The 55626-nt window shown below is 59.6% G+C and carries 53 protein-coding genes, 4 tRNA genes and 1 pseudogene (2 of these 58 cut by a window edge); 24 read left to right on the forward strand and 34 right to left on the reverse strand.

Annotated features, from left to right (window positions below; genetic code table 11):
* On the forward strand, window positions 1-770 hold the 3' portion of the coding sequence (locus AB4N41_RS25265; RefSeq protein WP_252876587.1) for a LysR family transcriptional regulator. It extends 103 nt beyond the left edge of the window; the window shows 770 of its 873 coding nt (coding positions 104-873); its start codon lies beyond the left edge, outside the window; it ends in the stop codon at window positions 768-770.
* A 96-nt stretch (window positions 771-866) separates the two neighbouring features.
* On the opposite strand, the gene AB4N41_RS25270 is transcribed toward AB4N41_RS25265, so the two are convergent.
* Window positions 867-1727, reverse strand: coding sequence for a LysR substrate-binding domain-containing protein (locus tag AB4N41_RS25270; protein WP_252876588.1), 861 nt, complete (start codon window positions 1725-1727; stop codon window positions 867-869).
* A gap of 113 nt (window positions 1728-1840) precedes the next feature.
* Here AB4N41_RS25270 and AB4N41_RS25275 point away from each other — a divergent pair, with 113 nt between their 5' ends.
* Together AB4N41_RS25275 and phnX are read left to right on the forward strand one after the other, a co-directional pair.
* Window positions 1841-2950 (forward strand): 2-aminoethylphosphonate--pyruvate transaminase, encoded by a 1110-nt coding sequence (locus AB4N41_RS25275; protein ID WP_041477138.1) that lies wholly within the window; start codon window positions 1841-1843, stop codon window positions 2948-2950.
* Between the two features lie 142 nt (window positions 2951-3092).
* Window positions 3093-3920 carry a phosphonoacetaldehyde hydrolase gene (gene phnX / locus AB4N41_RS25280; RefSeq protein WP_460138176.1) on the forward strand — a complete coding sequence of 276 codons (828 nt, stop codon included), beginning with the start codon at window positions 3093-3095 and terminating at the stop codon, window positions 3918-3920.
* A gap of 87 nt (window positions 3921-4007) precedes the next feature.
* On the opposite strand, the gene AB4N41_RS25285 is transcribed toward phnX, so the two are convergent.
* On the reverse strand, window positions 4008-4349 hold the full coding sequence (locus tag AB4N41_RS25285) for a hypothetical protein (protein WP_143498023.1): 342 nt from the start codon (window positions 4347-4349) through the stop codon (window positions 4008-4010).
* On the opposite strand from AB4N41_RS25285, the gene AB4N41_RS25290 reads away from it, so the two are divergent.
* Window positions 4327-4845: a hypothetical protein gene (locus AB4N41_RS25290; RefSeq protein ID WP_460138178.1), complete on the forward strand. Its 519-nt coding sequence runs from the start codon at window positions 4327-4329 to the stop codon at window positions 4843-4845. The two genes, AB4N41_RS25285 and AB4N41_RS25290, sit on opposite strands and share 23 nt — an antisense overlap.
* Window positions 4846-4986: 141 nt before the next feature.
* Here the strand turns inward: AB4N41_RS25290 and AB4N41_RS25295 are convergent, their stop codons facing one another.
* Together AB4N41_RS25295 and AB4N41_RS25300 are read right to left on the reverse strand one after the other, a co-directional pair.
* A complete protein-coding gene (locus tag AB4N41_RS25295) occupies window positions 4987-5910 on the reverse strand; it encodes a 1-aminocyclopropane-1-carboxylate deaminase/D-cysteine desulfhydrase (protein WP_252876589.1) in 924 nt (307 codons plus the stop codon).
* Between the two features lie 125 nt (window positions 5911-6035).
* Window positions 6036-8075 carry an NADPH-dependent 2,4-dienoyl-CoA reductase gene (locus tag AB4N41_RS25300; protein ID WP_252876590.1) on the reverse strand — a complete coding sequence of 680 codons (2040 nt, stop codon included), beginning with the start codon at window positions 8073-8075 and terminating at the stop codon, window positions 6036-6038.
* A gap of 208 nt (window positions 8076-8283) precedes the next feature.
* On the opposite strand from AB4N41_RS25300, the gene AB4N41_RS25305 reads away from it, so the two are divergent.
* Both AB4N41_RS25305 and AB4N41_RS25310 read left to right on the forward strand, forming a co-directional pair.
* A complete protein-coding gene (locus tag AB4N41_RS25305; protein WP_122703714.1) occupies window positions 8284-9414 on the forward strand; it encodes a nitrilase-related carbon-nitrogen hydrolase in 1131 nt (376 codons plus the stop codon).
* A 3-nt stretch (window positions 9415-9417) separates the two neighbouring features.
* Complete coding sequence (locus tag AB4N41_RS25310; protein WP_252876591.1) at window positions 9418-10458, forward strand: AraC family transcriptional regulator; 1041 nt, start codon at window positions 9418-9420, stop codon at window positions 10456-10458.
* 387 nt (window positions 10459-10845) lie between these two features.
* Here AB4N41_RS25310 and AB4N41_RS25315 read toward each other — a convergent pair whose 3' ends face one another.
* The 11 genes from AB4N41_RS25315 to AB4N41_RS25365 form a co-directional block, all read right to left on the reverse strand.
* Window positions 10846-11700, reverse strand: coding sequence for a DUF2242 domain-containing protein (locus AB4N41_RS25315; RefSeq protein WP_150634905.1), 855 nt, complete (start codon window positions 11698-11700; stop codon window positions 10846-10848).
* Window positions 11701-12450: 750 nt separating this feature from the next.
* Window positions 12451-14322 carry a SurA N-terminal domain-containing protein gene (locus tag AB4N41_RS25320; protein ID WP_236168547.1) on the reverse strand — a complete coding sequence of 624 codons (1872 nt, stop codon included), beginning with the start codon at window positions 14320-14322 and terminating at the stop codon, window positions 12451-12453.
* Window positions 14323-14549: 227 nt separating this feature from the next.
* Window positions 14550-14822: an HU family DNA-binding protein gene (locus tag AB4N41_RS25325; protein ID WP_016775333.1), complete on the reverse strand. Its 273-nt coding sequence runs from the start codon at window positions 14820-14822 to the stop codon at window positions 14550-14552.
* A gap of 149 nt (window positions 14823-14971) precedes the next feature.
* Window positions 14972-17368 (reverse strand): endopeptidase La, encoded by a 2397-nt coding sequence (gene lon, locus AB4N41_RS25330; protein ID WP_016775334.1) that lies wholly within the window; start codon window positions 17366-17368, stop codon window positions 14972-14974.
* Window positions 17369-17530: 162 nt separating this feature from the next.
* The gene (gene clpX / locus AB4N41_RS25335) at window positions 17531-18814 is read right to left on the reverse strand and encodes an ATP-dependent Clp protease ATP-binding subunit ClpX (RefSeq protein ID WP_016775335.1); all 1284 of its coding nucleotides are present in this window, start codon (window positions 18812-18814) and stop codon (window positions 17531-17533) included.
* A gap of 87 nt (window positions 18815-18901) precedes the next feature.
* Window positions 18902-19561 carry an ATP-dependent Clp endopeptidase proteolytic subunit ClpP gene (gene clpP / locus AB4N41_RS25340; RefSeq protein ID WP_460138182.1) on the reverse strand — a complete coding sequence of 220 codons (660 nt, stop codon included), beginning with the start codon at window positions 19559-19561 and terminating at the stop codon, window positions 18902-18904.
* Window positions 19562-19653: 92 nt separating this feature from the next.
* Window positions 19654-20964, reverse strand: coding sequence for a trigger factor (tig, locus tag AB4N41_RS25345; RefSeq protein WP_016775337.1), 1311 nt, complete (start codon window positions 20962-20964; stop codon window positions 19654-19656).
* Between the two features lie 401 nt (window positions 20965-21365).
* A tRNA-His gene (locus tag AB4N41_RS25350) sits at window positions 21366-21441 on the reverse strand.
* 77 nt (window positions 21442-21518) lie between these two features.
* Window positions 21519-21603: transfer RNA gene (locus tag AB4N41_RS25355), tRNA-Leu, on the reverse strand.
* Between the two features lie 57 nt (window positions 21604-21660).
* Window positions 21661-21736 (reverse strand) — tRNA-His (locus AB4N41_RS25360).
* Between the two features lie 32 nt (window positions 21737-21768).
* Window positions 21769-21845, reverse strand: a tRNA-Arg gene (locus AB4N41_RS25365).
* A 275-nt stretch (window positions 21846-22120) separates the two neighbouring features.
* Here AB4N41_RS25365 and folD point away from each other — a divergent pair.
* Entirely contained in the window at window positions 22121-22975 is an 855-nt protein-coding gene (folD, locus tag AB4N41_RS25370) for a bifunctional methylenetetrahydrofolate dehydrogenase/methenyltetrahydrofolate cyclohydrolase FolD (RefSeq protein ID WP_016775338.1), read from the forward strand.
* Window positions 22976-23205: 230 nt separating this feature from the next.
* Entirely contained in the window at window positions 23206-24144 is a 939-nt protein-coding gene (gene pbpG / locus AB4N41_RS25375) for a D-alanyl-D-alanine endopeptidase (protein ID WP_095182110.1), read from the forward strand.
* Between the two features lie 54 nt (window positions 24145-24198).
* On the opposite strand, the gene AB4N41_RS25380 is transcribed toward pbpG, so the two are convergent.
* The 3 genes from AB4N41_RS25380 to AB4N41_RS25390 form a co-directional block, all read right to left on the reverse strand.
* Window positions 24199-24405 carry a hypothetical protein gene (locus tag AB4N41_RS25380; RefSeq protein WP_252876592.1) on the reverse strand — a complete coding sequence of 69 codons (207 nt, stop codon included), beginning with the start codon at window positions 24403-24405 and terminating at the stop codon, window positions 24199-24201.
* Between the two features lie 12 nt (window positions 24406-24417).
* A complete protein-coding gene (locus AB4N41_RS25385; protein WP_252876593.1) occupies window positions 24418-24624 on the reverse strand; it encodes a DUF6021 family protein in 207 nt (68 codons plus the stop codon).
* Window positions 24625-24714: 90 nt separating this feature from the next.
* Window positions 24715-25386 (reverse strand): cysteine peptidase family C39 domain-containing protein, encoded by a 672-nt coding sequence (locus tag AB4N41_RS25390; RefSeq protein ID WP_252876594.1) that lies wholly within the window; start codon window positions 25384-25386, stop codon window positions 24715-24717.
* 235 nt (window positions 25387-25621) lie between these two features.
* Between AB4N41_RS25390 and AB4N41_RS25395 the strand changes: the two genes are divergently transcribed.
* Window positions 25622-25786: a hypothetical protein gene (locus AB4N41_RS25395; protein ID WP_164488349.1), complete on the forward strand. Its 165-nt coding sequence runs from the start codon at window positions 25622-25624 to the stop codon at window positions 25784-25786.
* Between the two features lie 159 nt (window positions 25787-25945).
* Here the strand turns inward: AB4N41_RS25395 and AB4N41_RS25400 are convergent, their stop codons facing one another.
* The gene (locus AB4N41_RS25400) at window positions 25946-26695 is read right to left on the reverse strand and encodes a TerC family protein (protein ID WP_016775343.1); all 750 of its coding nucleotides are present in this window, start codon (window positions 26693-26695) and stop codon (window positions 25946-25948) included.
* A gap of 29 nt (window positions 26696-26724) precedes the next feature.
* Window positions 26725-26967, reverse strand: a complete 243-nt coding sequence (locus AB4N41_RS25405; RefSeq protein ID WP_024013465.1) for a hypothetical protein — start codon at window positions 26965-26967, stop codon at window positions 26725-26727.
* 133 nt (window positions 26968-27100) lie between these two features.
* On the opposite strand from AB4N41_RS25405, the gene nhaR reads away from it, so the two are divergent.
* Entirely contained in the window at window positions 27101-28000 is a 900-nt protein-coding gene (nhaR, locus tag AB4N41_RS25410; protein ID WP_016775345.1) for a transcriptional activator NhaR, read from the forward strand.
* On the opposite strand, the gene AB4N41_RS25415 is transcribed toward nhaR, so the two are convergent.
* The gene (locus tag AB4N41_RS25415) at window positions 27995-29152 is read right to left on the reverse strand and encodes an MFS transporter (protein ID WP_024013467.1); all 1158 of its coding nucleotides are present in this window, start codon (window positions 29150-29152) and stop codon (window positions 27995-27997) included. The two genes, nhaR and AB4N41_RS25415, sit on opposite strands and share 6 nt — an antisense overlap.
* Window positions 29153-29459: 307 nt before the next feature.
* On the opposite strand from AB4N41_RS25415, the gene sstT reads away from it, so the two are divergent.
* On the forward strand, window positions 29460-30692 hold the full coding sequence (sstT, locus tag AB4N41_RS25420) for a serine/threonine transporter SstT (RefSeq protein WP_024013468.1): 1233 nt from the start codon (window positions 29460-29462) through the stop codon (window positions 30690-30692).
* Window positions 30693-30850: 158 nt separating this feature from the next.
* Here sstT and AB4N41_RS25425 read toward each other — a convergent pair whose 3' ends face one another.
* A complete protein-coding gene (locus AB4N41_RS25425) occupies window positions 30851-31360 on the reverse strand; it encodes a DUF1993 domain-containing protein (RefSeq protein WP_041477165.1) in 510 nt (169 codons plus the stop codon).
* A 125-nt stretch (window positions 31361-31485) separates the two neighbouring features.
* On the opposite strand from AB4N41_RS25425, the gene AB4N41_RS25430 reads away from it, so the two are divergent.
* A complete protein-coding gene (locus AB4N41_RS25430) occupies window positions 31486-32130 on the forward strand; it encodes a YceH family protein (protein ID WP_041477166.1) in 645 nt (214 codons plus the stop codon).
* Between the two features lie 132 nt (window positions 32131-32262).
* Here the strand turns inward: AB4N41_RS25430 and AB4N41_RS25435 are convergent, their stop codons facing one another.
* Together AB4N41_RS25435 and AB4N41_RS25440 are read right to left on the reverse strand one after the other, a co-directional pair.
* Window positions 32263-32781: a cupin domain-containing protein gene (locus tag AB4N41_RS25435; RefSeq protein ID WP_252876595.1), complete on the reverse strand. Its 519-nt coding sequence runs from the start codon at window positions 32779-32781 to the stop codon at window positions 32263-32265.
* Window positions 32782-32969: 188 nt separating this feature from the next.
* Window positions 32970-33788, reverse strand: coding sequence for a shikimate 5-dehydrogenase (locus AB4N41_RS25440; protein WP_252876596.1), 819 nt, complete (start codon window positions 33786-33788; stop codon window positions 32970-32972).
* A 243-nt stretch (window positions 33789-34031) separates the two neighbouring features.
* On the opposite strand from AB4N41_RS25440, the gene AB4N41_RS25445 reads away from it, so the two are divergent.
* From AB4N41_RS25445 to AB4N41_RS25455, 3 genes are all read left to right on the forward strand, one after another.
* Window positions 34032-34412 carry a hypothetical protein gene (locus AB4N41_RS25445; protein WP_024013471.1) on the forward strand — a complete coding sequence of 127 codons (381 nt, stop codon included), beginning with the start codon at window positions 34032-34034 and terminating at the stop codon, window positions 34410-34412.
* 230 nt (window positions 34413-34642) lie between these two features.
* Window positions 34643-34837: a hypothetical protein gene (locus tag AB4N41_RS25450; protein WP_056789862.1), complete on the forward strand. Its 195-nt coding sequence runs from the start codon at window positions 34643-34645 to the stop codon at window positions 34835-34837.
* Between the two features lie 103 nt (window positions 34838-34940).
* Window positions 34941-35123 (forward strand): hypothetical protein, encoded by a 183-nt coding sequence (locus AB4N41_RS25455; protein ID WP_041477171.1) that lies wholly within the window; start codon window positions 34941-34943, stop codon window positions 35121-35123.
* On the opposite strand, the gene AB4N41_RS25460 is transcribed toward AB4N41_RS25455, so the two are convergent.
* Complete coding sequence (locus tag AB4N41_RS25460) at window positions 35120-36181, reverse strand: AI-2E family transporter (protein WP_041477173.1); 1062 nt, start codon at window positions 36179-36181, stop codon at window positions 35120-35122. The genes AB4N41_RS25455 and AB4N41_RS25460 overlap by 4 nt on opposite strands.
* A gap of 156 nt (window positions 36182-36337) precedes the next feature.
* On the opposite strand from AB4N41_RS25460, the gene trhP reads away from it, so the two are divergent.
* Window positions 36338-37666: a prephenate-dependent tRNA uridine(34) hydroxylase TrhP gene (gene trhP, locus AB4N41_RS25465; protein ID WP_252867898.1), complete on the forward strand. Its 1329-nt coding sequence runs from the start codon at window positions 36338-36340 to the stop codon at window positions 37664-37666.
* A gap of 159 nt (window positions 37667-37825) precedes the next feature.
* Here trhP and AB4N41_RS25470 read toward each other — a convergent pair whose 3' ends face one another.
* Both AB4N41_RS25470 and AB4N41_RS25475 read right to left on the reverse strand, forming a co-directional pair.
* Entirely contained in the window at window positions 37826-38056 is a 231-nt protein-coding gene (locus AB4N41_RS25470; RefSeq protein WP_252876597.1) for a hypothetical protein, read from the reverse strand.
* 91 nt (window positions 38057-38147) lie between these two features.
* Window positions 38148-38861 carry a FadR/GntR family transcriptional regulator gene (locus AB4N41_RS25475; RefSeq protein WP_041477180.1) on the reverse strand — a complete coding sequence of 238 codons (714 nt, stop codon included), beginning with the start codon at window positions 38859-38861 and terminating at the stop codon, window positions 38148-38150.
* A 354-nt stretch (window positions 38862-39215) separates the two neighbouring features.
* Here AB4N41_RS25475 and AB4N41_RS25480 point away from each other — a divergent pair, with 354 nt between their 5' ends.
* Complete coding sequence (locus AB4N41_RS25480; protein WP_024013478.1) at window positions 39216-40562, forward strand: MFS transporter; 1347 nt, start codon at window positions 39216-39218, stop codon at window positions 40560-40562.
* A 25-nt stretch (window positions 40563-40587) separates the two neighbouring features.
* Window positions 40588-41931 carry a glucarate dehydratase gene (gene gudD, locus AB4N41_RS25485; protein WP_252876598.1) on the forward strand — a complete coding sequence of 448 codons (1344 nt, stop codon included), beginning with the start codon at window positions 40588-40590 and terminating at the stop codon, window positions 41929-41931.
* A gap of 129 nt (window positions 41932-42060) precedes the next feature.
* On the opposite strand, the gene AB4N41_RS25490 is transcribed toward gudD, so the two are convergent.
* Window positions 42061-42933 carry a LysR family transcriptional regulator gene (locus tag AB4N41_RS25490; protein ID WP_252876599.1) on the reverse strand — a complete coding sequence of 291 codons (873 nt, stop codon included), beginning with the start codon at window positions 42931-42933 and terminating at the stop codon, window positions 42061-42063.
* Between the two features lie 160 nt (window positions 42934-43093).
* On the opposite strand from AB4N41_RS25490, the gene ampC reads away from it, so the two are divergent.
* Window positions 43094-44260 (forward strand): class C beta-lactamase, encoded by a 1167-nt coding sequence (ampC, locus tag AB4N41_RS25495; RefSeq protein WP_460138188.1) that lies wholly within the window; start codon window positions 43094-43096, stop codon window positions 44258-44260.
* Between the two features lie 282 nt (window positions 44261-44542).
* Here the strand turns inward: ampC and AB4N41_RS25500 are convergent, their stop codons facing one another.
* From AB4N41_RS25500 to AB4N41_RS25510, 3 genes are all read right to left on the reverse strand, one after another.
* On the reverse strand, window positions 44543-45106 hold the full coding sequence (locus AB4N41_RS25500; RefSeq protein WP_016775365.1) for a DUF4174 domain-containing protein: 564 nt from the start codon (window positions 45104-45106) through the stop codon (window positions 44543-44545).
* A 186-nt stretch (window positions 45107-45292) separates the two neighbouring features.
* On the reverse strand, window positions 45293-46078 hold the full coding sequence (locus AB4N41_RS25505; protein WP_041477188.1) for a sulfite exporter TauE/SafE family protein: 786 nt from the start codon (window positions 46076-46078) through the stop codon (window positions 45293-45295).
* Window positions 46079-46313: 235 nt separating this feature from the next.
* The gene (locus tag AB4N41_RS25510; RefSeq protein ID WP_016775367.1) at window positions 46314-47063 is read right to left on the reverse strand and encodes a hypothetical protein; all 750 of its coding nucleotides are present in this window, start codon (window positions 47061-47063) and stop codon (window positions 46314-46316) included.
* A 345-nt stretch (window positions 47064-47408) separates the two neighbouring features.
* On the opposite strand from AB4N41_RS25510, the gene AB4N41_RS25515 reads away from it, so the two are divergent.
* The 3 genes and pseudogenes from AB4N41_RS25515 (at window position 47409) to AB4N41_RS25525 (ending at window position 50139) form a co-directional block, all read left to right on the forward strand.
* A complete protein-coding gene (locus tag AB4N41_RS25515; RefSeq protein WP_252876601.1) occupies window positions 47409-48557 on the forward strand; it encodes an aldose epimerase family protein in 1149 nt (382 codons plus the stop codon).
* Between the two features lie 265 nt (window positions 48558-48822).
* Window positions 48823-49644: pseudogene (locus AB4N41_RS25520) on the forward strand (aldo/keto reductase).
* A gap of 24 nt (window positions 49645-49668) precedes the next feature.
* The gene (locus AB4N41_RS25525; protein WP_460138190.1) at window positions 49669-50139 is read left to right on the forward strand and encodes a DUF1810 domain-containing protein; all 471 of its coding nucleotides are present in this window, start codon (window positions 49669-49671) and stop codon (window positions 50137-50139) included.
* Here the strand turns inward: AB4N41_RS25525 and AB4N41_RS25530 are convergent.
* Together AB4N41_RS25530 and AB4N41_RS25535 are read right to left on the reverse strand one after the other, a co-directional pair.
* Window positions 50104-52464 (reverse strand): DNA polymerase II, encoded by a 2361-nt coding sequence (locus tag AB4N41_RS25530; RefSeq protein WP_252876603.1) that lies wholly within the window; start codon window positions 52462-52464, stop codon window positions 50104-50106. The genes AB4N41_RS25525 and AB4N41_RS25530 overlap by 36 nt on opposite strands.
* A gap of 61 nt (window positions 52465-52525) precedes the next feature.
* The gene (locus tag AB4N41_RS25535; protein WP_252876604.1) at window positions 52526-52801 is read right to left on the reverse strand and encodes a hypothetical protein; all 276 of its coding nucleotides are present in this window, start codon (window positions 52799-52801) and stop codon (window positions 52526-52528) included.
* A gap of 22 nt (window positions 52802-52823) precedes the next feature.
* Between AB4N41_RS25535 and AB4N41_RS25540 the strand changes: the two genes are divergently transcribed.
* Window positions 52824-53264 carry a CBS domain-containing protein gene (locus AB4N41_RS25540; protein WP_041477195.1) on the forward strand — a complete coding sequence of 147 codons (441 nt, stop codon included), beginning with the start codon at window positions 52824-52826 and terminating at the stop codon, window positions 53262-53264.
* Window positions 53265-53363: 99 nt separating this feature from the next.
* Here AB4N41_RS25540 and AB4N41_RS25545 read toward each other — a convergent pair whose 3' ends face one another.
* Window positions 53364-53987, reverse strand: coding sequence for a glutathione S-transferase N-terminal domain-containing protein (locus AB4N41_RS25545; RefSeq protein ID WP_252876605.1), 624 nt, complete (start codon window positions 53985-53987; stop codon window positions 53364-53366).
* A 1073-nt stretch (window positions 53988-55060) separates the two neighbouring features.
* Here AB4N41_RS25545 and AB4N41_RS25550 point away from each other — a divergent pair.
* Window positions 55061-55626, forward strand: partial view of an energy transducer TonB gene (locus tag AB4N41_RS25550; protein WP_150634889.1) — the 5' portion only. Its footprint extends 259 nt past the window's final position; only the first 566 of its 825 coding nucleotides appear in the window; its start codon is at window positions 55061-55063; the stop codon falls past the right edge of the window.

Below are 55626 nucleotides of genomic sequence, written 5' to 3' on the forward strand. Positions count from 1 at the left end.
CCGACCAAGTACGCAAACTCGAAGAACGCTTCGGCGTGCTGCTGTTTCACCGCAATAAACGTTCCGTACGCCTGACCGATCTCGGCGAGCGCCTGCTGGCGATCACTCAGCGCCTGTTCGTGATCGAAGCCGAAGCGCAGGAATTGCTGCAAGAATCCCAGGCCCTGCAGACCGGCAGCCTGATTCTCGCGGTGGACGCGCCGATCCACGTGTTGCCGCAGATCGCACGGTTCTGCGAGCGCTACCCGGGCATCAGCGTGAAAATCGAGACCGGCAATACCGATGAATCGCTGTTTCGCCTGTTCAACTATCAGGCCGATCTGGCGCTGCTCGGCCGCGACGTAACCGATGAACGCTTGCTGTGTGTGCCGTTGCGCAACGATCCGATGGTGGCGTTCGTTTCGCGCAATCATCCGTGGGCCGAGCGCGAATCGATCTGTCTGGCCGATCTGGATGACACGCCACTGGTGCTGCGAGAGATCGGTTCGGTGACCCGGCAGACCCTGGAAGAGGAAATGGCCCGCGCAGGTTTGCGCATCCGCCCGGCGATTCAGGTTGAAGGTCGGGAAGCGGCGCGCGAAGCCGTGGTGGTGGGGATCGGGGTTGGTGTGGTCTCAGCGGCGGAGTTCGGCGCCGACTCACGGGTCTGCGCGTTGCCGATCACCGACTGCACGAGGCGCCTGACCGAAACCCTGGTGTGTTTGCGCGAACAGAGTTCGCGGCGGGTGGTGGCGACGTTTCTCGATATGGTTCGCGAGAGTCTTGCGTAAACAGTATCGGCCCCTTCGCGAGCAGGCTCGCTCCCACATGGGACCGCGCTCTGCAATGTGGGAGCGAGCCTGCTCGCGAAAAAGTCGCCACGGTTTTCAGGCTGGTGCCAGATCAAAAAAAGCCTGAATCAAGCGCAACTCGCGCCGGCGCTCCATGCAGCCAATCATGTGCCGGTTCATCAGCCCTTCCCCGGCAATCGGGATCGCCACCACGCGCGGGTCATGACTGACCTCCACCGATGACACCACACCGACACCCAACTCGGCCGCGACCGCTTCGGTCACCGCCTCGCGACTGTCCAGCTCCAGCAACACCCGCGGCTGAATCGACGCCTGCATACACGCCTGGTCAAACGTGCGCCGGGTAATCGAAGTCGGCTCGCGCAGGACCATGATCACTTGGTCCAGCTCCTTGACTTTCACTTCCCCGGAGCGATTCGCCCAGCGATGCCCCGCCGGCACCAACGCGCAGATCCGCGATTCGCTCAGCGCTTGCAGATGCAGACCCTTGCGCGGCTCGACCTCGGTCAGCACCGCGACATCGGCGTGCTCCGACAACAGCGCCGCCAGGGTTTCCTGCGCGTTGCCCAGACGCAGGTTGACGGTGATCCCCGGATAGCGTGCGCGCAAACTCGCCAGCATCGGCATGACCATGTGCGGCCCATCCGCCGCCACCTCCAGACGCCCGGTCAGTAACTGCCGATTGGCCTCTAGCAGCGTCTGCGCTTCTTCCGCCAGACCGAACATGGCGCGGGTGATCGCTGCCAGTTTGGTGCCCTCCTCGGTCAGTTCCACCCGTCGCGCGGTGCGCCGCAGCAAGGTGATCTGGTAGTGCTCTTCCAGTGCCTTGATGTGTCCGGTAACCGCCGGCTGGCTGATGAACAACCGCGCAGCCGCGCGGGTGAAGCTGCCTTCGCGGGCCACGGCATCGAAGGCGCGCAGCTGAAACAGATTCATGGATAACCCTCACTGATGGCTGGCATAACAACAAACAATTTGATTGATGCAACGGCGAATTGCAACGTAGGCCCCGTAGCTTCATCCCACAGCGTTTTCGCGAGGACACACGAATGAGTACCGCCGCACCGATTCTGCTCACTCCCGGCCCGTTGACCACTTCGGCCCGCACCCGTCAGGCCATGATGGTCGACTGGGGTTCGTGGGATGACCGCTTCAACCAGCTGACCGCCAGCCTGTGCGAGCAATTGCTGGCCATCCTCAACGGCGCCGCCAGCCACCATTGCGTACCGTTACAGGGCAGCGGCACGTTCGCTGTCGAAGCGGCGATCGGCACGTTGGTACCGCGTGATGGCAAAATCCTCGTGCTGATCAACGGCGCTTACGGCAAGCGCCTGGCGAAGATCTGCGAAGTGCTCGGCCGCTCGTTCAGCACCTTCGAAACCGCCGAAGACGAGCCGACCACCGCCGCCGACGTCGACCGCTTGCTGCGCGCCGACGCTGACATCACCCACGTGGCGCTGATCCACTGCGAAACCAGCACCGGCATTCTCAATCCGCTGGCAGAAATCGCCGAGGTCGTCGCGCAACACGGCAAACGTCTGATCATCGACGCCATGAGCTCATTCGGCGCGTTGCCGGTGGATGCGCAAAAAGTGCCATTCGACGCGCTCATTGCCGCTTCCGGCAAATGCCTGGAAGGCGTACCGGGGATGGGTTTTGTCTTCGCCCGCAAGGAATCGCTGGCCGCCGCGGCTGGCAACTCGCACTCGCTGGCGATGGACCTGTACGACCAGCACGCCTACATGATGAAAACCGGGCAATGGCGCTTCACCCCGCCCACCCATGTGGTCGCGGCGCTGCACGAAGCGTTGCTGCAATACCGCGAAGAAGGCGGTCTGCCGGCGCGGCATGCGCGTTATGCCGCCAACTGTCAGGCGCTGATGGAAGAGATGAACAAGCTCGGCTTGCGCAGCTTCCTGCCGGCGGCGATTCAGGCGCCGATCATCGCCACTTTCCATGCCCCGCAGGATCCGCGCTACCAGTTCAAGGACTTCTATGAGCGGGTCAAGGCCAAGGGTTACATCCTCTACCCCGGCAAGCTGACCCAGGTCGAAACTTTCCGCGTCGGCTGCATCGGCCACGTCACCCCGGACGAAATGCGCCAGGCCGTGGCAGCAGTGGGTGAAGTGCTGCGCGAGATGGAAGTGCTCGATATCTGAGCCCCACCAAAAATCCCCTGTGGGAGCGAGCCTGCTCGCGAAAGCGTCGTCCCAGGCGACACATACGCTGATGTCAGACCGCTTTCGCGAGCAGGCTCGCTCCCACATTTTGATCTCATTTTCAAATCAGGAATTGATTGCCATGAACTACACCAATCCAAGCAAGCTGCAAGCCGCGATCCTCGACTGGGCCGGTACCGTGGCCGATTTCGGCTCGTTCGCGCCGACGCAGATCTTCGTCGAAGCCTTCGCCGAGTTCGATGTGCAGGTGTCGATTGAAGAGGCCCGTGGGCCGATGGGCATGGGCAAGTGGGACCACATCCGCACCCTCTGTGATCAGCCGCAAGTGGCCGAGCGTTATCGCAAGGTATTCGGTCGCACGCCGACCGACGATGACGTCACCGCTATCTACAACCGCTTCATGCCGTTGCAGATCGAGAAAATCGCCGAGCACTCGGCACTGATTCCCGGCGCGCTGGACGCCATCGCCCAACTGCGCGCGCAAGGGATCAAGATCGGTTCCTGCTCCGGCTACCCGAAAGCGGTGATGGACAAAGTCGTCGAACTCGCCGCCAGCAACGGCTACGTCGCCGACCACGTGGTCGCCACCGACGAAGTGCCAAACGGTCGTCCATGGCCGGCGCAAGCGTTGGCCAACGTGATCGCTCTGGGCATCGACGATGTTGCAGCGTGCGTGAAGATCGACGACACCGTGCCGGGCATTCTCGAAGGCCGCCGGGCCGGCATGTGGACGGTTGCGCTGATTTGCTCGGGCAACGCGCTGGGTCTGGATTATGAGGGTTTCCGCGCGCTGGGCAGCGATGAACTGGCCAGCGAGCGCCAGCGCATCCACGCGCTGTTCGCAAGTTCGCGGCCGCATTACATGATCGACACCATCAGCGATCTGCCGGAAGTGATCGCCGACATCAACAAGCGTCTGGCCAACGGTGAGATGCCGCAAAACGCCTGAGGCCGATAACCGGAACACCGCTGATCCATGACAATCAGCGGTGTTTTTTTTGCACTGTCTTGAATAAATATATTGCCCGGTTATTACTTACTCTGAAACAAGGTTGCCCTCTGCGTCGTACGCACTACCATCGGGATGTTTAACGCTTCCGTCAGGCAACTGTTCAGTTCCATCTTCCCAGACAATACGGCCATCCGGATATTCAACGGTATTATCAGACCATACGATCCGCCCGTCCGGATACTCTACCCGGCCGTCGTCATATTGAATGATGCCGTCGGGACGCTTGATCGAAGTCTTATCAACGTCAACCACGCTACCGTCAGGCAGTGTGGTCGAACCATCGACATTGACGGTCGCACCGAGTGTTTGAATCAGCGTAATCAAGGCCACCGGATCGATGTTGATGTTAAGGGTCGGCCATGGCATTGGCGGACGCTTGGTATCGACCGGCGCTACTGGTGCGGTCGGCGCAACTGGTTTGGTTGGGGCTACCGGTTTGGTTGGCGCCACTGGTTTGGTCGGTGCTACTGGCTTGGTTGGCGCCACTGGCTTGGTCGGCGCTACCGGTTTGGTTGGTGCCACTGGCTTGGTCGGCGCTACCGGTTTGGTTGGTGCTACTGGCTTGGTTGGCGCTACCGGCTTGGTCGGCGCTACCGGTTTGGTTGGTGCTACTGGCTTGGTTGGTGCCACTGGTTTGGTCGGTGCTACGGGTTTGGTCGGTGCTACGGGTTTGGTTGGCGCCACTGGCTTTGGTGTAGTGGTAGTGGTAGTGGTAGTGGGGCGAGGCTTGGAGATCGGACTTTTCATATTCACACTCAAATTTACAAATATAATTATGATCTTTAATAACAAACTAAAGAGCCGAACCAACAATAATCACGCACAACAAACTATTCAAACCAAAAGAACCTACAAGATATAAGCAACATAGAGTTACGCCCACAGTTCAACGCACACCAACAACTTTAAATAAGCAGAAATAATAAACCGTACAAATAAGACTTTTGTGTGTTGCAAATATCATTACGCCGAAACGCTGGCATGTACTGATCGCGTCCATCGGCTATGTCATTGCAAATCCGCGTCGCCCCTGCAAGCCCCCCGTGTGGATAAAGATCAGACGCGTGCCGATGGCAAATTCGCCTGCTTCGACATGCTGCTTGAGCGCCAGCAAGGCCTTGCCGGTGTACAGCGGTTCCAAAGGGATGCCGCTGGTTTGCTCGGTCTGATCGATGAAGGTCAGCAACGCCTCGTCAACTTTGGCGAAACCACCACGGCTGGCGTCGATCAGTTGATAGCCCGCCGCATGCTCGGTGGCGGGCGCGAGGATCGACTCGATGTTCGGCGCTACGCCGTGATCATCCGGCACTGCCAGAGCGCCGTACACCGCGCGCTTGCCTTTCTCGGCGAGCGCCAGCCCGGCCAGTGTCGTGCCGGTGCCACAGGCCAGCCACCAGGCGTCGAAATCATCCCAGCCGAGCTTGGCCAATTGCTCTTCGGCTTGCTGCCTGATCGCTGCGCAACCCAGTGCGCCGGCCACGCCACCACCGCCCTCGGGCACTGCATGCAGCGTCGGATATTGCGCGTGCCACGGTACCCAGAATCCCGCTTCGTGCCGCGCGCGATAGCCGGCGTAACCCAGCCAATGCAACTGCATGCCGAACGCTTGCAGATCTCGCACTGTCGGCGTGTCCTGCGGGTGCCCGCGCAGCAGTCCCACGGTTTTGAAACCCAGCCGCTTGCCCGCCGCCGCCAGCGCATGCAGGTGATTGGAATGCGCACCGCCGAGGCTGGTGATGCCCTCGGCGCCGGCACGCTCGGCGGCTTTGAGGTGTTCGACGAGTTTGAACCACTTGTTGCCGCTGATCAGCGGGTCGATGCGGTCCAGGCGCAGGATCGCAACCTCGATGCCGGCAGCTGCAAGCCAGTCCAGATGGAGCGGTTCGAGAGGGGCCGGGGGTAGCCAGTTGGGGGGAGGCAAAAGCATGGGCACTGCACAATCTGGAAAAGACCACATACTAGTAGGAGCTGCCGCAGGCTGCGATCTTTTGATCTTGCTTTTGAAATCAGGATCAACAGATCGCAGCCTTCGGCAGCTCCTACAGAATGTGTTTACAACTCAGCCGCCAGCCGCGAACCTTGATTGATCGCCCGCTTGGCGTCCAGCTCCGCCGCCACATCCGCGCCGCCGATCAAGTGCACGTTCTGCCCGGCTTCAACCAGACCGTCGTGCAATTCACGCAACGGATCCTGCCCCGCGCAGATCACGATGTTGTCCACTGCCAGCAGTTGCGGCTCGCCGGATTCGCCGATGCGAATGTGCAAGCCTTGGTCATCGATGCTCAGGTATTCGACGCTGTTGAGCATCTGCACCTGCTTGTTCTTCAGACCGGTGCGATGAATCCAGCCGGTGGTTTTGCCCAGACCGTCGCCGACCTTGGTTTTCTTGCGCTGCAACAGGAACACCTCACGGGCCGGCGCATGCGGTGCCGCTTTGATTCCCGCCACACCACCACGGGCCTCCAGTTGCGTGTCGATGCCCCACTCTTTCCAGAACGCCGCGCGATCCAGACTGGTGGCTACGCCTTGATGAACGAGAAATTCCGAGACATCGAAACCGATCCCGCCAGCACCGATTACCGCGACACGCTTGCCGACCGGTTTGCGCTCGAGGATCACATCCAGATAACTCAGCACCTTGGCATTTTCGATGCCCGGAATCGCCGGCACGCGCGGGGCGATACCGGTGGCGAGAATGATTTCGTCGTAGCCGCCCTCAACCAACTTGGCCACGTCGACGCGGGTGTTCAGGCACACCTCGACATTGGTGGTTTGCAGCTTGCGGTTGAAGTAGCGCAGGGTTTCGAAAAACTCTTCCTTGCCCGGCACGCGCTTGGCAATGTTGAACTGGCCACCAATCTCACTGGCCGAATCGAACAACGTCACCTGATGACCGCGCTCGGCGGCTACGGTGGCGGCAGACAAGCCGGCAGGGCCGGCACCGACCACGGCGATTTTCTTGATCTGCTGCACCGGCAGGTAATTGAGTTCGGTTTCGTGGCAGGCGCGCGGGTTGACCAGGCAACTGGTGAGCTTGCCGCCAAAGGTGTGGTCGAGGCACGCTTGGTTGCAGCCGATGCAGGTGTTGATTTCGTCGGCGCGGCCTTCGGCGGCTTTGTTGACGAAGTCCGGATCGGCGAGGAATGGTCGGGCCATGGAGACCATGTCGGCATCGCCCTCGGCAAGAATCTGCTCGGCAATTTCCGGGGTATTGATGCGGTTGGTGGTGATCAGCGGGATGCTCACCGAGCCGCGCAACTTGGCCGTGACCTTGCTGAACGCTGCACGCGGAACCTTGGTGGCGATGGTCGGAATCCGCGCTTCGTGCCAGCCGATACCAGTGTTGATGATGGTCGCACCGGCCTGCTCGATGGCTTTGGCCAGCATGACGATTTCATCCCAGGTGCTGCCACCTTCGACCAAATCGAGCATCGACAGGCGGAAGATGATGATGAAATTCGGCCCGACCGCTTCGCGCACACGACGGACAATTTCTACCGGCAGGCGCATGCGGTTTTCGTAGCTGCCACCCCAGCGGTCGGTGCGGTGATTCGTGTGCGCGGCGAGGAACTGGTTAATGAAGTAACCTTCCGAGCCCATGATCTCGACGCCGTCGTATTCGGCGGTTTGCGCCAATACCGAGCAGGTGACGAAATCACTGATCTGCTTTTCGATGCCCTCTTCGTCCAGCTCTTTGGGCTTGAACGGGTTGATCGGCGCCTGAATCGCGCTCGGTGCTACCTGTTTCGGGCTGTAGGCGTAACGCCCGGCGTGAAGAATCTGCATGCAGATCTTGCCGCCTGCCTCGTGCACCGCGCGAGTGACGATGCGGTGCTTGAGCGCCTCTTCCTCGGTAGTGAGCTTGGCCGCGCCGGAATACACGCCGCCCTCGTCATTCGGGCCGATGCCGCCGGTGACCATCAGGCCGACACCGCCACGGGCACGTTCGGCGAAGTACGCCGCCATGCGTTCGAAGCCACCCGGCTTTTCTTCAAGGCCAGTGTGCATCGAGCCCATCAGGCTGCGGTTGCGCAGCGTGGTGAATCCCAGGTCCAGCGGGGCCAGCAGATGCGGGTAATGAGCGGCGGTCATCGGTAACTCCACAACGAGCGATCACGGAAAAATTGCGGGAGCTCTGCGTCCCCCGTCAGTCATGTTCGACAGACTAAGAGTCGCACCGCTGTCACTCAATGACCGTAACTGACAAGTTATTGATCCAAATGCACAGCGCCCCTTGGCAACCCGGGCCATGGGCCCTACCCTAGTCGGCACATCCTGTACCCGGCTGTTGTTGGTTTTCATGCGCAAACTTCTGTATCTGTTTTTCTCCATGGCCCTCGTTGCCGCCCTGACCACCTACGCCATGTGGGCGGCAGACCGGCCGGCGGGGCATTACCTGTCGGACCTGCGCATCAAGCTCGCCGTCAATCAGGGCACGCCCGGCGACCGCGGCAATCTGCTCGGCATCCAGCCCGAACTGTTCCCCACCGATTACCAAAGCTCCGCACGCCTGCACCGCAAACTCGCGGCGTATCTGCAGCAGGCGCGCGATCAGGGCTTGCTCAACGAAAAAACCGTGGTGGTGTTGCCCGAGCACGTCGGCACCTGGCTGATGGTCAGCGGCGAGAAAGACGAGCTTTATCAGGCGCCGACCCTGGCGGAGGCGATGAACTGGCTGGCGGCGAGCAATCCACTGCTGTTTGCCCGAGCGTGGCTGCGGGCCAAGGGCGAGCAACGGCTGGACGATGCTTATCTGCGGATGAAAGCGAAGGCCATGGCCAAGGATTACCAGGCGCTGTTCGGCGGTCTGGCCAAAGAGTTCCAGGTCACCCTGGTGGCCGGCTCCATCGTGCTGCCGGAGCCAAGCATCCGCGACGGCCGGCTCAAGCCCGGCAGCGGCGCCCTGTTCAACAGCAGCGTGGTGTTTGGTCGCGACGGCGTACCGTTGGGCCAGCCGCAACGGCAGATGCATCCGATCTTCGATCAGCAAGGTGTGATTCAGGCCGAAGACAAACACGCCATACAGGTCGTCGATACCCCGGCCGGACGCCTGGGCATCCTGATCGGCAGTGACAGCTGGTACCCCGCCAACTACCGTACCCTCGATGAGCAAGGCGCGCAACTGGTGGCCGTGCCGGCGCAGGTTATTGGCCAAGGCGCCTGGGACAAGCCATGGCGTGGCTACAAGGGTTCGAGCACGCCGGGCTCGGTCAGCCTCAAGCCCGGCGACCTCAGTGAAGGTCAGGCCTGGCACCGACTGACCCTCACCGCACAACCACCGAGCAGCCGCGCGATTGCCGGCGTCAGTGTGTTCATGCGCGGGCAGTTCTGGGACAAGTCGAGTACCGGCACAAGCTTCCTCAGCAGCAACGGCCAGCAGTTCGCCGATGGCGAGGCCCGTGGTGCGCGCTTGCTGAACGTCTGGCTGTAAACCATGAAGCCGCAGCCGATGCGCCTCGGGGATCTGTCGGTGGGCTTCGTCCATAGTCTGGCCGACGCCGTGCGCAGCCACGACGTCGATCCGCTGCCTCTGCTTGAACAATATGGCCTTGATGCCGCGCGACTGGCCGAGGCCGGGGCGCGCTTGTCGATCCCGCGTTACATGCGCCTGGGCCATGCGGCGATTCAACTCACCGGCGACCCGGCCTTGGGCCTGCGCATGGGCCGAATGATCCGCTTGAATCAAGCCGGTCTGGCCGGCATCACTGCGGCGCAAGCACCCACCGTGCGTGAAGCGGCCCGCTGCCTGACGCGCTTCGAGCCGCTTTACGGCTCGAACTATCGCGGGCAGTCCAGTTTCCACGAAGATGCCAACGGTGCCTGGTTGCGCTTCTATTCGATCAGCCCATACAACGCCTATAACCGCTTCGTGGTCGACTCGATCCTCGCCGGCTGGCTGCATCAGTTGTCGAGCCTGTGCGGCGAAACGTTGCGCGCCGAGCGAATCGAAATCGAATTCGAAGCGCCGGATTACCGCGAAGCCTACACAATGCTCGGTGACTGCCCGATCCAGTTCAGCGCCGAGCGCAACCAACTGCGCCTGAGCCTGAGCAGCCTCGCCCTGCGCAACCCTGAACATTGCCCGAGCACCTGGCGACATCTGCTGCAACTGTGTGAGCGGGAGCTGGAACAACTGACCCGCACCCGCAGCCTGCGCGAGCGCATCACCCAATTGCTCGGCCCGCTGCTCAATGGCGGCCGCGAGCCGGATCTTGAAGAAGTCGCGGCACGCCTGAAACTGCCGACCTGGACCTTGCGGCGCAAGCTCACTGAGGAAGGCACGCAATTTCGCGCGATCCTCAATGACACACGCCGCGATTTGGCGATGACCTACATCCGCGACACCGAACTGGCGTTCGGCGAAATCGCCTACCTGCTGGGCTTCGCCTCAGCTGAAGCCTTCCAACGCGCATTCAAGCGCTGGAGCGGGCAGACGCCCGGCGAATCCCGACGAAATTACCGCTCGGGAGCCTGAAGCTCAGAGTTCCGTCGCGTCGTCAGCCGGCTCTGGTTGATCCAGTTCAAAGGCCTGGTATTCGAGCAGTTCTTCCTGATACTCATCCATCGTATGAATCCCCCAACTGCTCGTTATGAAAATGGCCTGATCAATCGACCTGTGCCCCCGAGCATAAAGTGCCCGTGTGAAGGAAAAGTGAAACGCTGCCTTCATGAATAAAACGTAGCAGGTGGTTGGGGATTTATCGCGGCGATGATGCCGCAGGTGTGTAACCAGATTTTAAGCCAACCCGAAAACCACTGTGGGAGCGAGCCTGCTCGCGAAGCGGTGTGTCAGTCTAATCATCTGTCGACCGATACACCGCTTCGCGAGCAGGCTCGCTCCCACAGGGTTTCGCTTGGTTTCTTATTGGCCCGACGCAGGCATCGCCGGAATCGGCTCGGATGGTGGCGGAATATCCGGGTTGGTCGGCGGGGTGATGGTTTCGCTGGCCGGCGCTGGCTCTTCCACGGGCGCTGGCGCAGGCGTAATCGGCGTCGACTCCGCTGGGGGCACCATCGGTTCGGAACTCACTGGCGCGGTTTCAACCGGGGCCGGTGCAGCTTCCGCAGCCGGCGCGGGGGCCGGTTCCGCTGCAGGTGTCGGCGCCGGAGGCGCAGGTGCAGGTGCCGCTTTTGGTTCTGGCACACCAAGATCGGTTTTCGGCTTTTCTTCGATGTGTGCAGCTTTCTTCGCATCGGCGGGCAGGAACTGCTCCACCAGCGTGAAGAAACGCTCGTAGAACTTCTGCGCAATGACCGTCTCACTGGCGACCTTGACCATCGAGTCGTCCGAGGAGCCGATCGGCATCGACACCGAGCCCAACACACCAACCCCGAGGCTGGCCGAGTTGTTGGTCTTCTTCAGCGCATAACGGTCCTGCAAGGCGTTGGCGAACACCGTCGCATGATGCCCGGCGCTGCCATCTTCGGCGCAGACCACGTTGAAGCTGATCTCGAGGTGCGTCTCGCCGGTCTGCTGGAAGCTCTTGTGCCCGCTGACCAGCTTCGGATCACTGCTGGTAATGATGTAGCCCTGACTGAGCAACGCGCGCCGGGCCGCTTCGCAACTGGCGGTGTCGGTTACCGGGTAATTGCGCGAAAAGGTGCCGGAGTCATCGAAGTTCTCATGCTCATAGATCGGCTTGTCCTTCGAACAACCGGCCACCGCAGTCAATAACAGCGCCAGCCCGACAACACGCATGGGAGTGGAAATCAACATTGAACATCCTGAGGGAAAACAGTCCGGGGCGTATTGTGCAACAGATCGTTGCCCCATGGCGCATGGAATAGTGTCAAGAATCGGTTACAACTTTACCGGTCATGGCCGTCAGGAAAAAGCCGCGTGGACAAATGATCGATCAACGCGCGCAATTTCGCCATGGCTTGTCGGCTCGACGGCCATAACACCCCAGAACCGACCGGCGTGTTCTAAAGCAAAAGAAAGGTAAAAACTCAAGATCAGGTCGGCTGCCAAGCCGCCTTCGCGAGCAGGCTCGCTCCCACAAAAGCAAAAGCAAAGCAGCGCAGCTGCCCGCGGCAAAGCCGCCCCACTCAACAATGAGCGCAAGCTCGAGTGCTTTTGATCTTGCTTTTGATCCACCGGCGACATCGGAAGGCTGAGTGGAGGGATTGATCCGGGCGTGGGAGCGCAGCGACCGTCTGGCGCAGCCAGACACAGCGGAAGGAGGTGCAGCGAAGCAAACCGGAGCCGCTGCGCCCGGATCGATCCCGCAGCGAAGGAACCCGAGCCTGCGAGGGCCGAACGTAGGAGCAAGCCTTTTTGGGTACTTTTTCGGCGTCTGGAAAAAGTGCCTCGCCGTAAGGGCGAAACCGCCAGCCGCCGCACCCGAAGAAACGGATATTCACCCAAACCACCCAGAGCATGGCCGGCCCAAAGGCCGCCAAGCCACCAAAAACAAAAAAGCCCCGACCAACCAGGCCGGGGCTCCTTCAAACGTCAGTCAAAAGATCAGAACCGCTCGATCTTCGCCTCAGCTTCCAGTTGCTTGCGATACGCCGCAAAGTCCTGCTGCCCTTCACGGGAAGCCAGGAAGCGACGATATTGCGCCTTCTCTTCATCAGTAGGCGCAGCAGCTTCGTTAACACCGTTGAGGCGCACCACCATCAGGCTGCCATCCGGCAAGGTAACGCTGGAGAACGTCGGCTTGTCCTTGGCAGCCGGCTTCGGCATACGGAACAGTGCCTGCAGCACAGCCGGATCAACCCCTTCCTGACCACGGGTGGCCGCTTCGGTGATCTTCCAGTTCTGACCGTCAATGGCCTTGTCCAGCGGCGCCTTGCCGTCGCGCAGATCAGCGATCAGCTTCTCGGCACGGGTCTTGGCCTCGGCACTGGCATGCTCCTTGGTCAACTGAGTGCGGATCGCCGCGCTCACGCTTTCCAGTGGCAATTGCGCAGGCTTGAGATGCTCCTTGGCGCGCAGCACGATCACGGTTTCCGGGTCCAGCTCGATGGCGGTGCTGTTGGCACCTTCATCAATCACTTCCGGACTGAACGCGGCAGTGACCACGGCACGGTTGGCTGCAACACCTTCGCCACCTTCACGGCCGAACGGCTTGGAAGTGTGCACAGTCAGTTTCAGATCTGCTGCTGGCTGCGCCAGGTCAGAAGCTTCGAACGCCGAGTCTTCCAGTTGCTTGGTCGCCTCAACGAAACGCTGCTCGACCTGAGCGGCTTTCAGCTCGCGGGTCAGCTTGTCTTTCAGGCTGGCCAGGGTCGGCACTTCAGGCGCTTCCACGCCCAACAGCTTGATCAGGTGATAACCGAAGTCGGTACGAATGGGCTCGGACACCTGGTCTTTCGACAAGGAGTACAGCGCTTTTTCGAAAGCCGGGTCGTAAACGCCAGGACCGGCATAACCAAGGTCACCACCATTGTTGGCGGAACCCGGATCCTGCGAGAATTCCTTGGCCAACGCTTCGAACTTCTCGCCCTTGGCCAGACGCGCCTGGACTTCGTCGATCTTCGCCTTTGCCTGCGCTTCGGTAGTCTTGTCGTTCACTTCGATGAGGATGTGCGCGGCACGACGCTGTTCCGACAGGTTGGCGATCTCTTTCTGGTAAGCCGCCTCAAGATCTTCATCCTTGACCGCAACCTGATCGAAGAACGACGATTTCTTCAGCTCGACGTAATCGATGATCACCTGATCCGGCGTCATGAATTCCTTGGCGTGCTCGTCGTAGTAAGCCTTGACCTCGTCATCGGTCAGCTTGACCGCAGCCGGGTCGGCCTTGACGTTAAGAGTGGCGAAATCACGGGTCTGTTTTTCCAGACGGGCAAAAGCCAGCACTTCGGCGTCGGTGACGAAACCGCTGCCGGCAACACCAGCGCGCAACTGGCCGATAAGCATTTCCTGAGCCAGCATCTGACGGAACTGCATGCGGCTGTAGCCCAGTTGACGGATCACCTGGTCGAAGCGCTCGGAGCTGAACTTGCCGTCGACCTGGAATTCAGGCGTCTGCAGGATCACTTGATCCAGCGCGGCTTCGGAGAACGAGAACTTCGCCTGTTCGGCGCCTTGCAGCAGCAACTTGCGGTCGATCAGGCCTTTGAGCGCCGATTCGCGGAGCATTTTTTCGTCGAGCAAGGACGCATCGAAGTCCTTGCCCAGTTGTTGCATCAGCTGACGGCGTTGCATATCAACGGCCTGGCTCAGCTCGTTCTGGCTGATTTCGTCACCGTTGACCTTGGCCGCCTCGTTCTTGTGAGTCGTGGCCTGGAAAATGGCATCGAAACCGGTCAGGGCCATCAGTGCAACGATGACCCCGATAATGGTCTTGGCAATCCAGCCTTGTGAATTGTCCCTGATATTTTGCAGCATGCGTCCCCCAGAAACGGTTGAACTTCAATTTAGGCAACCGTGGAGCGTGGGTAGAATCCGGATAGAAGAAAGGCGCATCCGAGGATGCGCCTTCTCGTAACTGGCGGAGCGGACAGGGCTCGAACCCTCGATCCCGGCGTTACAGGTGCCTGTTCCAGCCACCTGCTCTACCGCTCCGCTGCCAAGTCAGGCTTGACCCCGACCCGGATGGGTAAAAACCTGGAAACTCAGTTAACAGCTTCTTTCAGCGCTTTACCGGCTTTGAAACCTGGCTTCTTGGCAGCCGGGATTTCCAGAGACTTGCCAGTTTGCGGGTTGCGACCGGTACGAGCCGGACGGTCAGTCACGGAGAAAGTACCGAAACCAACCAGAACAACGGAGTCGCCAGCCTTCAGAGCGCCAGTGACGGATTCGATTACAGCGTCCAGCGCACGGCCAGCAGCAGCTTTCGGGATATCAGCGGATGCAGCGATAGCATCAATCAGTTCCGACTTGTTCACTCTAAGTCCCCTTATATCTATTTTGAGATGTTTCTAAGTTTTTTGGTGAAAGCAAAAACGAGTGCTGAATGGCCTACAGACACTTAAGAGCCGCTTTATAACAAGGGCTCTAAAATGCTGTCAAGGAAAGCCCCCCAGGCTAAAACGTATTAATGCGTGCTAATTCTTTCCTTGGCATCAGACTCGCGTTTTTCGTCCTTGGCAACTATCTCCGGAGCCACATCCGGCAAGGGCTCCGGCGCGTATTGCAGCGCAATTTGCAGGACCTCGTCAATCCATTTAACCGGCTTGATCTGCAGATCCTGCTTGATATTGTCAGGAATCTCCTTCAGATCGCGGACGTTTTCTTCCGGAATAATCACAATCTTGATTCCGCCGCGGTGAGCCGCCAGCAGTTTTTCTTTCAAACCGCCAATTGCCAGCACTTGCCCACGCAGAGTGATCTCACCGGTCATGGCGACATCGGCGCGCACCGGAATACCGGTCAATGCCGAAACCAACGCCGTGCACATACCGACGCCAGCACTTGGGCCGTCTTTCGGCGTAGCACCTTCCGGCATGTGAATGTGCGTGTCGCGCTTCTCGTGGAAGTCCAGCGGGATGCCCAGACTCTTGGCGCGGCTGCGCACAACGGTCTGTGCGGCAGTGATCGATTCGACCATCACATCACCGAGCGAACCGGTCTTGATCAGTTGACCTTTACCCGGAATCACTGCGGCTTCGATAGTCAGCAATTCACCGCCAACCTGAGTCCACGCCAGGCCAGTCACCTGCCCCACCTGATCTTGCTGCTCAGCCAGGCCGTAGCGGAACTTGCGCACGCCGAGGAAATGCTCGAGCAGGTCAGCTGTCACTTTTACCGAGAAGCGTTTTTCCAGCGCATGCTCTTTGACTGCCTTGCGGCAGACCTTGGCGATCTGTCGCTCGAGCCCCCGCACGCCCGCTTCACGGGTGTAATAACGGATGATGTCGCGAATCGCTTCCTCATCGAACTCCAGCTCGCCCTTCTTCAGACCATTGGCGGCGATCTGTTTCGGCGAGAGGTATTTCACAGCGATGTTGATCTTCTCGTCTTCGGTGTAACCCGGCAGACGGATGACTTCCATCCGGTCCAGCAGCGCTGGCGGGATGTTCATCGAGTTCGAGGTGCACAGGAACATCACATCGGACAGGTCGTAATCGACTTCAAGATAGTGATCGTTGAAGTTGTGGTTTTGCTCGGGGTCGAGCACTTCCAGCAACGCCGACGCCGGGTCGCCACGCATGTCGCTGCCCATCTTGTCGATTTCATCGAGCAGGAACAGCGGGTTGCGTACGCCCACTTTTGTCATCTTTTGAATCAATCTTCCCGGCATCGAACCGATGTAGGTCCGGCGGTGACCACGAATTTCCGCTTCGTCACGCACGCCGCCCAAGGCCATACGTACGAATTTGCGATTGGTGGCGTGTGCTATCGATTCCGCCAGCGAGGTCTTACCCACACCTGGAGGACCGACCAGGCACAACACCGGGCCACGGATTTTCTTCACGCGCTTCTGCACGGCGAGGTATTCAAGGATTCGCTCCTTGACCTCTTCGAGGCCGTAGTGATCGGCGTCGAGAATGTCTTCTGCACGGGCCAGGTCGAGGCGTACTTTGCTCTGCGCCTTCCACGGCACCTGCACCAGCCAGTCGATGTAGGAACGCACCACAGTGGCTTCAGCTGACATCGGCGACATCTGCTTGAGCTTGTTCAGCTCAGCGGTGGCCTTGGCCAGCGCGTCTTTCGGCAAGCCGGCAGCATCGATGCGCTTTTTCAGCTCTTCGATTTCGTTGTGGCCTTCGTCGCCGTCACCGAGTTCTTTCTGAATGGCCTTCATCTGCTCATTCAGGTAGTACTCGCGCTGGCTGCGCTCCATTTGCTTTTTGACGCGACCGCGAATGCGTTTTTCAACCTGGAGCAGGTCGATTTCGGCATCCAGCAGCGCCAGCACGTGCTCGACACGCGCCGACAGATCGATGATCTCGAGGATTTCCTGCTTCTGCTCGATTTTCAGCGCCATGTGCGCGGCCATGGTGTCGACCAGACGGCCGGGCTCATCGATGCTGTTGAGCGACGACAGGACTTCAGCCGGAACCTTCTTGCCCAGCTGAACGTATTGTTCGAACTGCGACAGCAGCGTGCGCACGAAGACTTCCGACTCGCGCTCAGCGGCGTCGACTTCTTCGATCAGAGAAACTTCGGCGCGGCAGTGGCCATCGACTTCGCTGAAGCGCTCGACAGTACCACGCTGCTCGCCTTCGACCAGAACCTTGACGGTGCCGTCAGGCAGCTTCAGCAGCTGCAGAACCGTGGCAATTGTACCTACGCGATAGAGAGCGTCTTCACCGGGATCATCGTCAGCCGGGTTTCGCTGGGCCAGCAGCAGAATCTGCTTGTCACCCGTCATCGCTGCCTCGAGGGCTTCGATGGATTTCTCGCGCCCCACGAACAGCGGGATAACCATGTGCGGATAAACCACGACATCACGCAATGGCAGGAGAGGCAATTCGATGGTTGTCTTCATGATTTCGCCTCTACGGCGGCCGTATGGCCGTAATCAGATGGAATTAAGCTTGAAACCAAGATGGGGGCTGCCTCGAAAAAAAACAAGCGCAAAGCGGAGGTAAAAAACGACTTAAAAAAAAGAGGCCCGAAGGCCCCTTCTTTGTTGCGGCGCTGTGAACGCTTACGCGTCCGGCGCTGCCTTGGCCGTCGGCTCACTGTTTTCGTAGATATACAGTGGCTTGGACTTGCCTTCGATGACGCTTTCATCGATCACGACTTTGCTCACCTCGGACTGCGAGGGGATCTCATACATCGTGTCGAGCAGCACACCTTCGAGAATCGAACGCAGGCCACGGGCACCGGTTTTACGTTCCAGGGCACGCTTGGCGACCGATTTCAGCGCGTCGGAACGGAATTCCAGATCCACGCCTTCCATCTCGAACAGCTTGGCATACTGTTTGGTCAGAGCATTTTTCGGCTCGGTGAGGATTTGCATCAGCGCAGCCTCGTCGAGCTCGTCCAGTGTCGCCAGGACCGGCAGACGACCGACGAATTCCGGGATCAGACCGAACTTGACCAGATCGTCAGGCTCGACTTCACGCAGGGATTCACCGACCTTCTTGCCTTCTTCCTTGCTGCGCACTTCGGCGTTGAAGCCGATGCCGCCTTTGGTGGAACGGTTCTGAATGACCTTTTCCAGGCCGGAGAACGCACCACCGCAGATGAACAGGATGTTACGGGTGTCGACCTGCAGGAATTCCTGCTGCGGATGCTTGCGGCCACCTTGCGGCGGTACCGAAGCGACCGTGCCTTCGATCAACTTGAGCAAGGCCTGCTGCACGCCTTCACCGGAAACATCACGGGTGATCGACGGGTTGTCGGACTTGCGGGAAATCTTGTCGATTTCGTCGATGTAGACAATGCCCATCTGGGCTTTCTCTACGTCGTAATCGCACTTCTGCAGCAGCTTCTGAATGATGTTCTCGACATCTTCACCCACGTAACCGGCCTCGGTGAGGGTAGTTGCGTCAGCGATGGTGAACGGAACGTTCAGCAAGCGGGCCAGTGTTTCGGCCAGCAGGGTTTTACCGGAGCCTGTCGGGCCGATCAGCAGAATGTTGCTCTTGCCGAGTTCGACGTCGTCAGCCTTTTTGTCACGCTGGTTCAGGCGCTTGTAGTGGTTGTACACCGCTACGGCCAAAACCTTTTTCGCACGCTCCTGACCAATGACGTACTGGTCAAGGATGCCGCTGATTTCTTTAGGCGAAGGCAATTTATGCGCGCTGCTTTCGGCCTGTGCTTCCTGCACCTCCTCGCGGATGATGTCATTGCACAGGTCGACGCACTCGTCGCAGATAAAGACCGAGGGGCCGGCAATCAATTTGCGCACTTCATGCTGGCTTTTGCCACAGAAGGAGCAATAGAGCAGCTTGCCGTTGTCCTCGCCGTTGCGGGTGTCAGTCATTCGTTCGATCCAAATCCGATAGGCTTGCAACACAAGATGAAGGCTATTGCGGGCTTTTTCAAGCCCGCCGCTGATCGGACATGCCGATCAGGCCTGTTTTGCGCTGCTTATATTAGCTGGACGCTGGTTGATCACTTCGTCGATCAGGCCGTATTCCTTCGCAGCTTCAGCACTCATGAAGTTGTCGCGATTGGTATCGCGCTCGATTTCTTCCAGAGTACGGCCGCTGTGCTTGGCCATCAGCATGTTCAGACGCTCGCGGATGAAGAGGATTTCCTTGGCGTGGATTTCGATGTCCGACGCCTGGCCCTGGAAACCGCCCAGTGGCTGGTGAATCATCACGCGCGAGTTCGGCAGGCAGAAACGCTTGCCCGGAGCACCTGCGGTGAGCAGAAATGCGCCCATGCTGCAGGCCTGACCGATGCAGGTGGTCGATACGTTCGGCTTGATGAACTGCATGGTGTCGTAGATCGACATGCCGGCAGTCACCGAACCGCCCGGCGAGTTGATGTACAGATGGATGTCCTTGTCCGGGTTTTCCGCTTCAAGGAACAGCAGTTGCGCACAGATCAGGTTGGCCATGTAGTCCTCTACCGGGCCCACCAGAAAGATCACTCGCTCCTTGAGCAGGCGCGAGTAGATGTCGTAGGCGCGTTCGCCACGAGCGGACTGCTCGACAACCATCGGGACCAGGCCGCCGGCGGCCTGGATATCAGAGTTCTGCTGAATATAAGAATTACGGAACATGCTCTGCAGTCGCTCCCAAATAGTTATGTCTTGAATACGCATAAGCCAGCTCGAGAGCTGGCTTATGGTGTGCACTTCTAACGCAAAATCAATCAGTCGGCTGCTGGAGCTTCTACCGGCTTGACTGCTTCTTCGTAGGAGACCGATTTGTCGGTCACACTAGCTTTCTGCAGAACAGTATCCACAACTTGTTCTTCCAGCACAACCGAACGCACTTCGTTCAGCTGCTGCTCGTTTTTGTAGTACCACGACACGACCTGCTCTGGCTCCTGGTAAGCGGAAGCCATTTCCTGAATCATTTCGCGAACGCGAGCTTCATCAGGCTTCAGATCGAACTGCTTGACCACTTCAGCAACGATCAGACCCAGCACGACGCGGCGCTTGGCTTGCTCTTCGAACAGCTCGGCCGGCAGTTGATCTGGCTTGATGTTGCCGCCGAACTGCTGAACAGCTTGCACGCGCAGACGGTCAACTTCGTTGGACAGCAGAGCCTTTGGCACTTCGATCGGGTTGGTGGCCAGCAGACCGTCCATTACCTGATTCTTGACCTTGGATTTGATTGCCTGACGCAGTTCACGCTCCATGTTCTTGCGAACTTCGGTGCGGAAGCCGTCGATGCCGCTTTCCTTGATGCCGAATTGAGCGAAGAACTCTTCGTTCAGCTCAGGCAGCTTAGGCTCGGATACAGTGTTGACGGTCACGGTGAACTCGGCGGTTTTGCCAGCCAGGTCCAGGTTCTGATAGTCCTCAGGGAAGGTCAGGTTCAGAACGCGTTCTTCGCCGGCTTTAGCGCCAACCAGGCCTTCTTCGAAGCCCGGGATCATACGGCCGGAGCCCAGTACCAGCTGAGTGCCCTTGGCGGAGCCGCCAGCGAATACTTCGCCGTCAACCTTGCCAACGAAATCGATGTTCAACTGGTCTTCGTTCTGGGCAGCACGGTCGGCCACTTCAAAACGGGTGTTCTGCTTGCGCAGGATGTCGAGCATCTTGTCCAGATCAGCGTCAGCCACTTCAGCGCTCAGACGCTCAACGGTGATGCCTTCGAAGCCAGCAACGGTGAACTCAGGGAAGACTTCGAATACAGCAACGTATTCCAGATCCTTGCCCGCCTCGAGCGACTTTGGCTCGATCGAAGGCGAACCGGCAGGGTTGAGCTTCTGCTCGACCACAGCTTCGTAGAAGGAAGACTGAATGACGTCGCCTACCGCTTCCTGACGCGCATCAGCACCGAAACGGCGCTTGATTTCGCTCATTGGCACTTTGCCTGGACGGAAGCCAGCAATTTTGGCCTTTTGGGCAGTCTGCTGCAGACGCTTGTTGACCTGAGTCTCGATGCGCTCTGCCGGCACGGTGACGCTCATGCGGCGCTCGAGAGCAGTAGTATTTTCAACAGAAACTTGCATGGATATTCCTCGTTGCACAGACGTTAGCCGGCCGTTTCCGACCCCAGAATCAAGGGCATGCATTCTAGTGGGTCAAACTCAAGAAGTCACCCTACTGGAAACGGGTAAAAAAACAGCAGGCAATTTATAGGGAGCGCCGCACGAATGCCGCGCACTCCACTGGCGAATACAAGCGATCACGTCAGGGCTCTGCAACAACGCTTCTATATATAGAAGCAACTACCAGATAGGCCCCGACAGGCGTTCCGGCAAAACCGGAACGACGAGCAGCTCAGCGTCATCGGATCCTTTAAAAGCGATGAAGTGCCCTGCCCTGCGCTTCGAAATCGGCCATGGCCGGATTTCGAAACCGCTAAAACAAAAAAGGCGCCAGACTGTTAAATCTGGCGCCTTTCGAAATATGGGGTGGACGATGGGGATCGAACCCACGACAACGGGAGTCACAATCCCGTGCTCTACCAACTGAGCTACGCCCACCATATTGCGTAACAAAAAAGCCAAACAACTTCTTTGTCGAAACTTCATCAGGCCCTAGGCACAGATGAAGCTTTATTTGGTGCGGATGAAGAGACTCGAACTCTTACGCCTCGCGGCGCTGGAACCTAAATCCAGTGTGTCTACCAATTCCACCACATCCGCGGATGAAGCTTTTAAAGCAAAGGCGCCAGACCGTTAAATCTGGCGCCTTTCGAAATATGGGGTGGACGATGGGGATCGAACCCACGACAACGGGAGTCACAATCCCGTGCTCTACCAACTGAGCTACGCCCACCATATCGCGTTACTTGTGCCAAAGCTGCCTAATGGCGCACCCGGCAGGACTCGAACCTGCGACCATCCGCTTAGAAGGCGGATGCTCTATCCAGCTGAGCTACGGGCGCCTTGTTAATCTGTACTCTTAAAGGACTACAAACTAAGTGCTTTCCAGTGTCGCAGAACCTTGATTCCGCCTCACCTTCTTAACCAGTGCTAGGCTGTGCCCGACAAGTGCGACGAATAGTATAGAGGGCTCCAAAGGTCGTCAAATCCTTTTTGAAAAAAATTCATTTAATTAAAGGAGTTAGAGGAATTTGCTGACCAAGCGCCTTTGCCCTCACCGCTCGACATGCGAGAATGCGTTCTCATTTTTTCCCCTCTCGATGGTTAATCACGCGCAATGACTGCACAACTAATCGACGGCAAATCGATCGCCGCCAGCCTGCGCCAGCAGATCGCCCAACGAGTTGCCGAGCGTCGCCAGCAAGGCCTGCGCACGCCCGGCCTCGCGGTGATCCTGGTCGGCAGCGATCCTGCCTCTCAGGTTTATGTCTCGCACAAGCGTAAAGACTGTGAAGAGGTTGGCTTCCTCTCTCAAGCCTACGACCTGCCCTCCGACACCACTCAGGACGCCCTGACCGATCTGATCGATCGCCTCAACGACGATCCGGCTATCGACGGCGTTCTCCTGCAGTTGCCTCTGCCCGAACACCTCGACGCGTCCAAGCTGCTGGAACGCATCCGCCCGGACAAAGACGTCGACGGCTTCCACCCGTACAACGTCGGTCGCCTGGCCCAGCGCATCCCGCTGCTGCGCCCCTGCACCCCGAAAGGCATCATGACCTTGCTGGAAAGCACTGGCGCTGATCTTTACGGGATGGACGCGGTAGTCGTGGGCGCCTCCAATATCGTCGGTCGCCCGATGGCCATGGAATTGCTGCTGGCCGGCTGCACCGTCACTGTGACTCACCGCTTCACCAAGGATCTGGCCGGCCACGTCGGCCGTGCTGATCTGGTGGTCGTTGCCGCCGGCAAGCCGGGCCTGGTCAAGGGCGAGTGGATCAAGGAAGGCGCGATCGTGATCGACGTCGGCATCAACCGTCAGGACGACGGCAAACTGGTCGGTGACGTTGTCTACGAAACCGCCCTGCCCCGCGCTGGCTGGATCACCCCGGTACCGGGCGGCGTTGGCCCGATGACCCGCGCCTGCCTGCTGGAAAACACCCTCTACGCCGCAGAAACACTGCACGTCTGACCGGGTTTTTACGCCGCATCAGAACCCCGCCTCGTGCGGGGTTTTTCGTGCCTGAGAAAAAACTTCAACCGTTCGCCGGAAACCGCTCTTTTTACAGGCCTTTTCACGAGATTTTCAGGTCTTACAAACAACCATCGACAGTTCTTCAGCCATACTCCTAAAATGCGCCGGTTTTGAGAAATAACCCGTTACAAACTAACGGTATATCCAACCTTTTAGAGTTCGCCCGCGTGAAAATTCGTCTCTCGATTCTGAGCCTGTTGTTTGCTGTTACAGGCACATTCATCACGCCAACGATCAACGCTGCGGAAACCACCGCTGCTCCACGTGACGCTTCGACATTGAAGATCGCGTCTGGCAGCGCCCTGCTCATGGATATGCAGACCAACAAAGTCATTTATTCCAGCAACCCTGACGTGATCGTACCGATCGCTTCCGTCAGCAAGCTGATGACTGGCCTTGTCGTGGTGGAAGCTCGACAGAACATGGACGAATGGATCGATGTCGATATCAGGAACACCCCGGAAATGAAGGGTGTGTTCTCCCGCGTCAAACTCAAGAGTGAGCTGCCTCGCCGCGAGATGCTGCTGATCGCCTTGATGTCTTCGGAAAACCGTGCCGCCGCCAGCCTCGCGCACCACTATCCAGGTGGCTACGCTGCTTTTATCGCGGCAATGAACGCCAAGGCCAAGGCGCTGGGCATGACCAGCACGCACTTTGTCGAGCCGACCGGGCTGTCAGAGCGCAACGTTTCCACCGCCCGCGACCTGAGCAAATTGCTGGTGGCCGCGCACAAGCAACCGCTTCTGGTGCAACTGACCACCACCAAGGAAAAGACCGTGGCGTTCCGCAAGCCCAACTACACTTTGGGCTTCCGCAATACCGACCACTTGGTCAATAAGGCCGATTGGGACATCAAGATTACCAAGACCGGTTTTACCAACCCGGCCGGCCATTGCCTGGTGCTGGTGACGAAGATGGGCAACCGTCCGGTCGCCCTGGTCATTCTCGATGCGTTCGGCAAATACACGCATTTTGCCGACGCCAGCCGTATCCGCAGCTGGGTGGAAACCGGGCGCAGCGCCAACGTGCCTGCCGTGGCACAGCAATACAAAGCCGACAAGAACCTCAAGAGCCGTCAGAGCGGCGTGGTCGAAGCGGCAAAGTAGACCCAGCAATCATGAAAAAGCCCCGAATGTTCGGGGCTTTTTTTCGTCCGCGCATCAGTCGTTGGGCAGCGGCATATTGTCGTCATCGGGGATGCCGTCTCCCGAGCTCGGCTCAGGCGAAACGTCCGGCGTCAGCACATTTGGCCGCGCCATCGGGTCGCGCATCGGGCTGTCCGGGTCCAGCACCGGATCAACCTCCGGCTCCGGCGTGGTCGGTACGCTGTCAGGTTTGTGGTCATCGAAGCTTGAATCGGTACTCATACGCACCTCACATCAAGGTTTCAGATCGGCTAACGGATCATAGGGCTTGGCCGGTTTCTTCGGATCTTCACCGGGCTCGACATCCTGCGGGGCCTTAGCCGGACCGACCGGATCAACTTGCGGATCCTCGAGGTCCGGCGAATCCGGATCGAAGCCCAGATCATCGTCCGAGGAATGTTCGGACGAGTGTGGGCCTTTCGGGGTTTGGGAATCTGCCATGTTGCCTCCTTGATTCACCCGCGAAGCACGGGCATTAATCTTCAGAGGCCGGCCCGGCGCAGTCGTGCCCGGCAGATGACGAACGGAGGTTTATTGCGCCGCCAGAGCCTTTCGCGCCTGCGCCGCAGCGTTTTCTTCACCGGCCTGCGCCAGTTCATCGGCGGCTTTCAGCCAACGGGAGCGGTCGACGGCTGCCGGGATCTGCGACGGTTTCTGAATCAGGATCGCCCAGCCACCGGCCTTTTCGAGCGCTGCTTGAAAGCTGCCGAAATCCATCAACTGCCGACGATTCATGCCGGCGCGCAGCAGGACCTTCTGTTTGTTGCGGTCGTAGCCGGACAGGATCGCGTAACGCGGCTCGGCCCAGAATGCCGAACCTTCACTGAAACGCACCATGACCGGGTAGCCCGCCGCGACCTGGGTCAGCAAGGCTGGCAGCTGGCTGTCGAGCGGATAAACCACCAGGCCATATTCGCGGGCGAGGTTCTGCATGTTCTGCTGCAGCTTGTCCTCAGCCCCCGGCAAGTGCAGCGGTTTTTCCAGAAGGCCCGGGGTGATGACGATGCCTTGTTGCGACAGCAGACTGGCCAGCACCTGTGGCCCACTCTGGTTGGCTTCGCCACGATAGAAGGTGCCGCTGAGTTCAACCCGCTCCGGCAAGCGCTTGACTTCCGGGGCCACGTTGCCCGCGCATCCGCTCAGCACCACCGCGCAAGCGCCGGCAAGCAACGTTCCGCGCACTCGAGAAAATACCTGCACCATCAATCACTCTCTTCCAGACGCCGGTCATCGTGTTCCGGCAACGCCAGCGATCATAGAGCCGCACCCGCCTGCGGTATAGCCTTAAACCGCAGAGCGGGCGATTGCATAGAGCAAACTGATTGGTCACTAACGACCTTTGGTCAATAGCTTGAAACACCCCATTGACTAGACTGTCACTGAAATAGAGCGAATTGCGAAAAGCGAGCGCCCGACGCAGGGCGAAGAGGAGGCACCAATGAGCCTGACCATGACCATTGTGATGTTGATAGCCGGCTGGCTGGCCGTGGCGACTGCCATGTTGTGGGGTGTGCTGCGGATTTCGCGGCGGCATCATCCGGTGCAGACGATGCCGGTTGAGAAAACAGAGAAGCATCCAGTGCGGCACGCTGCTGCGCATTGAAGATCAAGAGCCCCTCACCCTAGCCCTCTCCCGGAGGGAGAGGGCTGGGCGGGCGGCGTTCCGATGAGGGGCAAGCTCTAAACCACACCCCCCAACACCAAAGCGAAAAAAAACCGCCTGAGCTCAACCAGCCCAGGCGGTTTTTTGTGTTCTCAGCAATTACGCCTGCTGAGCAACCTTCTTCTGCTTCGCCCGGCGCGACAGCATGTTCAACACTTCGATACCGGCCGAGAACGCCATGGCCGCGTACACATAACCTTTCGGTACGTGGGCGCCGAAGCCCTCAGCGATCAGCGTCATGCCGATCATGATCAGGAAGCCCAGCGCCAGCATGACCACCGTCGGGTTATCGTTGATGAACTTGGCCAGCGGATCAGCCGCGAGCAGCATCACCAGCACCGACACCACCACCGCGATGATCATGATCGGCAAGTGTTCGGTCATGCCGACAGCGGTAATGATGCTGTCGATCGAGAACACCATGTCGAGCATCAGGATCTGACCGATGGCCGCGGCAAAACCCAGGGTTACGGTCGAAGTCGCGGTCTTCGGGTCTTCCGGCGACGGGTCCATGCTGTGATGGATCTCGGTCGTGGCCTTCCACACCAGGAACAGGCCACCGGCGATCAGGATCATGTCCTTCCAGGAGAACGCCTGGCCAAGGATTTCGATCACAGGCTCGGTCAACTGCACGATGAACGCGATGGTGCTCAACAGGGCCAGACGCAGAATCAGGGCCATGCCGATACCGATACGACGCGCCTTCTGCCGATGTTGTTCGGGCAATTTGTTGGTCAGGATCGAAATAAAGATCAGGTTATCGATGCCAAGCACGATTTCCATTACCACCAGTGTGGCCAAAGCAACCCAAGCGGTGGGGCTGGCGGCGAGTTCTAACAGATATTCCATGGGTCAGTCCTGACTCTGTGTAAGACGGTTTAGATGGTCTTGGAGGAAGATTCGGATTCTTCCGCTTGTTTTTCCGGTGTTTCTTTTTTCTCGATCAAACCACCAGTGGCATCGCTGAGCGCTTGCTCAGCGGCTTTATGGGTGTCGTCGATTGCTTGTTTGGCGGTTTCAGCCGCCGCGCCCATCAGTTGCTGGGCGCTTTTTTCCGCCTGATCACAACCGGCCAGAACCAGTAAAGACGCAAACATCACTGCGGGAAATGTGTATTTCATAAGGTTTCCTTCGAATGAACAGACAGGCGCACACACCGGCCGTCGATGGCTGGGCATTCTAGGGAGATGAACACTTCAGGAAAATTCGTATTTTTAGCGGCTATACTTCGGTTTTCACGAAGTGGCCATCACTATGCTCAATTACCGACAACTGCATTACTTCTGGGTTGTAGCCAAAACCGGCAGCATCGTCCGGGCGTGCGAGCAGCTGAACCTGACGCCACAGACGATCAGCGGACAGATTTCACTGCTCGAACAAACCTATGGCGTGGAATTGTTTCGCCGGGTTGGCCGACAGCTGGAGCTCACGGAAGCCGGGCGCCAGGCCCTGCCCTACGCCGAGCAGATGTTTCAACTGGGCGGCGAGCTGGAGCTGATGCTGCGAGCGCAGCCCAACGAGCAGCAGATCCTCTTTCGCGTCGGCGTGGCCGACGTGGTGCCCAAATCCATTGTTTATCGCCTGATCGCGCCGACCATGGAATTGAGCGAGCCGCTGCGCATCACCTGTCGCGAAGACAAACTCGAACGTCTGCTCGCTGATCTGGCCATCCAGCGTCTGGATCTGGTGATTTCCGACAGCCCGATGCCTTCGCATCTGGACATCAAAGGCTACAGCCAGAAGCTCGGTGAGTGCGGGATCAGCTTCTTCGCCACCGCCGAACTTGCCGCGCAGTATGGCCAGGATTTCCCGCGCAGCCTGCACGGCGCACCGTTGCTGATTCCCGGCGCGGAAACCGTGGTGCGCAGCCGTTTGCAGCGCTGGTTCGCCGAACAGCAGATCCAGCCGCAGATTGTCGGCGAGTTCGATGACAGTGCTTTGATGCAGGCCTTCGGCCAATCCGGCAGCGGGATTTTTATTGGCCCGAGCGTGATTGCCGAGGAAGTGAAGCGCCAGTACGGCGTCGAGTTGATCGGCCAGACCGACGCCGTGAGCGAGTCGTTCTATGCCATCTCGGTGGAGCGCAAGGTCAAGCACCCTGGCATCGTAGCGATTACCGAGGGCGCCCGACGCGAGCTGTTTACCGGGTTATGAAGCGCAGACTTCACGCGGCTTCAGCGTCATCAGCACCATGGCGAGGAACACCGAAAGCAAAATGAAGCCGGCAGCGGCAAAGCCGAGAAAGCCCAGCCCGGCACTGTCGATCACCCGGCCGCCGACCATCGCGCCCAGGCCGATGCCGAGATTGGCTCCGGCGATGTTCAGCGACGCGGCGAAGGCCGGCGCTTCCGGCGCGGCTTTCATCAGGCGCACATGGCTGACCAGGAACAACGCCGCCTGGGTCACGCCCCAAATGCCCATCGCCACCGCCAGGCCGACTGGCGAATGAATGTTCGGCACCAGCGAGACCATGCCCGCGATCATGAACGCACAGAACAACACCGACGCCCCCAGCGGATGCCGATCCACCGCACGCCCGCCAAGCGAGTTGCCGATCAGCCCGACTGCGCCAAACGCCATCAGGCACCAGCCGACCACGGTGCCGTTGAATCCGGCAAGTCGTTCGAGGATGTCGGCAAGGTAGGTGTAAGCGGTGAACATGCCGCTGAACACCAGAATCGACAACAAGATATGGCCGAGCATCAGCGGGCTGCGCAGGATCTTGAATTGCGAACGGAAGCTGACCTGATGCTGGTGCAGACTGGTTTTCGGCAGATAGACAAACAGCAGCAAGGCTTTGGCAAACGCGATCAACGCCAGAATGCCGAATGCGCTGCGCCAGCCGAACGCATCGGAAATCAGCGTGCCGACCGGAATGCCAAACACCGTGGCGCAGACAATACCGAAGCCGATCTTGGCGATGGCGCGGCCGGCGAAATCCGGGCCGACGATGTCCACCGCCGTCTCACTGGCCAAAGCCCAGAACACCGGCAAACCCAACGCCGGAATCAGACGCGCGATGGCCATCACCCAGATATTCGGCGCCAACGCTGCAACGGTATTGGCCAGACCGAACATGATCAGAATGCTGATGAACAGTTTGCGCCGTTCGAAACGGGCGAAATACGCGGTCAGGAATGGGCCGAACAGCGCCACGGTAAAGGCAAACAAGGTCACCAGCAGCCCGGCTTGCGGGATGCTGACTTCGAGGTCTCGGGCGATCGCCGGCAACAGGCCGACAATGACGAATTCCGTGGTCAGCACCGTGAACCCGGCGGCGGACAACAGAAGAATAGGCAACAGCATGCGCAACTCCAGCAAAACGACGACACCAGCGATGACCCGGAGGCCCGCTGGCAGAACTTGAAAATGAGGATGGCGAAGCTTAACAGACTGCGTCCGCACTGAGTTGCCCAAAACTGCCGATCTGCCGGGCCGATCCGGTGGCAGATCGTCACAGGCCTGAAGGTTCACGCCTACGCTGTGATAAAGTCCGCGCCCTGAAAATCGTACAGTTGTTCAACGTGCCGTTTGGCGGCGTTGATGTCACTTCGACAGGCGTTTCGTGACTGCCCACGACGCTTCGCACCCTATAAAAAACAGAGATGCCGCTATGACCGCTTCATCCCCTTCGTTACTGCAACGCCTGAAACGCCTGAGTCTGGTCAGCCAGATCGTCATTGGTCTGATCGCCGGTATTGCCCTGGCCCTGATTGCACCGGAGCTGGCGAAATCCACCGCGTTCATCGGCAAGGTGTTTGTCTCGGCGTTGAAAGCCGTGGCGCCGATTCTGGTGTTCGTGCTGGTGATGGCCTCGATCGCCAACCACAAGCACGGTCAGGAAACCCACATCCGCCCGATCCTGTTCCTCTACCTGCTGGGTACATTCAGCGCTGCGGTGGTGGCCGTGGTCGCCAGCATGGCGTTCCCGTCGAATCTGGTGTTGTCCACCGAAAACGTTGCCGTGACTGCGCCCGGCGGCATCGGCGAAGTCCTGCAAAGCCTGTTGCTGAGCGTCGTCGATAACCCGGTCAGCGCGCTGATGAATGCCAACTTCATCGGCATTCTGGCCTGGGCGATCGGCATGGGCATTGCCATCCGGCATGCCGGCGACACCACCCGCGAGGTACTGGGTGACTTGTCCAATGGCGTCACCGTGATCGTCCGCGTGGTCATTCGCTTCGCGCCGCTGGGCATCTTTGGCCTGGTCGCGTCGACACTGGCCACCTCCGGTTTCGGCGCGCTGCTCGGCTACGCGCACCTGCTGGCGGTGCTGCTGGGCTGCATGCTGTTCGTCGCGCTGGTGATGAACCCGCTGATCGTGTTCTGGAAGCTGCGCCGCAACCCGTACCCGCTGACCCTGATGTGCCTGCGCGAAAGCGGCATCACCGCGTTCTTCACCCGCAGTTCGGCGGCGAACATTCCGGTCAATCTGGAATTGAGCAAGCGCCTGGGTCTGCACGAAGACACCTACTCGGTATCGATCCCGCTGGGTGCGACCATCAACATGGCCGGTGCGGCGATCACCATTACCGTGCTGACCCTGGCGGCGGTGCACACCTTGGGCATCGCTGTGGACATTCCGACCGCAATCCTGCTCAGCGTCGTCGCAGCCATTTGCGCGTGTGGTGCCTCGGGTGTGGCCGGTGGTTCGCTGCTGCTGATTCCGCTGGCGTGCAGCCTGTTCGGCATCCCGAGCGAGATTGCCATGCAGGTCGTGGCGGTGGGCTTCATTATTGGCGTGCTGCAGGATTCGGCGGAGACCGCGCTAAACTCGTCGACTGACGTGCTGTTTACAGCGGCGGCTTGCCTGGGCGAGGAAGAAAAAGCTCAGCGTACGGCGTAACCGCCTTACCTTGTGGGAGCGAGCCTGCTCGCGAAAGGGGCGAGACATTCAGCATTAATATCGCCTGATACGCTGCATTCGCGAGCAGGCTCGCTCCCACAGAAAAACAAAAGCCCGCCAAGGCGCGAACCTTGGCGGGCTTTTTCGTATCCGGGTGTTTAGAACGCGCCCATGTAATCGCGCTTGCCCACTTCAACGCCGTTATGACGCAGCAGCGCGTAGGTGGTGGTGACGTGGAAGAAGAACTGCGGCAAGCCGTAAGTCAGCAGATACGCCTGACCACTGAAGCGCTTCTCTTTCGGCGTGCCCGGACGGGTCACGATTTCGATGCCTTCCTTGCCGTCGATCTGCTCTGGCTTGATCTCGCCAATGAAGGCCAGAACCTTGGTGATCAGCGCTTGCAGTTCGGCAAAGGTAGTTTCAGTGTCGTCGTACTTCGGCAGTTCGACTTCGGCCAGACGCGCCGACACGCCTTTGGCGAAATCCACGGCGATCTGCACCTGACGCACCAGCGGGAACATGTCCGGGTACAGACGCGCTTGCAGGAAGACGCTCTGGTCGATGTTTTTCGCGCTGGCGTGGGCTTCGGCCTTTTTCAGCACATCGCTCAGGGCGTTGAGCATTTGTTGAAAAACCGGGACGGATGCGGCGTACAGTGAAATGGTCATGGCAGTCTCATGTGATGGCTGGGTAATACGTGGTGGCGATTATAGCCATGCTTGATGAGCACACGGCTTGCCTTTTGTTTGGCAAGGATTAGGCTAGGCGGCTTCGACTGCAGAGGGAACGCGCGATGAGCAACGAACAAGAATCCACCTCCGAACAGCCACGGTTAAATGCCACGGAAATCCGCATTCTCGGTGCGCTGATCGAAAAACAGGCCACCAGCCCGGAAACCTATCCGCTGACCCTCAACGCGCTGGTGCTGGCCTGCAATCAGAAAACCAGTCGCGAGCCGGTGATGAACCTCAATCAGGGTCAGGTCGGGCAGAGCCTGCGGGCGCTGGAAGGTCGAGGTTTCACCCGGCTGGTCATGGGCAGCCGCGCCGACCGCTGGGAGCACAAGGTCGACAAGGCGCTGGAACTGGTGCCAGCACAGGTGATTCTGACGGGTTTGATGTTTCTGCGCGGTCCGCAGACCGTCAACGAACTGCTGACCCGCAGCGGACGCATGCACGAGTTCGAGGACGCCGAGCAGGTGGTTCATCAGCTTGAACGGCTGATCGCACGCGGTCTGGCGGTATTGATTCCGCGTCAGGCCGGGCAGCGTGAGGATCGCTACACCCACGCCTTGGGCGATCCGGCGGATATCGAGGCGATATTGGCGGCGCGGCAAAATCCTGGGGAGCGCTCGAGCGCTGGTGTTTCCCTGGAGCGTATCGAAGAACTGGAAGCGCGGATCGCCGCACTGGAAGAACGCCTGGCCCGCCTCGAATAATCGCAACAGAACCTCTGTGGGAGCGAGCCTGCTCGCGAAAGCGTAGTGTCAGTCACCACGATCTTGGATGACCCGCCGCCTTCGCGAGCAGGCTCGCTCCCACAGGGTCTGCGCGATATTCAGCAGCCCGCATCACTCCCCATCCCAATAATCCACCCCATCCACCTGCCGCGCGACAGCGACAAAGCCCGAGGCCTTGCCCTCGGCATCCACCGTGAAATTATCCATCACCGCATACTTGTTCGAATCCGGATACTCGCAGATCTCCGGCTGCTGCTGAGTGCTGATCGCCAGATAACGCAGCTCATCCGCGCTGGTATTGATGATCTGGTGAGCCTTTTCCGGTCCTCCCGGTGGGCAGGCGATCACATCACCGGCGCGGATCGGAAAACGCTCACCTCCCAACCGCACCTCGCCCTCCCCGGCCACCACGTAGAACATCTCCTCATTGACCCGATGGCTGTGGAATGGACTGCCGCGCATGCCTGCTGGCAGCGCGTACAGACGGTAACCGAGTTTCTGCGCACCGAGTTGCTGGCCGATCCGCGCGAAACGCTGCAGATAACGACCGGCGGTGTCGCCTTCAGGGGCCAGGGCTTCGGGAAGGGCTTCGAGTTCGACCTCGTTGAGATTGAGGATGGGCGGATGCATGGGCGGCCTCGGTTAGGGTTTTTGTCGTGGGCACATCTGTGCGTGCTGGCGAGGATTATAGATAGTGATCCAGAACCGCAGCGCGGCCTTCGCGAGCAGGCTCGCTCCCACCTTCAATCGCATTCCAGCGCAATCTGTGGGAGCGAGCCTGCTCGCGAAGCGGCCAGACCCACCACCACAAAACTCATTCAGCTACGCGCAAAATCCACCGCCGCCGCAAACTGCGCCTCATTCGGCCGCACCCCGGTGTACAGGACAAACTGCTCCAGCGCCTGGATCGCTATCACTTCCAGCCCGGTGATCACTCGCTTGCCCTCGGCCCGCGCCCGCACAATCAGCGGCGTCTCCGAAGGGATCGCCACCACGTCGAATACAGTCTCAGCCGCCTTGATCACTTCAGGCTCGAACGCCAGTTGCCCCGCCTCCGGCCCGCCGTCCATGCCTACCGGGGTGACATTGATCAGCATCTGCGGGCGCTCGTCACCCAGCTCGGCCTGCCAGCGATAACCCAGCGAATCCGCCAAGGCGCGGCCGGCCCGCTCGTTACGGGCGACAATCAAACCGTTCTTGTAGCCACCATCGCGCAGGGCGCTGGCCACCGCTTTGGCCATGCCGCCGCTGCCGCGCAGGGCGAAGGTGGAATCCTTCGGCACCGCGTTGCTTTCCAGCAATTGCGCGACGGCGATGTAATCGGTGTTGTAGGCCTTGAGGTGGCCGCCAGTGTTGACGATGGTGTTGATCGACTGGATCGCCGCCGCCGACGCATCCAGCTCATCGACCAGCGCAATGCAGGCTTCCTTGAACGGCATGGACACGCCGCAGCCACGAATGCCCAGTGCCCGGATGCCACCGACCGCGCCGGTCAGGTCCTGGCTGCTGAACGCCTTGTAGTAGAAGTTCAGGCCCAGCTGTTCATACAAATGGTTGTGAAAACGCAGACCGAAATTCCCCGGCCGCCCGGACAGGGACATGCACAATTGGGTGTCTTTGTTCGGGTTCATCTGCATGAAACTTCTCCTTCAAACGCACTTTCGGATGGACGGGATTGGCCAGCCCACCGGGTTCTGAATCATCATTGCGGCTTGTCTGTGGCGCTGCGCAGCCGGGTAAAGAAGCCGCTACAGACCTTACACAAAATTTACCCAGCGGCTGTGCTGAATTTCGCAAATTTGCTGTCTTAGCTGTATCCCCGCGACAACTGTGGGCCTGATTCAGGCCGCGGCGCCGGGTCGAAGAACCGAGGACTTATCATGATTCGTAAACTTCCCATCATGGCTTTGTTGATTGGCGCACTTGCCGTCACCGGCCAGGCTGAAGCGGGTGGTGGCCATGGCTGGCAGGGCCCTGCAGTGTTTGGCGCGATCGTCGGCTCGGCCATCATCGGCTCGGCACTGATCAACCAGGATCGGCCGGTGTACGTGCAGCAGCAGCCGGTTTATGTACAGCCGCAACCGGTCTACGTGCAGCAACCGCCACCGCCGGTCTATTACCAGCCGGCGCCGGTGTATGTGCAGCAACCGGTTTACGTGCAGCCGGCCCCCGTCTATTACGGTCCGCCTCGTGGTTATTACGGTCGGCCCCACGGCTACTACGGCGGCCCGCATGGCTACTACGGCGGTCCACGCTGGTAAGCGCAACACAGAGCCCCGTTTTCAAGCGGGGCTTTTTTATGACCGCTGGTCGGCCAACGTCTGAAAAAATCTCGCCAGGGTCGCTGTGAGAACAGTTTGAGCAGCTAAAGTCGGCATGATGGAATCGACCGTAGTGATTTTTTTCATCAAACGGTCACCGCTTTGTCATGACGGAACCGCAATCTGAATCCGTCCGTAAACAACAGATCGATAACAACAAGGACGACTGTATGCCCACACAAAACCCGCACCGCATCGTCGGTCTGTGCACCTCGAACAAGGTGTACAGCGCGCTCACCGAGCTCAAGCACCTGGAAGGCCATCGCTGCGCCAAGCTGCTGTCCCTGCTCGCCGAAAACCTCGTGCACAAGGGCCTGCTCAATGAGCGCGAAGTCATGCACATGCTCGATCAAGTGGTCGAATGACGCCAGACCTCACTGGCATCAATGACCACTATCGAAAGCGTTGATTGTCCGTCGTGCCGGCAAATCCCTAAGGTAGCCCCATCAGTTTGATGGAGGTTTTCCCATGGCACAGGTTCAAATCATGTCGGTGATCGGCAGCGCAGTTCCCGCTTCGCTGCGTGCATCCGGTTTGCTCGCTTGCTGGTATCTGGTGCGCGATGGCGAGCCGATCAGCGGCCCGCTCACCTCGTTACCAGCGGCGCAGGCCTTGTCGCAACAGGTCGCCAGCAGCACGTTTCATGCTTAAGGCAGTTGCACCTTGGGCTTGGTCTCGACGAACAGCGCCCAGCTCGACAGGAACAATGCGGCAATCAGCGGCCCGATCACAAAGCCATTGAGGCCGAAGACCGCGAGGCCGCCGAGGGTCGAGACCAGAATCAGGTAATCGGGCATTTTCGTATCTTTGCCCACCAGAATCGGGCGCAGCACGTTGTCGACCAGGCCGATCACGAATACGCCGAACAAGCCCAGCACCACGCCCTGCCAGATCATGCCGCTGAGCAGGAAGTACACCGCCACCGGCGCCCAGACAATCCCCGCGCCCACCGCTGGCAACAGCGACAGAAACGCCATCAGCACCGCCCAGAGCAATGCGCTGGGAATGTCGAGAAACCAGAAAATCAGCCCGCCCAGCGCGCCCTGGGTCACGGCCACGACCACGTTGCCCTTGACCGTGGCACGCACCACGCGGTTGAACTTCAGTTGCAGGCGGCGCTTGTGGTTTTCTTCCAGCGGCACGGCAGTGCGCATCTTGCGCGCCAGCTCGGGGCCGTCACGCAGAAAGAAAAACAGCAGATACAGCATGATGAAAAAGCTCACCACGAATTCGAACGTGCCCTGGCCGAAACTGAACGCCTGAGTCGCCAGCGCCTGGCTGCCCTGCATCGCCGCTTTGACGATCTTCTCGCGCAAGCTGTCGAGTTCGCCCATGCCAAAGCGGTCGAGCAAGTGCTGAAAGTACGGCGGCAGGCTGTGCTTGAACTGCGCCAGATACGCAGCGATGTCCAGCTCGCCACTTTCGATGTTCTTGTAGACAGTCGCGCCTTCCTGCACCAGCAGGATGCTGACGATGATCACCGGCAGAATCGCGACCACCAGGCACAGGCTCAAGGTGCACAGCGACGTCACGTTACGTTGCCAGCCGAACTTCTGCTGCAACCTGCGCTGTACCGGCGCAAACAGAATGCCGAGGATGACAGCCCAGAATACCGCGCCGTAGAACGGCAGAAGAATCCAGATAAAGGCCACCGTGACCAGCACCAGCAGTACCGTCAGGGATTTGAATTGCAGACTCTTTTCGTTCATATCCGGTCCATGTCAGTCAGGCGTCACGCACGCCCGCCCCACTTAGTCAGCCGCCGAGCGCGCGAGTGCCATGTTTATTCATGGAGCATAGATCCAGATCAATGAACCCTCGCAACAGCTGCCCTACCCTGCGCGGCTTTTGCGACCGACATCCAAATGCAGACTCTCATCGCCCCCGAGCTTCTCGCCCCCGCCGGCACCCTGAAAAACATGCGCTACGCCTTCGCCTACGGCGCCGATGCGGTCTACGCTGGCCAGCCGCGCTACAGCCTGCGGGTGCGCAACAACGAGTTCGATCATGCCAACCTGGCGCTGGGCATCCGTGAGGCGCAGGCGCAGGGCAAGCGCTTCTACGTCGTGGTCAACATCGCCCCGCACAACGCCAAGCTGAAGACGTTTCTCAAGGATCTGGCGCCGGTGATCGAGATGGCCCCGGATGCGCTGATCATGTCCGACCCCGGCCTGATCATGCTGGTGCGCCGGCATTTTCCGCAGATGCCGATTCACCTGTCGGTGCAGGCCAACACGGTGAATTGGGCGAGCGTCGAGTTCTGGCAGCAACAGGGGCTGAGCCGGATCATTCTGTCGCGCGAACTGTCCCTCGAAGAAATCGGTGAAATCCGCGAGCAGGTGCCGGGCATGGAGCTGGAAGTGTTCGTGCACGGCGCGCTGTGCATGGCCTATTCCGGGCGCTGCCTGCTTTCCGGTTACATGAACAAGCGCGATGCCAATCAGGGCACCTGCACCAACGCCTGCCGCTGGAAGTACACGGCGCAAGAAGCGACGGAAAACCAGCTCGGCGAGATCGTCCAGACCTTTGAACCCGAGCCGACGCTGGGTCTCGGCGCACCGACCGATCAAGTCTTCCTGCTCCAGGAAGCCAATCGCCCCGACGAATTGATGCCGGCGTTCGAAGACGAACACGGCACCTACATCATGAACGCCAAGGATCTGCGCGCGGTGCAGCATGTCGAGCGGCTGACGCGCATGGGCGTGCACTCCTTGAAAATCGAAGGCCGGACCAAATCGCATTTCTACTGCGCACGCACCACCCAGGTATATCGCCGGGCGATCGATGATGCCGTGGCCGGGCGCGAGTTCGATCGCAGCCTGATGCTGGATCTGGAATCGCTGGCCCAGCGCGGCTACACCGAAGGTTTTCTGCGCCGACATGTGCACGACGAATATCAGAATTATCAACACGGCAGTTCGGTGTCGGAGCGTCAGCAGTTCGTTGGCGAGCTGACCGGCGAGCGCCGGGATCGCCTGGCCGAAGTGAAAGTGAAGAATCGTTTTGCCGTGGGCGATCATCTGGAACTGATGACGCCCAAGGGCAATTTCCATTTTGATCTGCATGAATTGCAGAGTGTCAGCGGCCAAGCGATCGAGGTGGCGCCGGGGGACGGGCATACGGTGTACGTGCCGATTCCGGATGCGGTGGATTTGCGCTTTGGGTTGTTGATGCGGGATTTGCGTGTTGGTTGACTGGCGATCTTGTCTGGCACTCGCAGCATGGCCGTAATTTGCTGCGAAGCCGATGCCGTCTTCGCGAGCAGGCTCGCTCCCACAGGGAGTTTGTGTCATCCACTGTGAGAGCGAGCCTGCTCGCGAAGAGGCCGGCCCACTCAATGAATAATCCAGACCTCAGCGCAAATCATCCGACAACGGCGTCGGCTCGTCCGCCGGCGGTACATTGTCGTCATCCGGCGGATCCTTCCAGTCATCCGGCCGGTCGGCATCGCTCAATGGGTCGCGGCCCGGATCCATGCCCGGCGGTGCGTCGTGATCGCTCAGGGTCGGCTCGTCAGTGCCGGATACGGGGCGGGTCTGCCCGGTGGGCGCCTTGCCACCGGGAACAAGCGAGTCATCAGCCATGCTGCACCTCACAATACTGGCCCGGATTATCCGGGGCTTATTACTTGGAAGCGCGGATGCTGAGGGCGTGCGGTAGATCAGACCAGCGGCATCAGCCTTGGGCGATAAAGCGATCGCGACTGTTGGTCAGGTGCAGCCACATCGCAGCGCGGGCGGCATCGGCGTCCTGGCGCTTGATCGCATTCAGAATCGCCTCGTGTTCCAGATTGGCCAAGTGGCCGAGCTTGCTCAGATCCGCCGCGCCGCGCTCGGCGGCATTCAGGCGATTGCGCGGGATCATCGCACTGCCCAGGTGCTGCATGATCTCGCTGAAACAAGCGTTGCCGGTGGCCTCGGCGATCAGCAGATGAAAACGCCGATCGGCTTCCACGCAGCTGTCATTGTTGGCCAGCAGCCGTTGATAGTCATCCAGCGCCTGACGCATCTGCTGCAACTGCTGCTCACTGCGCCGCTGCGCCGCCAGTGCGGCCGCTTGCGTTTCCAGGCCCATGCGCAGCTCAAGAATGCTGCGCACACCGAGCGCCGTGTCGACATTCAGGCGCAGGCCCTGCTCCGCTGCGCGCTCGATGACGAAAGTACCGATGCCATGGCGCGTCTCCACCAGCCCCGAGGCCTGCAACTTGGAAATCGCCTCGCGCACCACCGTGCGGCTGACGCCGTGCTCCTGAACGATGGAGTTCTCCGAAGGCAGCTTGTCACCGGGCGACAGTTGTCCGAGCAGGATGCTCTGGGTGAGCTTTTCCACCAGGTCATGAGCAAGGTTGTGCGTGCGTTTGCGCGCGGGCGCGTCGAGGTCTTCTTGCATGGTCGGTTCCGGTGATCGGGGCTTGCCGATCGTAGCACTGCGGGATGACGGTTGAGATGGATTTTAGCGGTCGATGGGACATCAACTTGTATGACAACACTCAATTACGTCGAATATTTTCGATAGCCAGCCATCACGCATCACCATTCATATCTCAAAAAGGCGCTGCGCTCGACTGGCGAAATTTTCAATGAATACGAGCTAGAATCCGGTTTTCGCATAAAAAAACGAACAATCAGAAGAATTTGATCGCCCTCCCCACTTGTAGGACAAAAAATTACAGTTGTATGATGTCTAGCAACAACGCAGCACCCAGTCCTACCCGCATAAAAATAATCAGTGGGAGAAACATCAGTGAAAACCTCCATCTCCGGGATGCAGGACAGCGTCGACCCGACGCTCGCCTCAGCCATCTCCAAAGTCAAACGCCACGTCCTGCCGCTCTTCGTGATCATGTTCATCGTCAATTACATTGACCGGGTGAACATCGGCTTCGTCCGCACCCACATGGAAACCGATCTGGGCATTGGTGCTGCCGCCTATGGCTTCGGCGCCGGGCTGTTCTTCATCGGCTACGCGCTGTTCGAAGTGCCGTCCAACATGCTTCTGCAAAAAGTCGGCGCGCGGATCTGGCTGACCCGCATCATGTTCACCTGGGGCATAGTCGCGGCCTGCATGGCGTTCATCCAGAACGAAACCCACTTCTATATTCTGCGTTTCCTGCTCGGTGTCGCCGAGGCCGGATTCTTTCCCGGGGTGATTTATTACTTCACCCGTTGGCTGCCCGGCGTCGAGCGCGGCAAGGCGATCGCGATTTTCCTCAGCGGCTCTGCCGTGGCCTCGCTGATCTCCGGCCCGCTGTCCGGTCTGCTCCTGCAGATCAACGGGCTGGGCATGCACGGCTGGCAATGGATGTACTTCATCGAGGGGATGTTCTCGGTGTGCCTGTGCGTGTTTGTCTGGTTCTGGCTGGACGCCAAACCCCACGACGCGAAATGGCTGAGCCGCGCCGAACAGGATGCGTTGGTCAGCGCCATCGACGACGAGCAAAAGGCCCGCGAAGCCGCGACGCCGATCCGGCCGTCGCTGGGCAAACTGCTCAAGGACCGGCAGATCATTCTGTTCTGCCTGATCTACTTCTTCATTCAGTTGACCATTTATGCGGCGACTTTCTGGCTGCCGAGCATCATCAAGAAGATGGGCGAACTCAGCGACGTGCAGGTCGGCCTGTTCAACTCGATTCCATGGTTGCTGTCGATCGTCGGCATGTACGCCTTCGCCTCGCTGTCGGCGAAGTGGAAACATCAACAAGCTTGGGTCGCCACCGCCCTGTTGATCGCAGCAGCGGGGATGTTCATGTCCACCACTGGCGGGCCGATCTTTGCCTTCGTCGCGATCTGCTTTGCGGCGCTGGGTTTCAAATCCGCCTCGTCGCTGTTCTGGCCGATTCCCCAGGCTTATCTGGATGCACGCATTGCGGCGGCAGTAATCGCGCTGATCAACTCGGTGGGCAACCTCGGCGGCTTCGTCGCACCGACCACTTTTGGCCTGCTGGAGCAACACACCGGCTCGATTCAGGGCGGCCTCTATGGTCTGGCCGCGACCTCGATCATCGCCGCAATCATCGTCTTCGCTGCGCGCACCACGCCCAAACCCGCTGCTGAAAAAGCCGTGGCCGACGCCGCGCCGAAACACGCCTGACTTCGTCTCGACAAGGAAAACAATAATGACTGTTCACGACACCGCCAAAGCTCCGATCATCACCGACATGCAAGTGATTCCGGTGGCCGGTCACGACGGCATGCTGCTCAACCTGAGCGGCGCCCACGGGCCGTTTTTCACCCGCAACATCGTCATCCTCAAGGACAACGCCGGCCATACCGGCGTCGGCGAAGTGCCCGGTGGCGAGCGCATTCGCCAGACACTGGAAGACGCGCGCAATCTGGTGGTCGGCAGCCCGATCGGCACCTACCAGAAGATCCTCAACCAAGTGCGCCAGACCTTCGCCGACCGCGATGCCGGCGGCCGTGGTCTGCAGACGTTCGACCTGCGCATCACCATTCACGCGGTCACCGGCCTGGAAGCCGCCCTCCTCGACCTGCTCGGCCAACATCTGGACGTGCCGGTGGCGGCACTGCTCGGTGAAGGTCAGCAACGCGACGAAGTGAAAATGCTCGGTTATCTGTTTTACGTTGGCGATCAGCACGAAACCGATCTCGCCTACCGCAGCGAACCGGACGCCGACAACGACTGGTTCCGCGTGCGCCACGAGAAAGCCATGACCGCCGAAGCGGTCGTGCGTCTGGCGGAGGCGGCGCATGCCAAATACGGCTTCAAGGATTTCAAACTCAAGGGCGGCGTGCTCAGCGGCGATGCCGAAATCGAAGCGGTCACGGCACTGGCCGAGCGTTTCCCCGACGCGCGGATCACCCTCGATCCGAACGGTGCATGGTCATTGAAAGAGGCGATTCGTCTATGCCGCGATCAGCATCACGTACTCGCCTACGCCGAAGACCCGTGCGGTGCGGAAAACGGTTATTCCGGTCGCGAAGTCATGGCTGAATTCCGCCGCGCCACCGGGCTGAAAACCGCGACCAACATGATCGCCACCGACTGGCGCGAAATGGGTCACGCGATTCAGTTGCAGTCAGTGGACATCCCGCTGGCCGACCCGCACTTCTGGACCATGCAGGGTTCGGTACGCGTCGCGCAGATGTGCCACGAATGGGGCCTGACCTGGGGTTCGCATTCCAACAACCACTTCGATATCTCTCTGGCGATGTTTACCCACGTCGCCGCTGCGGCACCGGGCGAGATCACGGCCATCGACACCCATTGGATCTGGCAGGACGGCCAGCGCCTGACCAAGGCACCGCTGCAAATTGTCGACGGCTGCGTGCAAGTGCCGCAGAAACCGGGACTGGGCGTGGAGCTGGATCTGGATCAAGTGGCCAAGGCCCACGAACTGTACAAAGGCATGGGCCTCGGCGCGCGGGATGACAGCGTGGCGATGCAGTTCCTGATTCCGGGGTGGAAATTCGATAACAAACGGCCGTGTCTGGTGCGGTGATCCAGCAGGCGCCGCTGATTTCAATTGTGGGAGCGAGCCTGCTCGCGAAGGCGTCAGGTCAGTCGATAGTGCTGTCGCTGATGCACCGCTTTCGCGAGCAGGCTCGCTCCCACAAGGGGGGGGGTTGTGTCAGGCAGAAACTTGCAGTAACCACGCCTTGAACGCGTTCATCGCCGCCGTTTCCGCTCGCGACTGCAACCGCGTCAGCCAGTAACTGCCGGTGGTGATCTCGATCGCGAACGGCTGGCAAATCGCATCAGCCGCCAGTTGCCGGGCGAACATCAGCGGTGGTGCCAACGCCACGCCGCCGCCCTGCAACGCCGTTTCCATCATCGCCAGTGAAGAGTCGAAGACGATGCTTTGCGGTGGCGCAGCCTGGGTCGCCAGGCCCGCCGCCTGAAACCACTGCGGCCATTCATCAGTGCGATAGGAACGCAGCAAGGTCTGCTGCAACAAGTCCGCCGGCGCCTGCAGTTGCCGGGCAATCTCCGGCACGCATAACACCGACAACGGCGCATCGAGCAAGCGTGTCGCCTCGATGCCGTGCCAGGCGCCAGCGCCGAACCGAATCGCGTAATCCAGCCCTTCCGCCGCCACATCGACCCGGTTGTTGTGGGTCGACAGGCGTAAATCGATCAGCGGATATTTCGCCCGAAAGTCCGCCAGCCTCGGCAACAGCCATCCCACGGCAAACGTGCCCACCGCGCCGACCGTCAACATGTCGCGATACTGCCCACCAGCCAGACGCTCGAGCATCTGCGCAATGTGGTCGAATGAGGTGCTGAGCACCGGCAGCAAGGTTTCGCCTTCACTGGTCAGCATCAGCCCACGGGGCAGGCGTTTGAACAGGGTCAGGTTGAGCTGCGCTTCCAGGCTTTTGACCTGATGGCTGACCGCTGCCTGCGTTACGCACAGTTCGACGGCGGCGCGGGTGAAGCTCAGGTGGCGTGCCGAAGCTTCAAACGCGCGCAGAGCGTTGAGCGGCAGTTGCGGTCGAATCATGGGTTGTCCCAAATTTTTCTAAGGGTTCGTGCGAGTTTTCATCGTTTGTCGAAGGTCGGCAAAGTGCCTAAATTAACCGCGCTGATCAGCCGCCCGATGAAAAAATCACCCGCAGTGTAGCGGGATACAACAAACGACACTCATGGAGAGTGATTCACTCATGTGTTCCTTCAACCCGAGCAAGGTCTTTTCCCACAGCGCTTTCGCACTGTTCTTCGGCAGCGTTACCTGCCATGCCGCGACGCCGACCGATGGGCAATTGCAGGCACTGGTCAGCCAAGCCGTCACCCCAGTGATGCAACAAAACAACATCCCCGGGCTGACCGTGGCGATCACGCTGAATGGCCAGGCGCATTACTTTAATTACGGAGTCGCTGCCAAAGACACCGGGCAAAAGGTCAGCGAAAACACCCTGTTCGAAGTCGGCTCGGTGAGCAAAACCTTCACCGCCACCCTCGCCGGTTACGCCCAGGCCACCGGCAAACTTGACCTGTCGAGCAAGGCCAGCCAGCTCTGGCCGGAGCTCAAGGGCAGCGCCTTCGACAACATCAGCGTGCTGCAACTGGGCACCTACAGTGCTGGCGGTCTGCCGTTGCAATTTCCTGCCGAGGCGGATTCTTCCGACAAGATGCTCGGCTATTACCAGCAGTGGAAACCGCAATTTCCCGTCGGCAGCCATCGCCTGTATTCCAACCCGAGCCTGGGCCTGTTCGGCTACCTGACGGCGAAAAGCCTCGGTCAGCCGTTCGAGCAGGCAATGACCCAATCCCTGCTGCCGAAACTCGGTTTGCAGCACACCTTCCTCAGCGTGCCGCCAGCGCAGTCGAAGCTTTACGCCCAAGGCTACGACAGCGCCGACCAACCCGTGCGCGTCAGCCCCGGCGCCCTTGACGCCGAGGCCTACGGCATCAAAACCAGCGCCGCCGACCTGCTGCGTTACGTCCAGGCACAACTGAAACCGGCCAGCCTTGCGCCTGATCTGCACCAAGCCATCGCCAACACCCACGTCGGTTATTACCGCGTCGGCGACATCACCCAAGGCCTGGGCTGGGAACGCTACGCCTACCCGATCAGCCTGGAAAAACTGCAAAACGGCAACTCGACCCCCATGGCCATGGAACCTCACAAAGTCGAGTGGCTGACCCCACCGCAAGCTGAACCGGCCAATGTGCTGTTCAACAAAAGCGGATCTACGCGGGGCTTTGGCGCGTATGTGGCGTTCGTGCCGTCGCGGGACATGGGCATTGTGATTCTTGCCAACAAGAATTACCCGAATGCCGAACGGGTGAAGATTGCGCACACGGTTTTCGCGGCGTTGGCGGATTAAGAGCAGAAGATCGCAGCCCGAGCCTTCTGCGGCTCCTACAGGATCAAGTTTTCACTCGGTTAACGTTGGAGGTGTCGCAGGCTGCAACAACTTTCGATCAGAAGATGACTTGTGGGAGCGAGCCTGCTCGCGAATGCGCTCGATCAGTCACCTTTCAGCGCCTGAAAAACCGCTATCGCGAGCAGGCTCGCTCCCACATTTGAACTGTGCACTTCACAAAAAAATGTGGGAGCTGGTCTACCAGCTCCCACAGGGATTTTGCTTCACTCACGCAACGCGCAATCAATCATCCGGCATCTGCGGCGGTTTGCTCGGTTTCGCCGGTTTGCTGCCCTTAGCGCCTTTGGCCGGTTCCGGCTCGGTGGCGGCAGGCGTTTGTGCGGCGGCGGCCGCAGCGGCGGCTTCTTTTTCGGCCATGGGCATGGCGTCGATGGTTTCGAAGATTTTCGCCAGGCTCAATGCCTTGGCTTCATCACCCGAGGCGGAGAGCTTGGTTTCGCCGTCCTTGCCAACCAGGAACACTTTTGGATAAGCCCCCGCGCCGAGCTTCAGCGAACGCAGCAGGGCCATGGTGTCCTGCTGGCCCATGTCCTTGCCGTCGAGCTGGCCGGACATGCTGAGGATGGTGTAGACCTTGATGTTGCGGTCGGTGACGCCCTTTTTGTTGGCCGGGTCTTCCAGTGACTTTTTCAGGCTCAGCCAGACCGGGTCGACGGTGCTTTGCGCAATCACGATCAGCGGGCGGGCGCGGCCCACGTCCCCGGCCAGGGGTGAATCGCTGTCAGCGGCGAACAGGGGGCCGGCGATTGCCAGCAAGAGGGTCAGGGTCAGGGACCTGATGAGCATGCGCATCTCCTTTTGATATCCACGCACTACTGATTGCGCATCGTGGCGATTGTTCCGGCGGCGTCTGGCAAAAAGGCATTGCCCTGTCAGAAGCTTAGGTCAGGGAGAACTTTGCGCAACATGACGTAAGCGATCATCGGCACCTCCCTACGGCCGCTGCACAGGAAGTGTTTTTTCCAGGCTGAATCAGAACGCCAACTTGTAACCAATCAACACCAGCATCGTCGCCAGGCACGGGCGCAGGACTTCGTCGGAGATGCGACCGGTCAGGTGGCTGCCGAGCCAGATGCCTGGCAGCGAGCCCATCAGCAGGAAGCCCAGCACGCCCCAATCCATGTTGCCCATGCTTGCGTGGCCGAGGCCGGCGACGAGGGTCAGGGGTACGGCGTGGGCGATTTCGGTGCCGACCAGGCGCCGGGTTGGCAGTAGCGGGTAGAGGATGAACAAGGCGACGGTGCCGAGTGCGCCGGCGCCGATCGAGGTCAGGGCGACCATGGTGCCAAGGATCAGACCGGTGATCACCGTCATCACGTTAAGCCGCGAACCGCTCGGGTTGTAGTTGCCGCCGGCGCGTTTGTGGGCAAATTCGAGCAAGCGTTTCTTGAAGAAAATCGCCAGGGCGGTGGCGAAGAGGACGAAGCCGAGCGCCTGTTTGATAATGGCGTTCATCGCGTCCGGCGCGGTGTGCAGGGTGCTGAGGAACCACAGGGTCATGGCCACGGCTGGCACGCTGCCGAGGGTCAGCCAGCCGGTGATGGCCCAGTCGATGTTCTTGTTTTTCTTGTGAACGAGGACGCCGCTGGATTTGGTGATCGCGGCGTACAACAGGTCCGTACCCACCGCCGTCGCCGGGTTGATGCCGAACCACAGCAGGATCGGCGTCATCAACGAACCGCCGCCGACACCGGTCATGCCGACGATAAACCCCACCACCAGCCCGGCAATCACCAGGCCGAAATTTGCCAATTCCATTCAAACGTCCAGAAAACGACAGGAAAATCTGGCCCGCAGCATAGCGATTTTTCTTATAACCACATATATCGATGCGGTCTATGGTTATGCCATATCGAATTTGCTGCAGTTCCCTGTGGGAGCGAGCCTGCTCGCGAAGGGGGTGTCAGCCGACCGATGAGTTGAATGATGCAACGCTTTCGCGAGCAGGCTCGCTCCCACAGTGGATCTTTGCGCTACAGAAAACCTGCCGTGCTCACTGCACCGGCAGGAAATTCAGAAACAGCAGGCTCTGCGCGTAATTCAGTCCGATCCTGCGATAGCGCTCATCGAGCATCTGCGTGAGCAGGTCGAGGCGCGCGACGATTTTGCTGAATTCGGTGGCGAAGCTGAGGTTGCTGCCCTCCTCCGAGATTTCGTTGGAGAACAGCAACGGCTGGCCTTCCTTGTTTTGTCGTTGCGACAGAATCCACATGGCTTTTTCGATGTTACGCGCGGCGTTGTGCACGAAAGTCGGGTTGATCGCGTCGGTCATGTAGAACTCGGTGCGATTGCCGTGAGCGGTAACCAGCATGCTGCCGATCGCATAGATGAAGGCGCCGACGCGGTCGCCGAGGAATTCCGGACTCATCGCATAGCTCAGCGCCGCCAGGTCCTTGCGCCCGCCCAGCACGGGCAACGGCTGCTGTTGCTCGACAGCGAGACGCACCTGTTTCACGGCGGCGTTGACGGTGAGGAAACCGGATTTGCGCAGTTCTTCCGGGTTGCGCAGGTAGAGCTTGCCCATCAATCGATAGAGGCTGTCGAGGTTGTCGCGCATCGCCAGGGTGGCCATGCGGTCGACGCTGGTCTGCAGAAATTCCTGCGGCTGCCCTTCACGTATCTGATTGAAAAATCCATTGCCGTTCTGGTGACTGCAGCCGCTGAGCAACAGCGACAACAGACAGGCCAGCAGCAGGCACGGGCGGCGGTGAGCGGCGGTGATCAGGGCAAAAACACTCGGCATGAAATCTCGGACAGGCACATTCCTGTGCGGCGGGAGTCACCGCATCCTGGCCATGCATAGAGCCGCCGATTGCGAAAAAGTGCAGTGCTCCGGCGGTGAAGCCGACCTTCGGCGCTTTTCGCCATGTCAATTAGTCGGACTTTATATTTGCCAAAAACGGTAAATCCGCTATAAATCTTCTCTCTCGACTCAAATAGCATGACTAGTGACATGTAGGAGCTGCCGAAGGCTGCGATCTTTTGATCTTGCTTCTAAAAATCAAGATCAAGATGAAGATCAAAAGATCGCAGCCTTCGGCAGCTCCTACGGTCAATACGAAAACAACAACAAAAAGGAAGGTCAACCATGCTTCAATCCCGTCACCTGCTCTCCGGCCTCGGACTGTCCCTGATGATCGCTACCCTTTCCGCCAACGCGGCGGGCCTGACCGCCGAACACAAAGCCTTCGGCAAAACCAATGACGGCACGCCCGTCGAACAGTACATCCTGCGCAACAGCCACGGCATGCAGGCCACCGTCATAACCTACGGCGCAACCCTGCAAGCGCTGAAAGTCGCCGACAAGCACGGCAAGTTCGACGACGTCGTGTTGGGTTTTGACGATGTGCAGGGCTATCAGAAAGGCACCGCGTACTTCGGCGCGACCATCGGCCGCTTCGGCAATCGCCTGGCCGAAGGTGCTTTCGAACTCGACGGCAAGCGTTATCAAGTGCCGCAGAACGACAAATCCAACGCCCTGCACGGCGGCCCTGAAGGTTTCGACAAGAAAGTCTGGAAGGCCAAAGAAACCAAGGACAAGGATTCGGTTGGCGTAACCCTGACCTACCTCTCGGCCGACGGCGAGATGGGCTTCCCAGGCAATCTGACCACCGAAGTCACCTATCGCCTGACCGACAACAACGAGCTGCGCATCGACTACAAGGCCAGCACCGACAAGCCGACCGTGCTCAACCTGACCAACCATAGCTACTTCAACCTGGCCGGCGCCGGTAATGGCGATATTCTCAAGCAAGTCGCCATGATCAACTCCAGCCATTACACGCCGGTCACCGCCAAACTGATCCCGACCGGGGAGCTGGCGGCTGTCGCCGGCACGCCGATGGACTTCAGCAAACCGACGGCAATCGGCACGCACATCAAGGCTGATCATCCGCAGCTGAAATTCGCCGAGCCGAAACAGGGCGGCTTCGATTTCAACTGGGCGCTGGACAGCAAGGGCGATGTCAGCAAGCTCGCCACCGAAGTCAGCGACCCGCAATCCGGAAGGGTCCTGCAACTGTTCACCAGCGAGCCGGGCGTGCAGTTCTACACCAGCAACTTCCTCGACGGCACGGTCAAGGGCAAGGGCGGCAAGGTCTATCCACACTGGGGCGCGTTCACCCTCGAGACCCAGCACTACCCGGATTCGCCGAACCAGCCGGACTTCCCGAGCACGCGGCTTGATCCGGGGCAGACTTACGCCCACAGCGTGATCCTGAAGTTCTCCACCAAGTAACCTGCCATGCTCCCCCTGTGGCGAGGGGATTCATCCCCGTTGGGATGCGAAGCAGCCCTGATCCTGCAACACGCGCTGTATCAGACAGCGTTCTATTGCAGGTTTTTGGGGCTGCTTCGCAGCCCAGCGGGGATAAATCCCCTCGCCACAAAATCCCCTCGCCACGATTGACCGGTTTCATCCTTGACTCCTCCTTCCTTCCGGGAACCCTTGCTCTATCCTGCTGCCCACTAAAGATATCGACTCTTTAAGGCAGGAGGTTTGAATGCGTACTCTTGAATTGGCCGGCGTACAGGTTCCCGTGATTGGTCAGGGCACTTGGCGCATGGGCGAGGATCGTTCGGCGCACAGCCGTGAAGTGGCGGCGCTGCGCACGGGCATCGAGCTCGGCATGACCCTGATCGACACCGCCGAAATGTACGCCGAGGGCGGTGCCGAAACGGTGGTCGGCGAAGCCATCGCCGGTCTGCGCGATCAAGTCTTTCTGGTCAGCAAGGTCTACCCGCACAACGCCAGCCGCGAGGGCATCCCGCAAGCCTGCGAGCGCAGTTTGCGTCGGCTCGGTACCGACTACATCGATCTGTATCTGCTGCACTGGCGCGGTCAGTATCCGCTGGAGGAAACCGTCGAAGCCTTCGAACGCCTGCGCGAGGACGGCAAGATCGGCCGTTGGGGCGTGTCGAATTTCGATGTCGACGACCTCGAAGAACTCTCCAGCTCGGCCTGCGCCACCAATCAGGTGCTGTAAAACCTTGAGGAGCGCGGCATCGAATTCGATCTGCTCCCGTGGTGCCAGCATCAGCGCCTGCCGTTGATGGCTTACTGCCCGATCGGCCAGGGCGGCGCGATGCTCGCCGAGCCGGTTCTGCAAGACATTGCCAGCCGTCACAACGCCACTCCAGCGCAGGTTTCGCTGGCGTGGCTCCTGCGTCAGGACGGCGTGATTGCGATTCCCAAGGCTGTGCGCCCGGAGCATGTGCAACTCAATGCCGAGGCGGCGCAGTTGCAACTGGACGCCGGGGATCTGGCGGCGCTGGACAAGGTGTTTCCGGCGCCACAACGCAAGCAGCGACTGGCCATGGTCTGAGCTGCCGACTGTGAGGGCTTCGCGATGAGAAGCACAGATCTGCACGACCCGTACAACCTGCAACGTTTTGTCCAGGCACAGGACCCGGTGTTCGACCGGGTCCAGCGTGAACTTGAAACTGGCCGCAAGCGCAGCCACTGGATGTGGTTCGTCTTCCCGCAATTCGCCGGGTTGGGCGGCAGCGAGATGGCCCGGCGCTTTGCCATTGGTTCAGCCGAGGAAGCCCAGGCGTATCTGGCCCAGGAGCTGCTCGGGGCGCGGCTGCGCACTTGCACGCAACTGGTGCTGAATGTGCCGCAGCGCTCGATTGCAGACATTTTCGGCCATCCCGATGACCTGAAATTTCATTCTTCGATGACTTTGTTCGCCCAGTTCAGCGCCGAGGACAGCCTGTTCCATCAGGCACTGGAGCGCTACTTCCACGGCATTCTCGATGAATGGACGCTGCAATTGCTCGACTCAAAACAGGCCCAGTTGTCCACCGATCAGGGTTGAGAAGTCGTCGTCGACAAACGGCAGAATCGCATCCGCCACCGGTTGCAGCTGCCGAGTGATGTAGTGGTCGTAGTCGATGGCGGCGCGGCGTACCTCCAGCGGCTCCGGGCCGGCCAGGGTGATGACGTAGCTGATCCAGCCGCCGTTCTGATATTGCCGTGGCCGGCCATGCTCGGCGTTGTATTCGTCGGCCAGCCGCGCCGCGCGGACGTGCGGCGGCACGTTGCGTTCATAATCGTCGAGGGTGCGGCGCAGGCGCTTGCGGTAGATCAGCCGATCGTCGAACTCGCCAGCGAGCGTCTTGCGCACGTAGTCGCGCACGTAATCCTGATACGGCTTGCGCTGGAAAATCCGCTCATACAGCTCTTGCTGAAATTGCCGGGCCAGCAGCGACCAGTCGGTGCGCACGGTTTCCAGGCCCTTGTAGACCATTTCCTCGCTGCCATCGGCGCGGGTGACCAGGCCGGCGTAGCGCTTCTTGCTGCCCTCCTCGGCGCCGCGAATCGTCGGCATCAGGAAGCGCTTGTAGTGAATCTCGAACTGCAATTCCAGCGCGCTTTCCAGCCCGTATTCCTCGCACACATGGGCGCGCCACCAATCGTTGACGTGCTTGACCAGCGCATGGCCGATCTGCGCTGCTTCTTCCTGGCCGTGCAGACTGCGCAGCCAGACGAAGGTTGAATCGGTGTCGCCGTAAATGACCGCGTGGCCCTGTTCTTCGATCAACTGGCGGGTGCGCAGCATGATTTCGTGGCCGCGCAAAGTGATCGACGAGGCCAGCCGGGTATCGAAAAAACGGCAACCACTGGAGCCGAGCACGCCGTAGAAGGCGTTCATGATGATCTTCAGCGCTTGGGACAGCGGCGCGTTGTGTTCGCGCTTGGCGGTTTCGCGCCCTTCGGCCACTCGCGCCACGATGGACGGCAGACAATGCCGGCTGCGCGAGAAGCGTGCGCCACGAAAACCCGCTACCGAGTCAGCGTCGTCCGGGTGTTGCAGGCCCTCGATCAAGCCCACCGGGTCGATCAGAAAGGTGCGAATGATCGACGGGTAGAGGCTTTTGTAATCGAGGACCAACACCGACTCGTACAGACCCGGCCGTGAATCCATAACGAAACCGCCGGGGCTGGCCTGCGGTGGATTGGTGCCCAGATTGGGTGCAACGAAGCCCTGGCGGTGCATCAACGGCATGTACAAATGGGTGAACGCGGCGACCGAACCGCCGCTGCGGTCGGCCGGCAAACCGGTAACGCTGGCGCGCTCAAGCAGGAACGTCAGCAGTTCGGTCTTGGCGAAGATCCGCGTGACCAGTTCGCAGTCCTTGAGGTTGTATTTGGCCAGAGCAGGCTTGTCCTCGGCGAACATGCGGTTGATCTCGTCCATGCGCTGGTATGGGTTGTTGATCGCCTTGCCTTCGCCGAGCAGGGTCTGCGCGACGTTTTCCAGGCTGAACGAAGGAAAACTCCAGGTCGCCGAACGCAACGACTCGATGCCATCGATGATCAGCCGCCCCGCTGCCGAGGCGAAGTAGTGATTGCGGCTGCCGTGCTCGCGCCACTGCATTTCTTCGCCGCCACGACCGATCTTCAGCGGCACGCCAAGACGCCGCGCGTGTTCATGGAGGATGCGCAAATCGAACTGCACGACGTTCCAGCCAATGATCGCGTCGGGGTCGTGGCGGGCGAACCAGTCGTTGAGCTTCTTCAGAATGAGCGTGCGCGAATCGCAGTATTCGAGGTCGAAATCGACAATGCTGGCATCGCCATTCGGCGCGCCGAGCATGTACACCTGCCGCTCGCCGCAGCCTTCCAGCGCGATGGAGTACAGCTCGCCGTTTTCGGTGGTCTCGATGTCGAGTGAGACCAGACGCAGTTTCGGCCGGTAAATGGGGTCGGGTTTCAGTTGGGCGTTGATCAGCACGCCGTCAGCATCAGGCGTGCCGCCGAACAGCACCGGCGCGGTGATGAAGCGCTCCATCAGATAGCGTTCCGGCGGGCGGACGTCGGCTTCAAAGACGTCGACGCCGGCGCGGTTCAGCGCGGTTTCGAGGCGCATCAACTGGCCGTGCTGCTGGCAATACAGACCGAGCACCGGACGATGCTGAAAATCGAGCAAGGCCAATGGTCGCAGTTCCACATTCTTTTCATCGTGCAGCAGACGCTCGGCCGCTTCTCGTTGTGCGGCGGGAATAAACGCGACCGACGGCTGATGCGCCAGACGCACGCGGCGCGGCCCGGTGTCCGTTGCCAGCCAGAACTCGACTTCGGTGCCGGCCGGCGTATCGCGCCAATGCCGGGTCAGGACGAAGCCCTGCTGTAAATCCACCAATGCGACCTCAACGTTTCAATCAGAACGCCATTCTACGCAGCATTTGTGGCGAGGGGATTTATCCCCGCTGGCCGCGAAGCGGCCCCGCTTTTAATGAAAGGGCCTGCTGCGCAGGCCAGCGGGGATAAATCCCCTCGCCACAGATAAATCCCATCGCCACAGATAAATCCTCTGCCACAGATAATCCCCCCTTGTTACAGATAAATCCCCTAGCCACAGACGCTTCATTCACCGATACAAAGATGTTTTTTCCGGCAAATGGCGTTTTTTGCACGCTAACTGCCGCTTTGCCACCTTGCTCTGCGCAGCTGCGTCTACGATGCTTGATGAACAACGACAACACCTGAGTAACCGCCATGAAGACCGTCGCCCAACTGCTGAAGCTCAAAGATCAGAAAAATCAGGAAGTGCACCAGATCAAACCCGATCACATGGTGCTCGAAGCGCTGATGAAGATGGCCGAGAAAAACGTCGGCGCCTTGCTGGTGGTCGAAGACGACAAAGTGGTCGGCATCATCAGCGAGCGCGACTATGCACGCAAACTGGTGCTGCACGGGCGCTCTTCGGTCGGTACGCCAGTGCGCGACATCATGGTCAAGGACGTGATTACCGTGGATACCCGGCAAACCGTCGACACCTGCCTGGGCATCATGTCGGACAAACGCCTGCGCCACCTGCCGGTGGTCGAGGACGGGCAACTGATCGGTTTGCTGTCGATCGGCGACCTGGTGAAAGAGGCGATTGCCGAACAGGCCGAACTGATCAAACAGCTGGAGCAGTACATTCGCGGCGACTGAGCCCACCGCCGTGATCCCCTTGTGGGAGCGAGCCTGCTCGCGAATGCGCCAGGTCAGAGATGATCGTTCCCACGCTCTGCGTGGGAACGATCGCGCCTGTCACGCCGGCCAATGCCGCTCAAACACCGGTGCCAGCACCGGGTGCCGGTCGATCCTTTGCAGCCACGCATAAAAGCCCGGGCGGGTCTGGCGCAGGTGTTCGCGGCTGCCGGCCCAGCGGCTCACCACGGCCGCCAGCACATCCAGTGCACCGGGCGTTTCATCATCCAGATACAGCTCCCCGGAAAACTGATCGGCAAACACCTCCCAACTGAAGTGCAGACGCTGGCGGGTGCCGGCGATCAGGTTTTGCCGTGCGCTCTCATCAGGCGTGATCAACCAGCGCTCGGGGTAATCGATGATGCCGACCGCTGCGTAGCAATTGCTGACGATATAGGCGAGGCCGCGAATCGCCTGATCGCGATCGGCTGCCTTGCTCGGCAGCAGGCCGGACTTGGGAAACGTCAGGCCCAGGTGAATCAGGATCGCCGCACTTTCGGTCATGGCGCTGCCGTCCGGCAGTTGCAGGGTCGGTATCTGTTTCAGCGGATTGAGTTTGCTCAGCGCTTCGTCGGCCTCGGCGCTGGCTTCGGTATCAATGAAGCGATAGGCGATCTGGCACAACTCCAGTGCCGCCTCGATGGCAGCCGCGCCGGAATTCTTGTGCCCGTAGAGCTGGTACATGTCCGTTCCCCCGATAAGGCCTTTGCACAGGGTAGATGGCTGGCTGGCCTGACGTAGAAAATTCTGCAAATGTGTCGTGATTGGCACGTTTTTCCCATGCACTGCCGACTTGCGAAATCGACCTTCGCCAATCAGAGCTGGCGGTGCCCATCCCGCACCAAGAGCATTCATCGAACGCTATCCGCGTTCTTGTAAGGTGCGACAGCGAACCAAAAGTTCGCCTGTCCGAGCTGGCAATAAGGAGTTCCTCCGTGAATCTTCAAATGCTCCGCCGTACGACATACCCGACTCACTCGCAAATCCAGCCCAAAGTTCAGCCGAACCTATTCAGCCTGGCGCGCTTCTCCTTTATTACCTGAAACCCAATGCACACTTTGCGTGCCTGGCGATCGAAGCGATCGCCGGGCGCAGAGTGTTATTTATTTTTTAAATACGGCAACTAATAAAAGGCACAACAATAAAATTGTCGAACAATGATTTGCCGCCATTGAAGTTGCACCAAAACCGCACGCGCGAATGTGATGCAGTTAACCAATACTCCAGAATCAAAATAAGGAACATGCCCTGTGAACCGCTGAATGACTGACCTGCACCAAATCGATTCGCTACGCACCGATAGGTGCTAAGCCTGATCACCGAGCAGCCGCTCTATCCCGTCGATCGGCGTGATACAGCGTTCCCTCTGACTCGCTCTGGAAAAAGCCCTTCTGCGAGGACTTGAGGACCACTTCGCGCCGAATAAACAGCGGGCGAACTTGAAACTTATATAAATGCGACATGAGCAATACCGAAGATATGCGCTCAACCGGTTTCAGCAACATCTGGCACACCTGTTGCAAACTGTAACAAACCTGAGACAGCTCACGTCTCCACACAACAACAAGCCACGGAATGGATAATGAACAATCGATATAGATGCTACTAAACCACTAAGTTTGTTCGAGGCCGTTTGTACAGATAGTCCAACTATCGGCTCGCGTACACCTTGAAGAAAGTTGCACCCACTCACTCGAACATCAGCCATATGTTCGGACGGCACCTTATTGCCCTTCATCTGACCCGAGGGAGCTTTAATGAACGATGCGGTAAAGCACAAAACCCTGCCGGGGCCGTTGCAGCAAGCGCCGGTCCCGCCGGCAACGGGCAAGCCGGCGTTTGCAGCCAACACGTCACGACCCGGCGGGTTGAACAAACCACAGATGCTTTTGCTGATCGCGGTATCGGCGCTGATACACGGCGGCGCGTGGTGGTTCTTTCATCAGGCACGGCCGGAGCCACTGCCGACGCCGCCGGAAATTCCGGAAATGACCGTCGAGTTGACCAGCCCGACGCCTCCGGCCCCACCGACACCGGAACCACCACCGCCGCCCCCGCCTCCACCGCCGCCGGAACCCGAGCAGCCTGTGGAAGACGAGGACGCGGTCAAGCCGCCGCCCAAACCGGTGGAGAAGCCCAAGCCAATCGAAAAACCAAAACCGGTCGAGAAACCCAAACCGGTGAAGAAAGTCGAGCCACCGAAAGCGCCGCCGGCCCCGGCGCAACCTGCCGCACCTGCGGCGCCGACGACACCGAGCGCACCACCGGCACCCCCTGCTGCGCCCGCTCCGGTCAAGGAGTCGGCAGCGATTTCCGGCCTGGC

This window comes from Pseudomonas sp. S2_A10 (genome assembly GCF_054668465.1).

Excerpts from the sequence above, each read along its gene's own strand:
- AB4N41_RS25305 (WP_122703714.1), top strand. The coding sequence starts at position 8,284 with ATGCGCAAACTTCTGTATCTGTTTTTCTCCATGGCCCTCGTTGCCGCC.
- AB4N41_RS25380 (WP_252876592.1), bottom strand. The coding sequence starts at position 24,405 with ATGAGTACCGATTCAAGCTTCGATGACCACAAACCTGACAGCGTACCG.
- AB4N41_RS25455 (WP_041477171.1), top strand. The coding sequence starts at position 34,941 with ATGGCACAGGTTCAAATCATGTCGGTGATCGGCAGCGCAGTTCCCGCT.
- AB4N41_RS25285 (WP_143498023.1), bottom strand. The coding sequence starts at position 4,349 with ATGCCATGGCCGACCCTTAACATCAACATCGATCCGGTGGCCTTGATT.
- AB4N41_RS25270 (WP_252876588.1), bottom strand. The coding sequence starts at position 1,727 with ATGAATCTGTTTCAGCTGCGCGCCTTCGATGCCGTGGCCCGCGAAGGC.
- AB4N41_RS25400 (WP_016775343.1), bottom strand. The coding sequence starts at position 26,695 with ATGGAATATCTGTTAGAACTCGCCGCCAGCCCCACCGCTTGGGTTGCT.
- folD (WP_016775338.1), top strand. The coding sequence starts at position 22,121 with ATGACTGCACAACTAATCGACGGCAAATCGATCGCCGCCAGCCTGCGC.
- AB4N41_RS25395 (WP_164488349.1), top strand. The coding sequence starts at position 25,622 with ATGAGCCTGACCATGACCATTGTGATGTTGATAGCCGGCTGGCTGGCC.
- AB4N41_RS25275 (WP_041477138.1), top strand. The coding sequence starts at position 1,841 with ATGAGTACCGCCGCACCGATTCTGCTCACTCCCGGCCCGTTGACCACT.
- AB4N41_RS25435 (WP_252876595.1), bottom strand. The coding sequence starts at position 32,781 with ATGCATCCGCCCATCCTCAATCTCAACGAGGTCGAACTCGAAGCCCTT.
- AB4N41_RS25515 (WP_252876601.1), top strand. The coding sequence starts at position 47,409 with ATGCTTCAATCCCGTCACCTGCTCTCCGGCCTCGGACTGTCCCTGATG.
- clpP (WP_460138182.1), bottom strand. The coding sequence starts at position 19,561 with ATGTTCCGTAATTCTTATATTCAGCAGAACTCTGATATCCAGGCCGCC.
- AB4N41_RS25460 (WP_041477173.1), bottom strand. The coding sequence starts at position 36,181 with ATGAACGAAAAGAGTCTGCAATTCAAATCCCTGACGGTACTGCTGGTG.
- AB4N41_RS25415 (WP_024013467.1), bottom strand. The coding sequence starts at position 29,152 with ATGCTGTTGCCTATTCTTCTGTTGTCCGCCGCCGGGTTCACGGTGCTG.
- sstT (WP_024013468.1), top strand. The coding sequence starts at position 29,460 with ATGACCGCTTCATCCCCTTCGTTACTGCAACGCCTGAAACGCCTGAGT.
- AB4N41_RS25405 (WP_024013465.1), bottom strand. The coding sequence starts at position 26,967 with ATGAAATACACATTTCCCGCAGTGATGTTTGCGTCTTTACTGGTTCTG.
- clpX (WP_016775335.1), bottom strand. The coding sequence starts at position 18,814 with ATGACTGACACCCGCAACGGCGAGGACAACGGCAAGCTGCTCTATTGC.
- nhaR (WP_016775345.1), top strand. The coding sequence starts at position 27,101 with ATGCTCAATTACCGACAACTGCATTACTTCTGGGTTGTAGCCAAAACC.
- AB4N41_RS25430 (WP_041477166.1), top strand. The coding sequence starts at position 31,486 with ATGAGCAACGAACAAGAATCCACCTCCGAACAGCCACGGTTAAATGCC.
- AB4N41_RS25540 (WP_041477195.1), top strand. The coding sequence starts at position 52,824 with ATGAAGACCGTCGCCCAACTGCTGAAGCTCAAAGATCAGAAAAATCAG.
- AB4N41_RS25425 (WP_041477165.1), bottom strand. The coding sequence starts at position 31,360 with ATGACCATTTCACTGTACGCCGCATCCGTCCCGGTTTTTCAACAAATG.
- AB4N41_RS25505 (WP_041477188.1), bottom strand. The coding sequence starts at position 46,078 with ATGGAATTGGCAAATTTCGGCCTGGTGATTGCCGGGCTGGTGGTGGGG.
- AB4N41_RS25490 (WP_252876599.1), bottom strand. The coding sequence starts at position 42,933 with ATGATTCGACCGCAACTGCCGCTCAACGCTCTGCGCGCGTTTGAAGCT.
- AB4N41_RS25390 (WP_252876594.1), bottom strand. The coding sequence starts at position 25,386 with ATGGTGCAGGTATTTTCTCGAGTGCGCGGAACGTTGCTTGCCGGCGCT.
- tig (WP_016775337.1), bottom strand. The coding sequence starts at position 20,964 with ATGCAAGTTTCTGTTGAAAATACTACTGCTCTCGAGCGCCGCATGAGC.
- AB4N41_RS25475 (WP_041477180.1), bottom strand. The coding sequence starts at position 38,861 with ATGCAAGAAGACCTCGACGCGCCCGCGCGCAAACGCACGCACAACCTT.
- AB4N41_RS25320 (WP_236168547.1), bottom strand. The coding sequence starts at position 14,322 with ATGCTGCAAAATATCAGGGACAATTCACAAGGCTGGATTGCCAAGACC.
- lon (WP_016775334.1), bottom strand. The coding sequence starts at position 17,368 with ATGAAGACAACCATCGAATTGCCTCTCCTGCCATTGCGTGATGTCGTG.
- AB4N41_RS25500 (WP_016775365.1), bottom strand. The coding sequence starts at position 45,106 with ATGCTCATCAGGTCCCTGACCCTGACCCTCTTGCTGGCAATCGCCGGC.
- AB4N41_RS25315 (WP_150634905.1), bottom strand. The coding sequence starts at position 11,700 with ATGTTGATTTCCACTCCCATGCGTGTTGTCGGGCTGGCGCTGTTATTG.
- AB4N41_RS25525 (WP_460138190.1), top strand. The coding sequence starts at position 49,669 with ATGAGAAGCACAGATCTGCACGACCCGTACAACCTGCAACGTTTTGTC.
- trhP (WP_252867898.1), top strand. The coding sequence starts at position 36,338 with ATGCAGACTCTCATCGCCCCCGAGCTTCTCGCCCCCGCCGGCACCCTG.
- AB4N41_RS25300 (WP_252876590.1), bottom strand. The coding sequence starts at position 8,075 with ATGACCGCCGCTCATTACCCGCATCTGCTGGCCCCGCTGGACCTGGGA.
- AB4N41_RS25445 (WP_024013471.1), top strand. The coding sequence starts at position 34,032 with ATGATTCGTAAACTTCCCATCATGGCTTTGTTGATTGGCGCACTTGCC.
- gudD (WP_252876598.1), top strand. The coding sequence starts at position 40,588 with ATGACTGTTCACGACACCGCCAAAGCTCCGATCATCACCGACATGCAA.
- AB4N41_RS25510 (WP_016775367.1), bottom strand. The coding sequence starts at position 47,063 with ATGCCGAGTGTTTTTGCCCTGATCACCGCCGCTCACCGCCGCCCGTGC.
- AB4N41_RS25440 (WP_252876596.1), bottom strand. The coding sequence starts at position 33,788 with ATGCAGATGAACCCGAACAAAGACACCCAATTGTGCATGTCCCTGTCC.
- AB4N41_RS25545 (WP_252876605.1), bottom strand. The coding sequence starts at position 53,987 with ATGTACCAGCTCTACGGGCACAAGAATTCCGGCGCGGCTGCCATCGAG.
- AB4N41_RS25290 (WP_460138178.1), top strand. The coding sequence starts at position 4,327 with ATGTTAAGGGTCGGCCATGGCATTGGCGGACGCTTGGTATCGACCGGC.
- AB4N41_RS25310 (WP_252876591.1), top strand. The coding sequence starts at position 9,418 with ATGAAGCCGCAGCCGATGCGCCTCGGGGATCTGTCGGTGGGCTTCGTC.
- AB4N41_RS25470 (WP_252876597.1), bottom strand. The coding sequence starts at position 38,056 with ATGGCTGATGACTCGCTTGTTCCCGGTGGCAAGGCGCCCACCGGGCAG.
- phnX (WP_460138176.1), top strand. The coding sequence starts at position 3,093 with ATGAACTACACCAATCCAAGCAAGCTGCAAGCCGCGATCCTCGACTGG.
- AB4N41_RS25295 (WP_252876589.1), bottom strand. The coding sequence starts at position 5,910 with ATGCTTTTGCCTCCCCCCAACTGGCTACCCCCGGCCCCTCTCGAACCG.
- AB4N41_RS25450 (WP_056789862.1), top strand. The coding sequence starts at position 34,643 with ATGCCCACACAAAACCCGCACCGCATCGTCGGTCTGTGCACCTCGAAC.
- ampC (WP_460138188.1), top strand. The coding sequence starts at position 43,094 with ATGTGTTCCTTCAACCCGAGCAAGGTCTTTTCCCACAGCGCTTTCGCA.
- AB4N41_RS25385 (WP_252876593.1), bottom strand. The coding sequence starts at position 24,624 with ATGGCAGATTCCCAAACCCCGAAAGGCCCACACTCGTCCGAACATTCC.